Source organism: Terrabacter sp. 2RAF25 (genome assembly GCF_052115265.1).
GTDB lineage: Bacteria > Actinomycetota > Actinomycetes > Actinomycetales > Dermatophilaceae > Terrabacter.
This window is the reverse complement of record NZ_JBFRGJ010000001.1, coordinates 225,709-283,379: the sequence shown is the minus strand read 5'-3', so window position 1 is coordinate 283,379 and position 57,671 is coordinate 225,709. Positions and strand designations below refer to the sequence as shown.

The 57,671-nt window shown below is 71.6% G+C and carries 48 protein-coding genes (2 of these 48 only partly in view); 22 read left to right on the top strand and 26 right to left on the bottom strand.

Annotated features, from left to right (window positions below; genetic code table 11):
- The 4 genes from AB4091_RS01310 to AB4091_RS01295 form a co-directional block, all read left to right on the top strand.
- Positions 1 to 423 carry the 3' end of a purine-cytosine permease family protein gene (locus AB4091_RS01310; RefSeq protein WP_442289923.1) on the top strand. Its footprint begins 1,161 nt before the window's first position, so the window shows 423 of its 1,584 coding nt (coding positions 1,162-1,584); its start codon lies beyond the left edge, outside the window; the stop codon is at positions 421 to 423.
- Between the two features lie 112 nt (positions 424 to 535).
- Positions 536 to 1,336, top strand: a complete 801-nt coding sequence (locus AB4091_RS01305; protein ID WP_442289922.1) for a creatininase — start codon at positions 536 to 538, stop codon at positions 1,334 to 1,336.
- Between the two features lie 66 nt (positions 1,337 to 1,402).
- Complete coding sequence (locus AB4091_RS01300) at positions 1,403 to 2,653, top strand: M24 family metallopeptidase (RefSeq protein WP_442289921.1); 1,251 nt, start codon at positions 1,403 to 1,405, stop codon at positions 2,651 to 2,653.
- Positions 2,654 to 2,805: 152 nt separating this feature from the next.
- The gene (locus tag AB4091_RS01295) at positions 2,806 to 3,300 is read left to right on the top strand and encodes a hypothetical protein (protein WP_442289920.1); all 495 of its coding nucleotides are present in this window, start codon (positions 2,806 to 2,808) and stop codon (positions 3,298 to 3,300) included.
- A gap of 34 nt (positions 3,301 to 3,334) precedes the next feature.
- On the opposite strand, the gene AB4091_RS01290 is transcribed toward AB4091_RS01295, so the two are convergent.
- From AB4091_RS01290 to AB4091_RS01275, 4 genes are all read right to left on the bottom strand, one after another.
- Entirely contained in the window at positions 3,335 to 3,829 is a 495-nt protein-coding gene (locus AB4091_RS01290; protein WP_442289919.1) for a DUF1269 domain-containing protein, read from the bottom strand.
- Between the two features lie 242 nt (positions 3,830 to 4,071).
- Positions 4,072 to 5,310, bottom strand: coding sequence for a glycoside hydrolase family 32 protein (locus AB4091_RS01285; RefSeq protein ID WP_442289918.1), 1,239 nt, complete (start codon positions 5,308 to 5,310; stop codon positions 4,072 to 4,074).
- 111 nt (positions 5,311 to 5,421) lie between these two features.
- Positions 5,422 to 6,111, bottom strand: coding sequence for a response regulator (locus tag AB4091_RS01280; RefSeq protein WP_442289917.1), 690 nt, complete (start codon positions 6,109 to 6,111; stop codon positions 5,422 to 5,424).
- Positions 6,108 to 7,727, bottom strand: coding sequence for an ATP-binding protein (locus AB4091_RS01275; protein WP_442289916.1), 1,620 nt, complete (start codon positions 7,725 to 7,727; stop codon positions 6,108 to 6,110). The genes AB4091_RS01280 and AB4091_RS01275 overlap by 4 nt, the downstream gene beginning before the upstream one ends.
- Before the next feature lie 162 nt (positions 7,728 to 7,889).
- On the opposite strand from AB4091_RS01275, the gene AB4091_RS01270 reads away from it, so the two are divergent.
- The 3 genes from AB4091_RS01270 to AB4091_RS01260 all read left to right on the top strand — a co-directional run bounded on the left by AB4091_RS01270 (position 7,890) and on the right by AB4091_RS01260 (position 10,745).
- On the top strand, positions 7,890 to 8,699 hold the full coding sequence (locus tag AB4091_RS01270; RefSeq protein WP_442289915.1) for an ABC transporter ATP-binding protein: 810 nt from the start codon (positions 7,890 to 7,892) through the stop codon (positions 8,697 to 8,699).
- Positions 8,696 to 9,604: an ABC transporter permease gene (locus AB4091_RS01265; protein WP_442289914.1), complete on the top strand. Its 909-nt coding sequence runs from the start codon at positions 8,696 to 8,698 to the stop codon at positions 9,602 to 9,604. Before AB4091_RS01270 ends, AB4091_RS01265 begins: the two co-directional genes overlap by 4 nt.
- Before the next feature lie 82 nt (positions 9,605 to 9,686).
- Positions 9,687 to 10,745: an ABC transporter substrate-binding protein gene (locus AB4091_RS01260; protein ID WP_442289913.1), complete on the top strand. Its 1,059-nt coding sequence runs from the start codon at positions 9,687 to 9,689 to the stop codon at positions 10,743 to 10,745.
- Here AB4091_RS01260 and AB4091_RS01255 read toward each other — a convergent pair.
- From AB4091_RS01255 to AB4091_RS01205, 11 genes are all read right to left on the bottom strand, one after another.
- Positions 10,738 to 11,436: a DedA family protein gene (locus tag AB4091_RS01255; protein ID WP_442289912.1), complete on the bottom strand. Its 699-nt coding sequence runs from the start codon at positions 11,434 to 11,436 to the stop codon at positions 10,738 to 10,740. The genes AB4091_RS01260 and AB4091_RS01255 overlap by 8 nt on opposite strands.
- Positions 11,433 to 12,248 carry a DUF2306 domain-containing protein gene (locus tag AB4091_RS01250; protein WP_442289911.1) on the bottom strand — a complete coding sequence of 272 codons (816 nt, stop codon included), beginning with the start codon at positions 12,246 to 12,248 and terminating at the stop codon, positions 11,433 to 11,435. The genes AB4091_RS01255 and AB4091_RS01250 overlap by 4 nt, the downstream gene beginning before the upstream one ends.
- Entirely contained in the window at positions 12,245 to 12,949 is a 705-nt protein-coding gene (locus AB4091_RS01245) for a hypothetical protein (protein ID WP_442289910.1), read from the bottom strand. Before AB4091_RS01245 ends, AB4091_RS01250 begins: the two co-directional genes overlap by 4 nt.
- Before the next feature lie 112 nt (positions 12,950 to 13,061).
- On the bottom strand, positions 13,062 to 15,779 hold the full coding sequence (locus tag AB4091_RS01240) for a tetratricopeptide repeat protein (protein WP_442289909.1): 2,718 nt from the start codon (positions 15,777 to 15,779) through the stop codon (positions 13,062 to 13,064).
- 37 nt (positions 15,780 to 15,816) lie between these two features.
- Positions 15,817 to 16,506, bottom strand: a complete 690-nt coding sequence (locus tag AB4091_RS01235; protein WP_442289908.1) for a phosphatase PAP2 family protein — start codon at positions 16,504 to 16,506, stop codon at positions 15,817 to 15,819.
- A gap of 405 nt (positions 16,507 to 16,911) precedes the next feature.
- Complete coding sequence (locus tag AB4091_RS01230) at positions 16,912 to 19,614, bottom strand: family 78 glycoside hydrolase catalytic domain (protein ID WP_442289907.1); 2,703 nt, start codon at positions 19,612 to 19,614, stop codon at positions 16,912 to 16,914.
- Positions 19,611 to 22,244, bottom strand: a complete 2,634-nt coding sequence (locus AB4091_RS01225) for a family 78 glycoside hydrolase catalytic domain (protein WP_442289906.1) — start codon at positions 22,242 to 22,244, stop codon at positions 19,611 to 19,613. Before AB4091_RS01225 ends, AB4091_RS01230 begins: the two co-directional genes overlap by 4 nt.
- 47 nt (positions 22,245 to 22,291) lie before the next feature.
- Positions 22,292 to 23,341, bottom strand: a complete 1,050-nt coding sequence (locus tag AB4091_RS01220) for an oligopeptide/dipeptide ABC transporter ATP-binding protein (protein ID WP_442289905.1) — start codon at positions 23,339 to 23,341, stop codon at positions 22,292 to 22,294.
- On the bottom strand, positions 23,338 to 25,392 hold the full coding sequence (locus tag AB4091_RS01215; RefSeq protein WP_442289904.1) for a dipeptide/oligopeptide/nickel ABC transporter permease/ATP-binding protein: 2,055 nt from the start codon (positions 25,390 to 25,392) through the stop codon (positions 23,338 to 23,340). The genes AB4091_RS01220 and AB4091_RS01215 overlap by 4 nt, the downstream gene beginning before the upstream one ends.
- Positions 25,389 to 26,330: an ABC transporter permease gene (locus AB4091_RS01210; protein WP_442289903.1), complete on the bottom strand. Its 942-nt coding sequence runs from the start codon at positions 26,328 to 26,330 to the stop codon at positions 25,389 to 25,391. Before AB4091_RS01210 ends, AB4091_RS01215 begins: the two co-directional genes overlap by 4 nt.
- Positions 26,331 to 26,451: 121 nt before the next feature.
- The gene (locus AB4091_RS01205) at positions 26,452 to 28,002 is read right to left on the bottom strand and encodes an ABC transporter substrate-binding protein (protein WP_442289902.1); all 1,551 of its coding nucleotides are present in this window, start codon (positions 28,000 to 28,002) and stop codon (positions 26,452 to 26,454) included.
- Positions 28,003 to 28,260: 258 nt separating this feature from the next.
- Here AB4091_RS01205 and AB4091_RS01200 point away from each other — a divergent pair, with 258 nt between their 5' ends.
- The 11 genes from AB4091_RS01200 to AB4091_RS01150 all read left to right on the top strand — a co-directional run bounded on the left by AB4091_RS01200 (position 28,261) and on the right by AB4091_RS01150 (position 40,346).
- Positions 28,261 to 29,085 carry an IclR family transcriptional regulator gene (locus AB4091_RS01200; RefSeq protein ID WP_442289901.1) on the top strand — a complete coding sequence of 275 codons (825 nt, stop codon included), beginning with the start codon at positions 28,261 to 28,263 and terminating at the stop codon, positions 29,083 to 29,085.
- Positions 29,086 to 29,233: 148 nt separating this feature from the next.
- Positions 29,234 to 30,199, top strand: coding sequence for an alpha/beta hydrolase (locus tag AB4091_RS01195; RefSeq protein WP_442289900.1), 966 nt, complete (start codon positions 29,234 to 29,236; stop codon positions 30,197 to 30,199).
- A complete protein-coding gene (locus tag AB4091_RS01190) occupies positions 30,199 to 31,737 on the top strand; it encodes a family 43 glycosylhydrolase (protein WP_442290291.1) in 1,539 nt (512 codons plus the stop codon). Before AB4091_RS01195 ends, AB4091_RS01190 begins: the two co-directional genes overlap by 1 nt.
- A gap of 96 nt (positions 31,738 to 31,833) precedes the next feature.
- Entirely contained in the window at positions 31,834 to 32,388 is a 555-nt protein-coding gene (locus AB4091_RS01185) for a quercetin 2,3-dioxygenase (protein WP_442289899.1), read from the top strand.
- Between the two features lie 10 nt (positions 32,389 to 32,398).
- Positions 32,399 to 33,340: an alpha/beta hydrolase fold domain-containing protein gene (locus tag AB4091_RS01180; RefSeq protein ID WP_442289898.1), complete on the top strand. Its 942-nt coding sequence runs from the start codon at positions 32,399 to 32,401 to the stop codon at positions 33,338 to 33,340.
- On the top strand, positions 33,340 to 34,191 hold the full coding sequence (locus tag AB4091_RS01175; RefSeq protein ID WP_442289897.1) for a fumarylacetoacetate hydrolase family protein: 852 nt from the start codon (positions 33,340 to 33,342) through the stop codon (positions 34,189 to 34,191). The genes AB4091_RS01180 and AB4091_RS01175 overlap by 1 nt, the downstream gene beginning before the upstream one ends.
- Positions 34,188 to 35,441, top strand: coding sequence for a DUF3500 domain-containing protein (locus tag AB4091_RS01170; RefSeq protein ID WP_442289896.1), 1,254 nt, complete (start codon positions 34,188 to 34,190; stop codon positions 35,439 to 35,441). Before AB4091_RS01175 ends, AB4091_RS01170 begins: the two co-directional genes overlap by 4 nt.
- A gap of 172 nt (positions 35,442 to 35,613) precedes the next feature.
- A complete protein-coding gene (locus tag AB4091_RS01165) occupies positions 35,614 to 37,275 on the top strand; it encodes an FAD-dependent monooxygenase (RefSeq protein ID WP_442289895.1) in 1,662 nt (553 codons plus the stop codon).
- A 28-nt stretch (positions 37,276 to 37,303) separates the two neighbouring features.
- A complete protein-coding gene (locus AB4091_RS01160; protein WP_442289894.1) occupies positions 37,304 to 38,896 on the top strand; it encodes a family 1 glycosylhydrolase in 1,593 nt (530 codons plus the stop codon).
- A gap of 169 nt (positions 38,897 to 39,065) precedes the next feature.
- Complete coding sequence (locus AB4091_RS01155) at positions 39,066 to 39,704, top strand: DUF1214 domain-containing protein (RefSeq protein WP_442289893.1); 639 nt, start codon at positions 39,066 to 39,068, stop codon at positions 39,702 to 39,704.
- 6 nt (positions 39,705 to 39,710) lie between these two features.
- Positions 39,711 to 40,346, top strand: coding sequence for a DUF1254 domain-containing protein (locus AB4091_RS01150; protein ID WP_442289892.1), 636 nt, complete (start codon positions 39,711 to 39,713; stop codon positions 40,344 to 40,346).
- A gap of 103 nt (positions 40,347 to 40,449) precedes the next feature.
- Here the strand turns inward: AB4091_RS01150 and AB4091_RS01145 are convergent, their stop codons facing one another.
- Genes AB4091_RS01145 through AB4091_RS01110 form a run of 8 tightly spaced genes read right to left on the bottom strand, consistent with a single transcriptional unit; the run spans position 40,450 to position 50,712 of the window.
- Positions 40,450 to 41,733, bottom strand: a complete 1,284-nt coding sequence (locus AB4091_RS01145; protein ID WP_442289891.1) for an MFS transporter — start codon at positions 41,731 to 41,733, stop codon at positions 40,450 to 40,452.
- Positions 41,718 to 42,497, bottom strand: coding sequence for an enoyl-CoA hydratase/isomerase family protein (locus AB4091_RS01140; protein ID WP_442289890.1), 780 nt, complete (start codon positions 42,495 to 42,497; stop codon positions 41,718 to 41,720). Before AB4091_RS01140 ends, AB4091_RS01145 begins: the two co-directional genes overlap by 16 nt.
- Positions 42,498 to 42,522: 25 nt before the next feature.
- On the bottom strand, positions 42,523 to 43,986 hold the full coding sequence (locus AB4091_RS01135; protein ID WP_442289889.1) for an aldehyde dehydrogenase family protein: 1,464 nt from the start codon (positions 43,984 to 43,986) through the stop codon (positions 42,523 to 42,525).
- Positions 43,983 to 45,251, bottom strand: coding sequence for a CaiB/BaiF CoA transferase family protein (locus AB4091_RS01130; RefSeq protein ID WP_442289888.1), 1,269 nt, complete (start codon positions 45,249 to 45,251; stop codon positions 43,983 to 43,985). Before AB4091_RS01130 ends, AB4091_RS01135 begins: the two co-directional genes overlap by 4 nt.
- The gene (locus tag AB4091_RS01125; RefSeq protein WP_442289887.1) at positions 45,248 to 46,405 is read right to left on the bottom strand and encodes a citramalate synthase; all 1,158 of its coding nucleotides are present in this window, start codon (positions 46,403 to 46,405) and stop codon (positions 45,248 to 45,250) included. The genes AB4091_RS01130 and AB4091_RS01125 overlap by 4 nt, the downstream gene beginning before the upstream one ends.
- Positions 46,402 to 47,880 carry an MmgE/PrpD family protein gene (locus AB4091_RS01120; RefSeq protein WP_442289886.1) on the bottom strand — a complete coding sequence of 493 codons (1,479 nt, stop codon included), beginning with the start codon at positions 47,878 to 47,880 and terminating at the stop codon, positions 46,402 to 46,404. Before AB4091_RS01120 ends, AB4091_RS01125 begins: the two co-directional genes overlap by 4 nt.
- A 3-nt stretch (positions 47,881 to 47,883) precedes the next feature.
- Positions 47,884 to 49,068, bottom strand: coding sequence for an acyl-CoA dehydrogenase family protein (locus AB4091_RS01115; RefSeq protein WP_442289885.1), 1,185 nt, complete (start codon positions 49,066 to 49,068; stop codon positions 47,884 to 47,886).
- Positions 49,069 to 49,128: 60 nt separating this feature from the next.
- Positions 49,129 to 50,712 (bottom strand): thiamine pyrophosphate-dependent enzyme, encoded by a 1,584-nt coding sequence (locus tag AB4091_RS01110; protein ID WP_442289884.1) that lies wholly within the window; start codon positions 50,710 to 50,712, stop codon positions 49,129 to 49,131.
- 211 nt (positions 50,713 to 50,923) lie between these two features.
- Between AB4091_RS01110 and AB4091_RS01105 the strand changes: the two genes are divergently transcribed.
- The 4 genes from AB4091_RS01105 to AB4091_RS01090 all read left to right on the top strand — a co-directional run bounded on the left by AB4091_RS01105 (position 50,924) and on the right by AB4091_RS01090 (position 55,348).
- A complete protein-coding gene (locus tag AB4091_RS01105; RefSeq protein WP_442289883.1) occupies positions 50,924 to 52,186 on the top strand; it encodes a CaiB/BaiF CoA transferase family protein in 1,263 nt (420 codons plus the stop codon).
- A complete protein-coding gene (locus AB4091_RS01100; RefSeq protein WP_442289882.1) occupies positions 52,187 to 53,071 on the top strand; it encodes an HpcH/HpaI aldolase/citrate lyase family protein in 885 nt (294 codons plus the stop codon).
- On the top strand, positions 53,068 to 53,868 hold the full coding sequence (locus AB4091_RS01095; RefSeq protein ID WP_442289881.1) for a cyclase family protein: 801 nt from the start codon (positions 53,068 to 53,070) through the stop codon (positions 53,866 to 53,868). Before AB4091_RS01100 ends, AB4091_RS01095 begins: the two co-directional genes overlap by 4 nt.
- Before the next feature lie 70 nt (positions 53,869 to 53,938).
- Positions 53,939 to 55,348, top strand: coding sequence for an MmgE/PrpD family protein (locus AB4091_RS01090; RefSeq protein WP_442289880.1), 1,410 nt, complete (start codon positions 53,939 to 53,941; stop codon positions 55,346 to 55,348).
- A 36-nt stretch (positions 55,349 to 55,384) separates the two neighbouring features.
- On the opposite strand, the gene AB4091_RS01085 is transcribed toward AB4091_RS01090, so the two are convergent.
- The 3 genes in view from AB4091_RS01085 to AB4091_RS01075 are tightly spaced (at most 11 nt apart) and all read right to left on the bottom strand, a layout consistent with a single transcriptional unit that may run on beyond the window.
- Positions 55,385 to 56,572, bottom strand: a complete 1,188-nt coding sequence (locus tag AB4091_RS01085; protein ID WP_442289879.1) for an FAD-dependent monooxygenase — start codon at positions 56,570 to 56,572, stop codon at positions 55,385 to 55,387.
- 11 nt (positions 56,573 to 56,583) lie between these two features.
- On the bottom strand, positions 56,584 to 57,552 hold the full coding sequence (locus tag AB4091_RS01080; protein WP_442289878.1) for a cupin domain-containing protein: 969 nt from the start codon (positions 57,550 to 57,552) through the stop codon (positions 56,584 to 56,586).
- Positions 57,553 to 57,562: 10 nt separating this feature from the next.
- A protein-coding gene (locus AB4091_RS01075) for a fumarylacetoacetate hydrolase family protein (protein ID WP_442289877.1) crosses the window boundary here: on the bottom strand, positions 57,563 to 57,671 show its 3' end. It continues 782 nt past the right edge of the window; 109 of the gene's 891 nt are visible here — the last part of the coding sequence; its start codon lies off the right edge, out of view — the gene reads right to left on this strand; the stop codon is at positions 57,563 to 57,565.

Below are 57,671 nucleotides of genomic sequence, written 5' to 3'. Positions count from 1 at the left end.
TTCGTCTTCGAGCGCCGGCACAAGACGTTCGGCTACCTCTTCCTCAACCCGCGCGACACGCGCCTCAAGTCGGTCAACTGGTCGGCGATCATCGCCTTCGTCTGCGGCCTCTTCATGACGTGGGTGTTCATGTACGGCGGGCTCCCCGCCTTCCAGGGGCCGGTCGCGACCGCCCTCGGCGGGGTCGACCTCTCGTGGCTGGCGGGAACGCTGACGTCCGGCCTGCTCTACCTCGCCCTCGGCTACCCCCGCTTCCGCGACCGCATCCACCACGGCGTCCCGCTGGGCATCAAGTCCGAGCTGACCGACGAGGACTACCTGCGCGACCACGGCGACGCGTGCGCGCGCGACCAGGAGCACGCGCACGCCCCCGCCCAGGTGGCCACGCCCGCAACCGAGGTCTCGGCGCCGGCCGCGCACTGACTTCTCGACCGACCGCGGCGGGTGGGGACGTCCCCACGGCCCCACCCGCCCGACGGCTGAACCCTGCCCACACCTGCCCGCCTGCCCACTGCCCAACTGCCCAGGAGCAGCCATGCCCAGCACCGTCCTCATGGAGGAGCTCGACGCCTTCACCTATCGCGAGATGATCGGACGCGGAGCGCCCGTCATCGTGCCGGTCGGCGCGATCGAGCAGCACGGACCCCACCTCCCCCTGCAGACCGACGTGCTGCTGGCCAAGGCCATGAGCCGACGCCTGGCCGAGGCCGTCGACGGCATCGTCGCGGCACCCGTCGTCTACGGGTACAAGTCGCAGCAGCGCTCGGGTGGTGGCAACCACCTCGCCGGCACGACGAGCCTCGACGCGACGACCGTCATCGCGATCGCCCGCACGCTCACCCTCGAGTTCGCCCGCCACGGGGCGCGGCAGGTCGTCTTCCTCAACGGCCACTTCGAGAACTACCAGTTCCTCTACGAGGGCGTGGAGCTCGCGACCACCGAGCTGCAGCAACGCGGTCTGGACGTGTCGGCGATCCTGCTCTCCTACTGGGACTTCGTCGACGACGCCACGATCGAGGAGATCTACCGCGGCACGTTCCCGGGCTGGGACGTCGAGCACGGGGGCGTGCTCGAGACCTCCCTCATGCTGCACCTGCATCCCGAGCTGGTGCACCTCGACCGGGTCATGGACCTGCCGGCGGCGCAGCTCCCCCGCTTCGACCGCCTTCCCGCGCGCCCCGAGCTCACACCCATCTCGGGCTGCCTCTCCTCGGCGGCCGCCGCGTCCGAGAGCGCAGGACGCCTGCTGCTCGAGCGGACGTCGGCTGCGCTGGCCGACTCGATCGGCGCCGAGCTGAGCACCGAGCTGAGCACCGAGCTGGCCCCGCTGGGCTGACGCCTTGAGCCGATCGCGGCTCCCCACCTGCACCCCGAATTCACCACCCCCTGAAGGAGATCCACCATGTCCATCGCCACCCCTGTCACGTCGGTCAGCGAGCTCGAGCGGCTCAAGGAGCTGCACAACGGCACGAAGGTCCCCCTCACCTTCTCCGACGCCGAGTTCGAGCGCCGCCTCTCCGGCCTCCGCCAGATCATGGCCGCCAAGGGACTCGATGCCGTCGTGCTGACCTCTTACCACGGCATCAAGTACTACTCGGACTTCCTCTTCACCTACTTCGGCCGCTCCTACGCCCTGGTCGTCACGCCGACCGAGCAGGTCAGCGTCACCGCCAACATCGACGCCGGTATGCCGTGGCGGCGCAGCTACGGCGAGAACATCGTCTACACCGACTGGCGCCGCGACAACTTCCAGCACGGCGTCCAGGAGGCGCTGGCCCAGCGCGGCATCTCGCCCTCGCGCATCGGCGTCGAGTTCGACACGCTCTCACTCGACGCGCACGCCAAGCTCCAATCCGCTCTCGGCGGCGCCGAGCTCGTCGACGTGGCCCAGGACGCGATGCGCCAGCGCATGATCAAGTCCGCCGAGGAGATCGACGTCATCAAGCACGGCGCCCGCATCGGCGACCTCGGTGGCGAGGCCATCCGGGCCGCCATCCGCGAGGGCATCAGTGAGTACGAGGTCGCCCTCATCGGCACCGAGGCGATGGTCCACGAGATCGCACGCACCTTCCCCGACAGCGAGATCCGGGACACCTGGGTGTGGTTCCAGTCGGGCATCAACACCGACGGCGCCCACAACTGGGCGACGACCCGAAAGCTGCAGCGGGGAGACATCCTCTCGCTGAACTGCTTCCCGATGACCTCCGGCTACTACACGGCCCTCGAGCGCACCCTGTTCCTCGGCGAGCCGGACGCGCGCTCGCTCGAGCTGTGGGAGGTCAACGTCGAGGTGCACCGTCGCGGCCTCGAGCTCATCAAGCCCGGCGCGGTCTGCAAGGACATCGCCGCCGAGCTCAACGAGATCTACGTCGGCCACGGCCTGCTGCCGAACCGCACCTTCGGCTACGGGCACTCGTTCGGCGTCCTGTCGCACTACTACGGCCGCGAGGCAGGCCTCGAGCTGCGCGAGGACATCGACACCGTGCTCGAGCCGGGCATGGTCGTCTCGATGGAGCCGATGATCACGGTGCTCGACGGCGAGCCGGGCGCGGGCGGCTACCGCGAGCACGACATCCTCGTCGTCGGCGAGGACGGCGCGGAGAACATCACGAAGTTCCCCTTCGGACCGGAGCACAACATCATCCCCTGCTGACTCCGTCGCAGAACCGCTGCCGGTCATCCCGCCTCGCTGCGGGATGACCGGCAGTCGTCATGAGGGCCCATGCACCGCGTGCACGCGACGCACAGGCCGATCACCCTTCGCAGGTGAGCACGGCGGCGAGGCGTCGTGGCAGCATCGCAACGGTGACCGCTGATGAGCGAGCCGCATCGCCGGACCGCCGCACCGGCCTTGTCCGTGCCGTCGACCTCGCTGACGTCCTCGTCTACCTCGTGGTCCTCAACCTCGCCGTCCAGCTGGTGCCGGCGATCCTGAGCGAGAGCTTCACCCTGACGCTGCTCACCGCGGTCCTGCTCAAGGGCGTCCTCGAGGTGGTCGTCCGGGTCAAGACCCGTGCGCGGCGACGCTTGGGCGAGGCCCGGACCCCACGGGCCAGAGTGGTAGCCGCACTCCTCCTGTGGTTGGTCCTCGTGGGAAGCAAGCTCGTCGTGCTCGAGCTGGTCGCCCTGTCCTTCGGTGACGCGGTGCACCTCGGCGGGTTCGTCAGCGTGACTGGACTGATCGCGGTCCTGCTGCTCGCGCGTGCTGCGGTGCGCCGGCTGCTGGCACCTGAGGTGCCCGCGACCGACGGGAGTCCCGACGCCGGCCGCCTGGCGGGACACGGCACCTTTGGCGAGTGACGAGACGCGTCGCCCTCCGGATCACCCCTCGACGTCACTCCTCCGCGTCCGTGAAGGCCTGCCTGATGGCCTCTTCCTGATCGCCGCTGAGGTTGGTCGCCAGCAGCTCCGCGTTCGTGCCGGCGAAGGCCTCGGCGACGCGGTCCTGCACGGCGTTGGCGGTCAGCACGAAGAGGGCGGAGGAGCCCGGAGTCACCTTCGTCCGCACGTCCTTGATGAACTCGTCGCTGATGCCGACGTCGGCGAGCGAGCCGGCCAGAGCACCCATCGCGGCTCCGACGACCATGCCGAGCAGCGGGACGAGGAAGATGAGGCCGAAGAGGAACCCCCAGAAGCTGCCACCCAGGGCCCCCGAGCCGGCGAGGTTGTGGAGCTGGCGCGTCGTGGGCTTCTTCCGTCCCTCCGGCCAGCTGACCACGGCGGCGTCCAGGACCGTGATGAGCTGCTGCTTCTGCAGGTCGCCCAGGGTCCGCTCCGCCTGGGCGGCCCCCTCGCTCGTGCCGAACTTCCACACGGTGAGTGTGCTCATGACCTCTCCTCGCTCTCGGGCTCGACCTCGCACCGTCCTCCTGGCCGGTGGGGAACGCGCTCAACGATGCTGGGGACCGCGCGCGTCGACCTCACCCAGCGCGGGTGACCGCGAGGAGGTTGCGTGCGCGGTCCGCGACCTCGGGCCGGTAGATCGGCGGCACCGGGGTCGGAGACGTCGACGGGCACGACCAGGGCTCGGCGGAGTCACGGTCGCGTCGGAAGGCGGCGTGGTGCGTGGGCTCAGCGAGCGAGGGGATGCACCGTCACGTTGCTGGCCACGACGTGCAAGGACTCGCCCCGTGGCTCGGCCACGAGACCGAGCAGGCCGCTGCGACAGGAGATCTCGACCGTCTGGGCGTCCAGGATCACGCGAACGTCGCCGCCGTCGAACGGCATCTGCCAGGACGTCCCCGCGGCCCGCGCCTCGAGCAGCCCGTCCCCGACCCGGATCTCCAGGACCTCCTCACCTGCGCTCGTGACGTTCAGCGTCGCATCGCCCGGGGGCGACCACTCGACGTCGGCCGCCCGGCCCTGGACGACGCCGGTCGGGACTGCGGGCGCCCGGTAGCGCTCGAGGTCAGGGTGTGGAGTCGCGACGAGCCGCTCGCCGTCGAGGCCGAGCACGTACGGCACGCTGTGCGCGCCGGCCCACCCCGCCTCGAGGTCCTCGACCCCACGCATCCAGAAGAGCAGGCAGGGCCGGCCGGCGCCGTCACGGAAGGACGAGGGCGCGTAGTAGCTCGGGCCGTGCGTGAGCCGTCCCCACGTCTCGACGGCGAAGGTCCCAGCCGCGTACGTCCCGAGGGCGTATGCCGCATGGTGCAGCACGTCGTCGGCCCACACCGAGAAGACCATCGCGTGGGCGCCGTCGACCTCGATGACCTGCGGGCACTCCCAGAGGGTGCCGAGCCACAGCGGGTCGAGCTCGTCGGTGGACCGCTGGAGCGCGACACCCTCGTACGTCCACGCGTCGAGGTCGTCGGACCGGTAGCTGAGGGCCATGGCCGTGCCGTCCGTGGTGCCGGCGCCGACGAGCATGCGCCAGGCGTCGGGGTCGCGGATGACGAACGGGTCGCGGTAGGCGATGAGGTCGAGGTCTACCGGGGCGTCGACGACGACGTCGCCCTTGCGCCAGGAGACCCAGTCGGGGCTGGCCGGGGTCGCGACGCGGACGCGGCCGATCGAGAGGTCGGGTGCGGTCGTCGCCGTGTAGAAGATGCGTGCACCGCCGTCCGGCTCGGTGACCAGTGCGCCGGTCCAGATGCCGTCGTCGCCTTCGCCGGGGGCGATCGCAGCGGGCAGCTCGGTGAGCGACAGCAGGTCGGGACCGGCGGCGTGGCCCCAGTGGCAGCTCGCCGCCCACTGGGTGCTGTCGGGCACGTACTGGAAGAACGCGTGGTAGCCGCCCTGCCGCGCGGTGATGCCGTGCGGGTCGTTGATCCAGCCCGTGTCTGCGGTGAAGTGGAACTGGGGTCTCATCGCTGCTCCATCGTGCAATTCTGCCGACTCAGCCACGCAGGTGGGTGACCGCGGCATCAGGCAACACCCGGGCCGGTGTCGGTGGCAGGGGGCCTGGTGCCCCACCGCGTCTCACCGGCGACGGGGTACGTACCGGTGCTCGGGCCGGCCGGTGGACCCGTAGGAGAGGTCGAGGTCGATGAGCTGTTTCCTGACCAGGGTCGCCAGGTAGCGCTGGGCCGTCGGGCGGCTGGCGCCGAGGCGCTCGGCCACCTCTGCGGCACCGATGGACCTCGGCGCCGCCGTCACGATCTCGAGCACTCGCGCCATCGTCGGCTGCAGCCCGCGCACCGTCGCGGCCGTGCGGGACGGGGTGCTCCTCAGGCTGTACAGCGAGTCGACGACCTCCTGGTCGACATCGCGCTGACCAGCGGGAGCGCGTTGGAGCCGCTCGGTCCAGGCTCGATAGGCCTCCAGCTGCTCGCGCAGGGCCGCGAAGGTGAACGGCTTGACGAGGTAGTAGAACGCACCGAGCTGCATGGAGGTCCGGACCGACTCGAGGTCGCGGGCCGCGGTGACCAGCAGGAAGTCCGGGACCGCCCGGCCGGCGGCCGTGAGCCTGCGCACGAGGTCGAGGCCGGTGAAGTCCGGCAGGTACATGTCGAGCAGCAGGAGGTCGGGCGCTGCGTCGACGACGAGCCGCTCGGCCTCGCCCCCGCTGTGCGCCTCGCCGACGACCCGGAAGCCCTCGACGCGAGCGATCGCGAGGGCGTGCGCGTGGGCGACGTGGTAGTCGTCGTCGACGACGAGGACGTCGATCATGCGGCTCCCTCCCGGACCCGGATCGGCAGCGACACGTCGAAACGAGCACCACCCGGTGAGGACGCCGTGATGGTGCCGCCCGACCGCGTGACGAGCCGGTGCACGAGGGCCAGCCCGACGCCGCGACGCATCACGCCGCGCGGGCTCTTGGTCGAGTACCCGTCGACGAAGACGTCACCGATCCGGTCGGCGGGGATGCCGGGCCCGGAGTCGACGACCGTCAGGTGCAGGGCGCCCTCACGGCTGGCGAGGGTCACCGTCACCTCGCCACGCGGGTGGCGCCCGGCCGTACGCGGGTCGTCGGCGACGGCGTCGACGGCGTTGTCGACGAGATTGCCGAGCACAGTGGTGACCGGCAGGCCCTCGACGTCGTCCGCCTCGACATGGCTCTCCGGGTCGAGGCGCACCAGGACGTCGCGCTCGGCCGCCACCGTGGTCTTGGCCAGCAGGAGCGCCACCACGACCGGTGCGGCGATGCGCGAGCGGATCTCCTCACTCACCAGAGACGTCTCCTGCCAGAGCTGCTGGCTGTACTGCGTCGCCTCCTCGACCTCGCCCATCTCGAGCAGCACCGCGAGGACGTGCAGCCGGTTGGAGAACTCGTGCTCCTGGGCGCGCAGAGCCGTGGTGAGACCCTCGACGGAGTCCAGCTGCCGCAGCAGGCCCTCCAGCTCCGTGCGGTCGCGGATCGTCACGACCCAGCCGGCGTCGCGGCCGCCCACGACGACCGGCATCCGGTTGAGCACGAGCAGGTGCTCGTCGGTGACCGCGACCAGATCGGTGCCGTCCACCTCCCCGGTCACGACGCGGCGCAGACGACCTTGCGGCAGGACGTCCTCCACCGCCTGCCCGAGCCGGGCTCCCTCGAGTCCGAGGAGCCGGCGTGCCTCGTCGTTCAGCACGTTGATCGCCCCGTCGGCATCGACGCCGAGAACCCCCTCCCGGATGCCGTGCAGCATGGCCTCGCGCTCCTGCACGAGAGCGACGATCTCGGCCGGCTCGACGCCGAAGGTCACCCGCTTGATGGCACGGGCGAGCAGGATCGAGGCAAGCACGCCGAGCCCGAGGGCGAGGAGGCTGTAGAGCGCGATGTCGGCCACCTCGGCGGACACCCGCACGCCGACCTCCGACTCGAGGATGCCGACCGACACCTCGCCGACCGGTCGGCCGGAGGCGTCGAGCACCGGCGCCCGCGAGTTCGCCGAACGGCCCAGGCTGCCGTCGTCGATGCCGGTGTGCACCTGACCGTCGAGCGCCACCACAGGCTCCTCGATGCGCTGCCCGACCAGCGACGGGTTGGGGTGTGAGTAGCGCAGGCCGTCGCGGTCGATGATGACGACGTACGACGCCTGGGTCGCAGCGCGGATCTTCTCGGCGAGCTGTGCGAGCTCGTGGCGCGGGTCCCCGTCGCGCAGCGCCGCCGCCACCTCCGGCATACGGCCGACCGTGGCCGCGACGCTCGTCGCCTGCTCGGTGGCCTGCGCATCCGCCGCCTGCCCGGTCAGGCGGATGTAGAACCCGAAGCCCACGGCCATCGTCACGACGACGATGCCGAGGACTGCAAAGAGGATGCGGGACGCGAGCGTCCGGCCGAACCTCGGGATACCCCTCCTCACGCACCTCTCCTCACACCGTCGTTGCTGCGTCCAGCATGACTGAGCAGAACGCACAAAACCACGGACAACGCGACTATCACGATCAAGGTGCACAAGGCTTCAGCGCCGGTCCTGCCCGCTCTTACGGTGACGCAACTCAACGAAGAGAAAGGGTTTCGGTCCATGGCTGCCATCGAGCTACGCAACGTCACCAAGACCTTCCCCACCAGCGGGGGCGGCACGTACACCGCCATCGAGAACCTCAGCCTGACCGTCGAGGAGGGCCAGTTCTGCGCCGTCGTCGGTCCGACCGGCTGCGGGAAGTCCACCACCCTGACGCTCGTGTCCGGGCTCGAGCGGCCCACCCGGGGCGAGGCCGTGGTCCACGGCAAGCCCGTCCAGGGCATCGACACCAGCACCGGGTTCGTCTTCCAGCAGGACGCCGTCTTCCCGTGGCGCACCGTGCTCGACAACGTCGCGGCCGGCCCGCTCTACCGCGGGCAGTCACGGGCCGAGGCCACCGGCCTGGCGCGCGACTGGCTGAGACGCGTCGGCCTGGCCGGCTTCGAGGACCGCTACCCGCACCAGCTCTCCGGGGGCATGCGCAAGCGCGTCGCCCTCGCCCAGACCCTCGTCAACCAGCCGCGGATCCTGCTCATGGACGAGCCGTTCAGCGCACTCGACGTGCAGACCCGCGCCATCATGTCGACCGAGCTGCTGCAGCTGTGGGACCAGACGCGCCCGGCCGTCGTGTTCGTCACGCACGACCTCGAGGAAGCCATCGCCCTCGCCGACAAGGTCGTGGTCATCACGGCGGGCCCGGGCACCGTCAAGGCCGAGTTCGAGATCGACCTGCCCCGGCCGCGCGTCGTGCAGGAGATCCGGCTCGACCCGCGGTTCACGAGGCTCTACGGCCAGATCTGGGAGGCGCTTCGCGCCGAGGTCGAGGAGGCGTACGCCCGCACGACGCGCCTGACGGAGGTGGCCTCGTGAACGACGCCGCGATCCACCACGACGGCGCCCTGACCGCTCAGGCCACCGAGGTCCGTCCCGTCCCGCCGGCTGACGCCACGGCACGCTCGACGTCGCCGCAGGTCCGGGCCCGCAACCGGCGTCTGCGGCTGGCCGGAGTGCGGCTCGGCATCGTCGTCGTGCTCGTCGGCGCCTGGCAGCTGTGCGTGCACGCCACGCTCGTCGACCCGTTCTTCTGGGGCGAGCCCACCGGTGTGTGGAGCACGCTCGTCGACTGGTTCACGGTCGGGACGCCGCAGGGCTCGCTCGGCACCCAGATCCTCGTCACGCTCGAGGAGGCCGTGCTCGGGTTCGTCATCGGGGCCGTGCTCGGCGTCGTCTTCGGCATCGCGCTGGGCCGCATCCAGATCCTGTCGGAGATCTTCGCCCCGTTCCTCAAGGCAGCCAACTCGATCCCCCGCATCATCCTGGGCTCGATCTTCACCGTCGCGTTCGGGTTCGGCATCCAGTCGAAGGTCATCCTCGCCGTCGTCCTCGTCTTCTTCGGCGTCTTCTTCAACGCCTTCCAGGGCAGCCGCGAGGTCGACCGCAACCTCGTCGCGAACGCCCGGCTCCTCGGGGCCTCACGCTGGCGGGTCACCCGCGACGTCGTGCTCCCCTCGGCGTTCACGTGGATCCTCGCCAGCCTGCACATCAGCTTCGGCTTCGCCCTCATCGGCGCCCTCGTCGGCGAGATCCTCGGCGCCAACGAGGGGCTCGGCCTGCTGATCCGCTCATCGCAGAACAACTTCGACATGAACGGCGTCCTCGCCGGGATGGTCCTCGTCGCCACCATCGCGCTGAGCGCAGAGGGACTCATCACCCTGCTCGAACGTCGCCTCCTGCGCTGGCGGCCCCCACAGACCCACGGAGGCGCGCACGAGTAGCCCGCCGCCCGCATCCGGCCCAAATCCGGTCCGCCAACCACAACCGACTCAAGATCCAAACCTGACTCAAAGGAGAGTTCCCTTGAACACCAAGCGAATCGGCGCACTGGGCGCTGCCCTGCTCGCCATGTCCACGATGGCGGCCTGCGCCAACAACGCGTCCGGTGCCACCGGCGCCGCCGGCTCGGTGGACGCCAACGCCCCGACGGTCACCATCATGGTCGGCGGCATGAGCAAGCAGATCTACCTGCCGTTCATGCTCGCCAAGCAGCTCGGCTACTACGCCAAGGCCGGCGTCAACGTCAACCTCGTCGACGAGCCCGCCGGAGGCGACGCGACGCAGAACATGCTCGCCGGACAGGTGCAGGGTGTGGGCGGCTTCTACGACCACAACATCGCGCTGCAGGCCCAGGGCAAGTCGTCCGAGGCGGTCGTCTCGATGCTGCAGATCCCCGGCGAGGTCGAGCTGTGCCGCAGCGACCTCAAGGGCACGATCAAGAGCCCGGCCGACTTCAAGGGCCAGTCGCTCGGCATCACCGACACCGGGTCCTCGACCGACTTCCTGACGCAGTACCTCAGCAAGAAGAGCGGGGTCGACCCGACGCAGGAGACCCGCCGCGGCGTCGGCGCCGGACAGACCTTCATCGCGGCGATGAAGCAGAAGACCATCGCCTGCGGCATGACGACCGAGCCGACCGTCAGCAAGGCCCTCTCGGACGGCACGGCGTTCATCCTCCTCGACATGCGCACGGCTGCCGGCTCGAAGGCTGCGCTCGGCGGCACCTACCCGGCGACGTCGCTGTACATGCCGACCGACTGGGTGAACAGCAACAAGGCGACCGTGCAGAAGCTCGTCAACGCGTACGTCTCGACGCTGACGTGGATCCAGCAGCACAGCGGCGCCGAGATCGCCGACAAGATGCCGGCCGACTACTACAAGGGTGTCGGCAAGGCCGCCTACGTCGCCGCCCTCGACAGCGAGAAGGGCATCTTCAACGCGACCGGCCTCATGCCGGCCGACGGGCCCCAGACCTGCCTCGCCGTGCTCGGTGAGTTCAACCCCAAGGTCAAGGGCAAGTCGATCGACCTGGCCAAGACGTTCACGAACGAGTTCGTCCAGGCGGCAACGCCGCTCACCTGATGAGTGCCAGGACTCGCCACGCACGAGCACGGCAACCGTGAGGTTCGTCGAAGGCCCTCACCCCGCTGCGGGGTGAGGGCCTTCGACGCGTGCGTGGTCGCAGCAACGACACGGCACCGGGAAGGGTCGAGACCACGACGATCAGGAGCAGCACCACGTCGAGGTGGTCGGCCACCACTGGGATCGCGGCGAACACGTAGCCGCCCCCGAACATGACGGCGGCCCAGGTCGCGGCGCCGACGACGTTGTGGAGAAGGAACTGACGACGGCTCATTCCTGCGACGCCGGCCACGACAGGGGTGAGGGTGCGGGCGAACGGCACGAACCTCGAGAGGACGATGGCCTTGGCGCCGTGCCGTTCGAAGAAGGTTCGCGATGCCCTGAGCCGCTCGGTGGACACGAGTCTCGAGCCGCGGCCCCGCTGCAGGCGGGGCCCGAGCCGCCTGCCCACGAGATAGGCGACCTGGTCACCGGCCACGGCGGCCACGGTGACGGCCGCGAGAGACGTCCAGACGGGCAGCTGGAGGACACCCGCGGCAACGAGCGCGCCGACCGTCACGACGAAGGTGTCGGCCGGCAGGAGGAAGCCGGCGAGCAGCCCCGTCTCGGCGAAGGCCACGGCCATGATCGCCAGCAGCGCGAAGGGGCCCAGCGGTGTCAGAAGGGCGAGCAGGGCGGCGTTCACAGTCACCTCGAATGGACTGGGGGCCAAGGGTGCCGGGTCCATTGCCCGGCATCCGCGGCGAGGCCCTCACGACGATGATGGGCCGCACGCCTGTCCCTGCCGTCGTTGCCACCTGTGCCGCGACTGTGCCTGTCGGCGACGACGAGCCCGGCCGGCACACGACGGGCGCGACGGGCGCGGCGTGCACGGCGTGGACGGTCGGGCGAGGTGCGCCGGATGGCCCATTCCGCAACCGCGAGGTTGAGCACCCACGCCGCTCCTCGTGAGGCGTCGAGGACGAGGGCGCTGTGTCCGAGAAGTGCGCCGCCGATCCCCTCCGTGAACGCCTGGGTGCCTGCTCCGAGAGCGATGGCGTACGTGCGGGCCATCCAAGCCCGGTGGGCGGGGACGTCACCGCGGCGGATGGAGGTCATCCCGAGCACGAGGCCGGCGACCATGGCCGGGCCGAACACCAGCCGCAGGGCGAACAGCAGTGGGCCACTGCCGGGCTCGGGTGGGAAGAAGAGCGTCAGCCAGAGGGCGGATCCCGCCACCGCAGCGCCGGCCGCGACGACGGCCCGGCCCGCTACCCGGTGCCAGCGCGGGTGCCGCCGGCGGAGCGCGGGGACGAACTGGACGGCGCCGAGGAGGGCGTAGACGGCGGCGCCAACGATGTGCACGATGACGGGCAGCGGGGAGGCGGTGAACCGCGGGTCGGACGGGATGAGCCGGGGGCCTCCGGCGAGCTCGACCAGCCTCGCGGTGCCGGCCGCGAGCGGGACGGCTGACAGGGCCACCAGCGCTGCCGGGATGCGCCACCCCCGCTGCCGGCGGGTCATCGGACCGACATTGCCGGGCCGGACTGCGCTGTTGCGGAGGCGGCGAGGGGCTCTTCGAGAGGCTGGGTGGCGGTGGCGCGCTGGTCACGCCAGAGCGACGCCCCGAGGACGATGAGCGCGATCCCGGTGGGGACGGCCAGGGGCCGGTTGAACGACTGCGGCAAAAAGGCGAGGGCCGCGGTGGAGACGTTGCCGACGGCGAGCAGTGCGGCGCCCCAACGGTTCAGGATGCCGGCGCGGAACGTGGCGATGCCGAACAACAGACCGCCGAGCACGTAGGCGGCGCCGGTCACGGCGAAGACGGTGGTCAGTGCACCGATGTCGCCGGTCGCCTTCCCGTGGAACGCGGCTTGGATGACGTCATTGGTCCAGCCCGGGTCGGTGTGCGCCGTCGTCGGGAGGGCGAACGCGGCGAAGAAGGTGGTGGCGAACATCATGAGGTAGCCGACGGACAGGGCGAGAGCCCCGGCGAGCCCGAGCAGACCGACGCGAGGGCGCTGGCGCAGGTACATGCCGGCGATCCCGGCCAGCACGAGGGCGGACATGACGGTCTTGGCGGTGTTGCGGACGACCCAGTCGGCAGTCGTGGCGGACTCGACGGTCATCTCGGGGTGGTTCACCTGGACGGCGACGAAGATGGCTCCGGCGACGGCCGTGGCGATGCCGGCGGCCTGACCGAGGCGGGCGGTGGAGACGTTCATGGCGGGTTCCTCCTGTTCAGGGCCCCGGCGGGCTTGCCGGGATGGCCTGACGGTAGGAACCGGCGGGGTGACGGCGAATCACCATCGGTGGTGATCCCGTGGGTGACACGCGTCAGAGCTGGCCGAGCTCCCGGGCCCGCTCGACGGCGGCGCGTCGGGTGTTGACCGCGAGCTTGGTGAAGATGTGCCTGGTGTGCGTGTGCAGCGTGTTCACCGACACGTAGAGCTGCCGGGCGATGTCCGGGCCGCTGAGAGTCGTGGCGAACAGGCGCAGCACCTCGAGCTCCCGCCCGCTGAGCGGGTCCGGGAGCGCGTCCGCGGCTGTGCTGGCGTTCATGTCGACGGTGGTGGCCGGGGCACGCGGATGGGTGGCGTTCCGGAGGGCACGTGCGTGCTCGCCTGCCACGGGGTGACGCTCCGCGGCGAGGAGCAGCCGGTCGAGCGGCGGCCCCTCGTCGAGGAACAGGCGTAGGAACCCGGCGGGCACGCCGAGGCGCAGGCCGGTGGCCAGCTCGTCGATCGCGGTGGCGTGCTCGCCACGCGCGTCGAGCGCGAGGGCGCGCTGCACGTGGACGTCGACGAGACTGGCTCCCCGACCGCCGCTGAGGGCGCCGCCTTCGATGGCGGTCAGGCGCCCCAACACCTCGTCGAGGTGCCCGGCCTCGGGGCGTGCACGGTGCTCGGCGATGAGGAGCCGCACGTGGGTGAGCTGGTTGAACTCGTCGAGGTAGCCACCGCCGGCATCAGGCTCGACGCGCGCGGCGTCGGCCCAGTCCCGCGCGTCGGCCAGTCGCCCTTGGCAGATGTGGATGCGAGCCCGCAGCGCCGGGAGCGGACGCACGTCGGGGAAGAAACCCGGGGCGTACGCATCGGCGGCCTCGACGAGCAGGCGCAACGCGCCGTCGGGGTCCCCCTGCGCCTGCCGCAGCCGCGCGGCGGCCACGGCCCACAGGTGACGGTTCTCCATCAGCGAGGCGGACTCGCCGAGCGCTGACGCGGTGGCCAGGTGCTCGGCAGCACGGTCGAGGTCGCCCTGCTCGACGAGCACGTCGGCGAGGCCGACGTGCAGGTCGCCGAGCGAGGCCAGGGCGGCGCCGGGGTGCTCCTGCGCCCTCGCGAGCGCCTTCTCGAACAGGCGCCGGGCCTCGTCCGGTCGGCCACGAGCCGTCCACATGCTGCCGAGGGCGACGGTTCCCCCGAGCTCGTCGGCGACGTCGCCGGCAGCGCCCAGGGAGTGCAGCGCGGCAGCGAAGGTGGTCACGGCCTCGTCGAGGTCACCGCGGGCCCACGCGGCCATGCCGAGGAAGCCGGCCGCTCCGCCGCGCGCCATGTGGTCGTCCGGGCCGAGCTGGGCCAGTGCCCGGCGTGCGTGCTCCTGGGAGGCGTCGGTGTCGCCTCGGGCCTGCGCGGCCGAGGCGCGGAAGACCGCGATGGTCGCCGGGAGCGTACGCAGCTCCTCCCGGGTGGCCGGCGACGCGCCCTCCGCGGGTACAGGAGGGTGCGCCGACAGGGCCGCTTCAGCGTGGGCGAGCCAGGCGTCGACACCGGCGAGGTCGCCCTCGACGAGACGCGTCCAGGCCCGGTAGGCAGCCAGGAGGGCGCGCGGCCTGACCACCTCGTCGGGCAGGGTGGTGAGCCAGTCGCGGATGAGCCGGTCGTGGCGGCGCTCCCGCCGAAGGTCGGGCATCACGCCCTGGACGACGTCGGCGGCGTGGTCGGGGTCGCCCGAGGCGAGGGCGTGTCGCACCGCGTCATGGGGACGCTCGTGGTCGGCGTACCAGCTGCTGGCTGCATGGTGGAGCTGCGGGACACGCTCGGGGTGGTCGGCGACCAGCCGTGACCGGAGCACCTCGGCGAACAGGTGGTGGTAGCGGTACCAGACCCGGTGGTCGTCGAGGGAGACGACGAACAGGTTGGCCCGGTCGAGCGACTCCAGCACCGTGCGGCCGTCCCGGCGGCCCGTCAGCGCGTCCGTCAGGGGGCCCGTCAGCTCCTGGAGCACGGAGGTCTCGAGGAGGAAGCGTCGCACGTCGTCCGGTTGGAGACGCAGGACCTCCTCGACGAGGTAGTCGAGGATGAACCGGTTGGTCCCGGCGAACGCCTCTACGAAGCCACTGCTGTCCGGAATCCCTTGGAGCGAAAGGCCGGCCAGCTGCAGGCCCACGGCCCACCCCTCGGTGCGGGCGGCGAGGGCCTCCACGTCGCGGGCGGTCAGCGACAGTCCCATGACCCCGCCGAGGAACGACGAGGCCTCCTCGGCGGTGAACCGGAGGTCGGCAGCCCGCAGCTCCAGCAGCTCGCCCCGGGCGCGCAGTCGTGGCAGCGGCAAGGGCGGGTCGGCGCGTGTGGCGATGGCGATGGTGACGTGGGGTGGCGCGTGCTCGAGCAGGAACGCCACGACGGCGTGGGCCTCCGCGGCGTCGATCACGTGGTAGTCGTCGAGCGCCAGCACGGTGGCGACACCGTGGAGGTCCAGGTCGTTGACGACGCTGGTGAGCACGGCCTGCGGCGGTGGGGCGCCCCCGTCGGTCATCAGCCGCGCCGCCTCGGGGAGGTCGCCCACGGAGGCCAGCGCAGCCACGACGTGCTCGAGAAGTCGGGCCACGTCGTTGTCACCGTCGTCGAGCGACACCCAGGCCACGCGTCGCCCGGCGCCCGTGGCCGCGGTGAGCCACTGGGTCAACAAGGTCGTCTTGCCGAAGCCCGCAGGGGCCGAGACCAGCACGACGCGCGGCAGGGCGCCGACCGTCATCCGGTCGCTCAGGCGTGGACGCCGGACGAGGTCCGAGCGCGTGACGGGGATGTGGAGCTTCGTCCCGAGCAGGGCCACCCTCCGAGCATAGGTAGTCGTCGGACGGCCCGGCGCGTTATCGCCCCGGGGTCCGGGCCGTGGGCTCCTGGTGGGGCGCGAGACCATCGGCCGGCCGCACCGGCGCGTCACCTGACATCACCTTCCAGGCGCTGAACACCGCCGTCATGGCGGCGAGCCACGCTGCACCCAGGACGAAACCAGCGACGACGTCACTGATGAAGTGCGCGGCGAGCGCCACCCGGGAGAAGCCGATGAGCAGCACCATCACGATGGCCACGGCAACCGTGAGCTGTCGCCAGTGACCTCTCAGCACGGGAAGGAGCAGCAGCAACAACACACCGAACCCGACGACGGCAGCCTGGGAGTGCCCGCTCGGGAAGCTGGCGCCGGGCTCGTTCACGAACGGCTGGCTCACGACGGGCCGGGTGCGGTGCACGGCCGCCTTCACGACGGAGTTGAGCAGCGATGAGCCCGCGATGGTGACGACGACGAACACGGCGAGACGCCAGAGGCGGCGCCAGAGCAGCCAGATGACGAGCAGCACCGTGACGATCTGCCACGCCAGCGCGGACCCGATGTCGCTGGCGGTGCGCATGACGGCCACGAACACCGGATGGGTCAGCGCGTACTCGTGGAGCCGGTCACGGGCCGCGAAGTCGGCCCCGGCGAGCGGGCCCCAGTTGTCCTCGACGAGGAGCAGCAGCATCGCGAACGGCACCACGGCCAGCAGCAGGGCGGTGGCCACGAGGACTTTTCGAGCTCCGTAGCGGGTCGTTGCACGGCTCAGCATCGCTGGCATCGCATTCCGGACATCTGGCGCCTCACTGACCGCGGACCTGGACCTATTGGCTAGACATGCCCGCTGGGCAGCTCGGTCAAACAGCGCCTGCGGCCGGGCGACGCCTTCCGTGGCAGGAAGCAGCCCCCGCTCGCACTGCGGCGAGCGGGGGCTGCTCCTGGTGCCTGCCCGAGGGCGGGCTTGGACTCAGGCACCCCTCCACGAGTACCGGTCGTCCGTTGTGACGACACCCCTTGTCGGTGCGCCGTCACTTCCTAGGACGATCGAGGAGGCAGATCATGACAGCATTTTCGCCCCCTGCGGGGATTGCTTCGAGAGGAGGCCGCCCCAGGATCGCGGGCCAGGTCCTGGTCAGGGGCTGTCATCGGCGCTGAAGAAGAGCGGGGGCTTCTCGACCGGCACCGGCTTGTCGATCGTCGCGCTGAACGAGTGCCGCCCCGACCCGACCTCAACGGCCGCGCAGCCGTCAGGGAGGACGACCTGCGCGGTCGTGTTCGGCGGGACGGTGACCTCCAGCGTGAACGCCGTCCCGCTGGACAGCGTCCACGCGACCGCGGCTCTGCCGTAAGGGGTCTCGTGCGTCGCTGAGGCGGACGTCACCCCGGGCCCCGGACGAGGTCGCACGTGCAGCCGTCGGTAGCCGGGCGCGGCGGGCGCGAGGCCCGCCACCGTCCGGTGCAGCCAGTCCGCCACAGCGCCGAACGCGTAGTGGTTGAACGACGTCATGTCGCCGGGGTTGATGGAGCCGTCCGGGAGCATCGAGTCCCAACGCTCCCAGATCGTCGTGGCACCCATGCTGACCGGGTAGAGCCACGACGGGTTCTCGCGCTGCAGCAGCAGCTCGTACGCCGTCGCGAGCTCACCCGCGTTCGTCAGCGCGTCCGTCACCAGCGGCGTACCGAGGAACCCGCTCGCGATGTGGAAGCCGTCCTTGAGCACCTGCTCGGCCAGCAGGCTGCCGGCGTGCTCGCGCTGCTGGGGCGTGAGCAGGTCGAACTCCAGGGCGAGCGCATACGCGGTCTGTGACGGGAAGGCCACCCGGCCGGTGGGCGTCACGTACTCCGTCCGGAACCGGGCCGCGGCCTGCTCCGCCAGATCGGCGTACCTCGTGCCGTTGCGCCCGAGCACCTCGGCGGCCTGCGCCACGGTGCGCGCAGAGCGCGCCAGGTACGCGACCGCGACGCACTGCCACGGCGTCCTGGCCGCGGCCGGGTTGTCGGGCGGGGCGGCGGTGTCCAGCCAGTCACCGAAGGAGAACCCGCCCTCCGGGAAGTCGAGGTCCGCGCCGGCCCGCTGCTCGAAGACGTCGATCCAGGCGGTCATCGACGCCCACTGTTCGGCGAGCAGCCCGGCGTCACCGGTGCGCTCGTAGAGCACCCACGGCACGACGACGGCGGCGTCGCCCCAGCCGACGTCGGCCGCCAGCGGGAAGGGCAGCAGCTCGAGGAACGGGACGAACATCGGCACCACCCCGGCGTGGTCCTCGAGCTGCTCGACCGCGAGGTCCGCCAGCCAGGACTGCAGCATCCCGGAGGCGTCGAAGAGGAACGACGCCGAGGGCGCGAAGACCTGCAGGTCGCCGGTCCAGCCCAGTCGCTCGTCGCGCTGCGGGCAGTCGGTGGGCAGGTCGACGAAGTTGCCGCGCATGCCCCACACGACGTTCTCGTGGAGGCGCTCGACGTCGGGGTCCGAGCAGCTGAAGGTGCCCGTGCGCCGCAGGTCCGTGTGGACCACGACGGCTTCCAGGGCATCGGCCGTCAGCTCACCGGGCCAGCCGGTGACCTCCGCGTAGCGGAAGCCGTGGAAGGTGAAGCGCGGCTCCCAGCTGCGCGGTCCGTTCCCGTCGAGCACCACGACGTCGGTCGCGTCCGCGGCGCGCAGCGGCCGCACCCCCAGCTCGCCGTGCTCGAGCACCTCGGCGTGCCGGACCGTGATCTCGGTGCCGGCCGGGCCGTCGGGCAGGGCGAGGCGGACCCAGCCGACGAGGTTCTGGCCGAAGTCCACCAGCGTCCTTCCCGACGGCGAGGTGGAGACCTGCTGCACCGGCAGGGTCTGGACGCGTCGCACCGGCGGCCCCGTCGGCGCGACGAGAGTGGACACGTCGAGCGACCCGACGTCGACCGGCGTCCAGGCCCCGTCGGCGAACCCCGGGGACGACCAGCCGGTGAGCTCGCGCCGGAAGTCGACGGTCTCGCCCTTGTAGAGGTCGGCTCGCGTCTCGGCGCCGAGGGTGGAGCGCCACGAGCCGTCCGTCGTGACGACGGTGCGGGTGCCGTCCGGGTGCTCCACCTCCAGCTGCGCGAAGGCGCCGGTCCGGTCTCCGTAGAGCTCACGCTTGCCGGTGAACCCGAGGTACCCGCGGTACCAGCCGTCGGCGAGGCTGATCCCCAGGACGTGACGGCCCGGGCCGAGCAGCGACGTGACGTCGTAGGTCTGGTAGCGCAGCCGGTGTCGGTAGCTCGTCCACCCCGGCGCCAGCACCTGGTCGCCGACGACGGCTCCGTCGAGCTGCGCCTCGTACACACCCTGCGCGGTCGCGTAGAGGCGCGCGCGCACGACGGGCTGGTGCAGGTCGAACTCGCGGCGCAGCACGGCCACCGGCTCACCCGTGTCGCCGGCCTCGGGCAGCACCGGGCGCACCAGCTGCGCCGTCCAGTCGGACGCGTCGAGGAGCCCCGCCTCCACCACGGTGTCCTGGCTCCACGGCGACGGCTCGGCGGCGCCCTCCCCCCAGACGCGTACGCGGACGGCCCGCCGCTCGCGGCTGGACAGCGGCGGCGCCCCCCACGCGACGAGCACCGACTCGGCCGTCTCGACCCGACCGGACGTCCAGACGGCGCCGCGCTCCGGCTCGACCTGCACCTCGTAGGCAGCCTGTCGCCAGCTCGGTGCGTCGGTCTTCGTGACCCAGGACATCCGCGGCGTGGGCTCCCCGATGCCGATCGGCTCCCGGTGGTGCTCGACGGTGACTGGCTGGACGGTCAGGTCGCTGGTGCCTCGCTCCCCTTCAGACGCCACGGCGCCCGAAGGTGAGCTGGTCGCGGTCGTCGTCACTGTCGGGTCTCCTCGTCGATCGTGCAGGTGAAGTCGTGCTGGCCCGGGCCGGTCAGGCGTGTGCTGCCGTCGGGCAGCACGACTTCTGCCTCCGTCCCGGCCGGGACGAGCACGTGCAGGCTGAAGGCGCCGCCGGACAGTCGCCACGCGGATTCGATCCGCCCGTAGGGGCACTCGTGGGCCGCCTCGGCATGGGTGAGCCCGCCTCCGGGGCGGGGCCGCACGCGGAACCGCCGGTAGGCCGGCTCGACCTGCTCGATGCCCGCGGTGTAGTGGTGCAGGAACGAGATGACGGCGCCCTTCGAGTAGTGGTTGAGCGACTCGTGCGCCACCCCGTCGGCCGAGATGCCGTCCCACCGCTCCCAGACGGTGTTCGCTCCCCGGTCGACCATGACGAGCCAGCCCGGCTCGCCGTCCTGGAGCAGCAGCTCGTAGGCGACGTCGAGGTGCCCGGTGTCCGCGAGGACCGGCAGCAGGTGCGGCGTGGCGAGGAAGCCGGTGCCGAGGTGGCCGTCGGCCTTGCGGATGAGCTCGACCAGACGCTCTCCGACCTCCTGGCGCAGACCACCGGGCACGAGGTCGAACGCCAGCGCCCGCACGTGGTTGGCCTGGGTGTCGGGGGTGAGCCTCCCTTGTGCGTCGAGGTACTCGGCCTGCCAGGCGCTCCGCACCTGCTCGCTCAGCGTGGCGTAGCGGGTGGCGTCCTCGTCCCTGCCGAGGACGCCGGCGATGCGCGCCATCAGCCCTGCGCTGTGCGCGTAGAAGGCGGTGGCGACGTCGCCCTTGTCGGCGGCGACGAACTGGTCCATCGGGCCGGGCCCGTCGCCGGGCTCGAGCCACTCCCCCCAGTGGAACCCGGTGTCCCAGAGGTACTGCTCGTGGGGAGCGGGCTCGGGTCGCGCTGCAGCGCGCCCCGGGTGCCGCTGCTCACGCGCCATCCGTTCGGTGCGGTCCATCCAGCGCACCATGGTCGGCCACAGCTCCGCGAGGAGCTGTTCGTCGGCGTACGCGCGGTAGATCTCCCACGGCACGATCACGGCGGCATCTCCCCAGCCCGCCGACCCGTTGAGGAACGCGATGGGGCCGTCGCGGCCCTCGTGTGCCGGGGTCGGGCTGACGTTGGCGATCGTGCCGTCGGGCCACTGCGCGACGGCGACGTCCCGCAGCCACTTCGTCGACAGTCCGGCGACGTCGTAGAGGAACGCGGCAGTCGGCACGTACAGCTGCCAGTCGCCTGTCCACCCGTGCCGCTCGCGGTGCGGGCAGTCGGTCGGGATGTCGCAGGCGTTCCCGCGGAAGCTGCGCACCGCCGCGTCGTGGAACCTGTCGAGCCGCTCGTCGCTGCTCGAGAACCAGCCCGTACGCCGCATGTCGGTGTGCACGAACACACCGCGCACGTCGTCGACGGTGAGCACGTTGGGGTGGCCCTCGATGCGGACGTACTGGAAGCCGTGGGTGGTGCGGCGAGGTTCGAAGACGTCGGCCGGCTGTCCGGAGGAGACCACGCGGTCGACCTGTCCGGCCGGCAGGGGGTGTGGCAGGAAGGGCAGGTCGGGCTCGAGGTTGTGCACGGTGACGTCACCCTCGGCGTCGAGTCGTTCACCGTGCGTGAGGGTGGTCGTCGTCCCGGCCGGACCGAGGTTCCGCAGCCGCACCCACCCGTTGATGTTCTGGCCGAGGTCGACGACCTGGCGGCCGTCGGGAAGCCGGTTCACCGAGACCGGCACCATCTCCTCGACACCGCGCACGGGCGGTGCGGGCGAGTCGACCAGGCCGCCGAAGCCGTGGTCGACGACGATGACGTCGTCCCACCCGGCGTCGTCGAACCGGGGCGACGTCCAGCCGCGAGGCAACCGGTTGAGGTCCCACTGCTCGCCCGCGATGAGGTCGGCGGCGACGACGTGACCCAGTGAGCTGCGCCAGCCGTCGCCGGTGCCCAGGACGGTGACAGTGCCGTCGTCGTGGGTGAGGTGCAGCTGGGCCAGGAGGGCGAGCCGGGCGCCCCACTGGTCCGCGGCACGCGTGACACCGGTCTGCCCGCGGAACCAGCCGTCGGCGAGCAGGACGCCGAGCGCGTTGCGCCCGTGGGTCAGCGCGCCGGTCAGGTCGTACGTCTGCACCTGCAGCCGCTCGTCGTACTGCGTGTAGCCGGGTGTCAGCTCGGCGTCGCCGACGCGCCTGCCGTTCACGAACGCCTCGTACAGGCCCTGCGCCGTTGCGTGCAGTCGGGCCGAGACGACCGGGCGTTCGACGTCGAACTCGAAGCGCAGCAGCGCGGCCGCTCGCTCCCCCGGCGCTCCCTCGGGCATCCGGCCGGGCTCGACCCACGAGACGGCCCAGTCGTCAGTCCAGAGCAGACCGGTCTCGAACCAGGCCGCGGCAGAGACGGCGCTCTCGCCGAGGTCGGTCTGCAGCGCCACCCGCCACTCGACCCGTTGGCCGGAGTCGAGCGGCGGTCCGCTGTAGGGCACCAGCAGGCTGCGGTCGCTCTCGACCCATCCCGAGTCCCAGCCGTTGTCTGCGGTGATCCGGTACGCGTGCTGCCGGCGAGCGCCGTCGGGGAGCCTCCACGACAGCCGAGGCGCTGTCGTCCGGATGCCGAGGGGCAGGTCCAGGTGCTCGACGCGCAACGCGTGAGGGGCCGAACTCGTCTGCGTTTCAGCCGTTTTCGGCGCGGTCACGGCTGCGGCACCGTCAGTCGGTCGAGCAGCTGCGGCACCCGCTCGGCGTGGTGACACGCCGCTGACGTGCCGTCGACGGGTCTGAGTGGGGGCCGCTGCTCGTGGCAGACGTCGGTCGCCAGCGGGCAGCGCGGCGCGAACGGGCACCCGCCCGGTGCCGGCTGTGCCGTCCCGGCGGAGCCGATGCCGAGCGCCTCGCGGGCGACCCGGCGGGAGGCCTGTTCGGCGGGTCGGGGCACCGGCGCGGCCGCCGTCAGCGCGGCGGTGTACGGGTGCCGGGAGTGCGAGTTCACGGCTTCGACCGGGCCGGTCTCCATGACCTGGCCGCGGTAGAGCACGACCGACCGCTGCGCGAGGAAGCGGACCACCCCGAGGTCGTGGGCGATGAAGAGGAACGCGAGCCCACGCTGGTCGCGCAGGTCGGCCAGCAGGTTGAGCACCTGAGCCTGCGTGGACAGGTCGAGGGCCGACACCGGCTCGTCGAGCACGACGACCTTGGGGTCGCAGACCAGGGCACGCGCGATGGCGATCCGCTGGCGCTGGCCTCCCGAGAACTGGGTCGGGTAGCGGTCGACGGCGTCGCCGGGAAGGCCCACGGACTCCAGACCGGCTCGAGCCTTCGCCCACGCCTCCGCACCCTTCAGACCCATGAGCCGCAGCGGCTCGACGAGCGTCTGGCCGATGGTGCGTGCCGGGTTGAGCGAGGAGTACGGGTCCTGGAACACCACCCGCAGGTCGGCCACGAGCCGGCTGCGCTGCTTGAGCGACAGGGACGTGATGTCTCGCCCGTGCAACGTCACCGTGCCGCCGGCCGGCGGATGGAGACCGAGGACCGCCTTGCCGATCGTGGACTTGCCGGAGCCTGACTCGCCCACGACCCCGAGCGTCTCGCCGGGCCAGATGTCGAAGCTGACGCCGTCGACGGCCGGGGGCGTGCTGCGGCCCCTGCGACCCGAGCCGTAGCGGACCACGAGGTCGCGGACCTCGAGGACCGGAGCGGTGGCATCCGCCAGTGCTGTGGTGGCAGGAGCACTGGTGGCGGTCATGACGAGACTCCAGCGGTCGGGGGTGTGGGCGAGGGCGTTTCCGACCGAGCCGGAGCGGTCGGCGGGACCTGCCGCTCCCTCAGGCCGTGCGCGGGCTCGGCTGCGGTGTCGTCGGCGTCCCACGTGACGTGGTCGCGGGCAAGCTCGTCGACGCGGACGCAGCGCACGACGCCGCCGTCGTGGGCCGGCAGCACCGCGAACGGTTCGTGGCACTGTGCCTGCGCGAACTGGCACCGGGTCGCGAAGCGGCACCCGGTCGGCCACGAGCCCGGTGGGGGCACGGTGCCGGGGATCGACGCGAGCCGCACCGGCACGGAGACACCCTCGGGAACGTGCGGGTTGGCCCCGAGCAGCGCCATCGTGTACGGGTGGGCGGCGTCGTCGAGAACGGCTGCGGCAGAGCCGGATTCGACGACCTCGCCGGCATACATGACCACCACGTCGTCGCAGATGTCGGCGACCACGCCGAGGTCGTGGCTGACGACGACCACCGACAGGCCGGTGTCGCGTACGAGCGCCCGAAGCAGCGAGAGGATCTCCGCCTGCACGGTGACGTCGAGCGCCGTCGTCGGCTCGTCGGCGATGAGCAGCTTCGGCTCACCGGTCAGGGCGAGCGCGATGCAGACTCGCTGGGCCATGCCACCGGACAGCTGGTGCGGGTAGCTCTTGAGCACACGCTCGGCGTCGACGATGCCGACACGCCTCAACAGGTCTGCGGCGATGGTCTTCGCCTCGGCCCGACCCACGCCACGGAAGCGACGGATCGGCTGGGTCAGCTGGTAGGCGATGGAGAACATCGGGTCGAGCGCGACCATCGGTTCCTGGGAGATCATCGAGATGTCGCGGCCCCGGACACCCTTGAACTGCTGTGCGAGACCGACGAGCTCCCGGCCCTGCCAGAGGATCGATCCGCCGGCCACCGAGACGCCGTCGGGCAGCAGGCCCAGCAGCGAGCGGGCCGTCATCGTCTTGCCGCAGCCGGACTCGCCGACGAGCCCCAGCACGCGACCCGGCCGCAGCGCGAAGTCGACGCCCGTGACCAGCTGCGGTCCGTCGTCGACGGCGATCGACAGCTCGCGCACCTCCAGGACGGCGTCGGGGTCCGCCGCGGGCCACGTCGACGACGAGACGATGCGCGTCCGGCGCCGCGGGACGGCGTTCTCCGCGGTGGCCTTGCCCGCGATCGCGTCGGCCAGCTCGTTGACCGCGACGACCGTCAGCGCGAGCACGAGGCCGGTGGGCACCATCAGCCACGGGGCGTCGTAGATGTGCTGCGACGCCGTCTGGATCATGACGCCCCAGCTCGGCTCGGGCTCGGCCGGACCGAAGCCCAGGAAGGCCAGACCGGACTGGATGAGCAGGGCGATGCCGAAGAGCTGCGCCGCCTGCACGGCGATGACCGTGGCCATGCCGGGGAGGACGTGCCGCAGGTTGACGGCCAGCGAGCCCAGGCCGTTGACGCGGGCCGCGTCGACGTAGAGCCGCTGGCGCACCGACTGCGCGACGCCGAGCATGATCCGGTAGACGACGGCCGAGATCATCACGCCGAGGATCGCCATGACGAGGTAGATCTTGATGCCGACGACGCCGATGACGGCGAGCAGCAGGATCGTCGAGGGCAGGGCCATGACGATCTCGGTCAGCCGGCTGGTCACCTGCTCGGTGCGCCGGCCGCGCTGCGCGGCCATGAGGGCCAGCGGGATGCCGATGCCGAACGCGACCAGCACCGTGAGGGTGGAGACGAGCAACGGCTCGGCGCCGGCGGAGAAGATCCGGCTGAGGATGTCGCGCCCGTTGGGGTCGGTGCCGAGCCAGTGGGCGGCGGAGGGGCCCTCGAGACGGTGGGCGAGGTCCTGCGCGTCGACCTCGTACGGCCGCCACAGCGGCGCGGTGAAGGAGGCGACGACCACGAAGAGGAGCCAGGCGACACCGAACAGGGCTCCGGGGCGTCGCAGCACCGTGGTCCGCGCCGGGCCCTGAGTCGGGCGCTGCGTCGCGGGAACGGGTTCGGTGGCGACCTCGGCGGCCGCATCGAGTGGCAGGACGCTCATGACGTGCGCACCTTCGGGTCCAGGGCCGCGACGACGACCTCGAGGAGCAGGTTCGTCGCGACGACGACGATCGTCGCGATGACGACCACGCCGACGAGCGCCGGGAGGTCGTGGGAGCTGGAGGCCGCCTGGCTGGCCTGGCCGAGACCGGGCAGGGCGAAGAGGTTCTCGATGATCACCGAACCGCCGAACAGCGCGATGAACTGGATGCCGAGCACCGAGACGACAGGAACGCTCGCGTAGCGCAGGGCGTGCACGTAGCGGATGCGCCACTCGGGCGTGCGCATGGCACGCAGGGTGCGGACGTGCTCCTGCCGCAGCGCCTCGCGCATCCCGGCGCCGGCCGTGCGGGCGATGATCGCCGCGCCGCCGACGGTCAGCGTGAGCACGGGGAGCGCCAGGCTCATCAGCCAGCCGACCGGGTCGTCACCGAAACGCGTGTAGCCGGTCGCGGGCAGCCAGCCGAGCTGGAGCGAGAGCACGTAGACGAGCAGGATGCCGACCCAGAACGCCGGCAGCGAGAGCGCCACCCCGCTGCTCGAGGTGATCAGGCGCCCGAGGCGGCCGCCGCGGACAGCGGCCGTGACCCCGAGCACGATCCCGACGACGCCCGAGAGCAGGGTGGCGAAGAGGGCGATCGAGGCGGTGACGGGCAGGCGGGCGGCCAGGTCCGCGCCGATGTCCTTGCTGTCGATGAGCGACGTGCCGAAGTCGAGCCGCAGCAGGTTCGCGAGGTAGTCGACGAACTGCCGCCACAGGGGCAGGTCCCAGCCGAGCTCGTGGTTGTACTGCGCGATCTGGGCGGCCGTGCCGGAGGGGCCGGCCTTGATGGCTCCGGGGCTGCCGGGAGTGGCGTGCACCAGCAGGAAGCTGATGAGGACGGCGGCCAGCACCGTCAGGACGGCCAGCGCCAGCCGCCGGGAGACAAAGGCGAACATCGCGAGTTCCTCGTCTGGTTGTCGACGGCCGCGGAGGCCGAGGGAGGCTTCGGCCGAGGGGCCTGGGCCGGTGGGCCGGTGGCTGCGTGGGTGCCGCAGCCACCGGCCGGTCGACGAGCGGTCAGCTCGAGGCCTTGAGTGCCTGCAGCACGAGGTAGTTGTTCGTGCCCGCCCAGCTGGGCGCGGCGACCTTGGACGCGTTGTAGCCGGCATACGTGAAGTCCTCGTACACCGGGATGTACCAGCCACTGTTGGTGATCGCGGCGTTGAGGTCCTTCAGGGCCGAGGTCTGCGCGGCCCCCGAGGCTCCGAGCGCCTTGCCGAGCGCCCCCTGGATGGCGGGGTCACTGGCCTTCTGCAGGTTGGCGAAACCGCCGACGACGACGCCGGCCACGAAGCCCGCGGGGTTGCTGCCGACGCTGAAGGGACCGAAGCCGAGGGGCTGCGTCACGGCTGCGGCGAAGACCTGGTCGGTGGAGGTCGCGGTGACGAACTTCAGCGTGACCCCGATCTTCTTCCACTGGTTCTGGATGGCCAGCTCGTCGGCGGTCGGCTGCCCGCCGATGGTGAGGTCGATCGAGAGGTTCGGGTACCCCGCGGTCGCCAGGAGCTGCTTGGCCTTCTCGGGCTGGTAGGCGTACGTGGTGTTGAGCGCCTCGTCGAAGCCGGACGACCCGGACGGGAAGAGCTGTGCGGTCGCCTTCGAGGCCGGGTGCAGGTCCTTGACGATGGCCTGGCGGTCGGTGCCGTAGCTCAGTGCGAGACGGACGTTGGGGTCCTTGAAGGCCGGGTTGGTCTTGCCGAGCTTGTCGAAGACGGGGAAGCCGACGATGACACCGCCGACCTTCGTGGTCTTCTGCTTGGAGTCGACGAGGGCCACGGTGGTCTGGTCGAGCTGCCACGCCACGTCGGCCTGTCCGGAGACGACGGCGTTCGCGAGGGCCTGGGGGTCGGTGATGACCTTGTAGACGATCGTGTCGAAGGCCCAGTCCTTGGCGCTCCACGCCTTGGCGTTCTTGACGACCTGATACGTGCTGCCCTTGGTCGTCTTGCCCGTGTCCAGGGTGTACGGCCCCGAGCCGTCGGGCGCCGTGGCCAGCGAGTCGCGCTTCTCGACCGCGTTGGCGCCCACGATGATGCCGCTGGTGTCCGCGAGGGCATCCTGGCCGCTGGCCTGCGGCTGCGCCCAGGTGATGACGACCGTCTTCGGGTCCGGGGCCGCCACGTCCTTGATCTCCTGCGTGCCGCCCTTGCCGAGGGTGCCGTTGATGAGGAGCTTGGGGTTGCTGCGCTGGTCGAGGTTCTTCTTCACCAGGGTCGAGTCGAGCTTCGAGCCGTCGGTGAAGGTGACGCCGTCCTTGAGGGTCAGGGTCAGCTGCGTGTTCGCGGCGTTGTTCTTGAAGTCGGTGACGAGGCTCGGGGCGGCCTTCCCGTCCGCACCCGTGACGAACAGCGCGTCGTACATCGAGGAGAAGAAGGTGAACTGGCCCTGCGAGTAGAGCTGGGGGTCGTAGCCGCTCGGCGCTGCATCGGAGTTGAGCGCCACGGTCACGGCCTTGTTGCCGCTCGCGCTGGCGCCGCCTCCGCCGCTGCCGGCGCCACAGGCCGCGAGCGAGACCACGGCGACACCCGCGGTCAGCGCCAAGGCGGGTCGGGTGATGAGTCGGTTCATGGTTCGGCTCCTTTGCCGGAGATCACGGAGGTCGGGATGGTCGGGCCGCGCGGCGGCCCGGGCACGAAGCGGTGGGCGTCGTGGGCTCCCTTGGCGGGCTGCGTCCACGATGCGGTGCCGCCCCTGCCCGGCGTCACGGCCTTGCCGTTCAATGGAAGACAAGGTGCGTGGAGGGCGCCCTCGAAGACCTCGCCCCGGACCCGCGGCAGGTGCAGAATGCTGACCAATGGAAAACTCCCACGTCCCCCACGCCCACCCGTGACGGAGGCGACCAGCGAGCCGGGACGGGTCCGTGGACGGCGACCACCCCACGGCGACCCCGTCGTCGACCGCGCGTTCGCGCTGCTGGCCGCCTTCGATGCCGCCCACCGGTCGCTCAGCCTCGGCGAGCTGAGCCGCCGCAGCGGCATCCCGACCAGCTCCACGCTGCGGCTGGCCGGGCGGCTCATCGCCTGGGGGGCCCTGGAACGCGGCGACGACGGCCGATTCACGATCGGTGTGCGGCTGTGGGAGGTGGCCTCGCTGGCGCCGCGCGGTCAGGGTCTCAAGCAGGTGGCGCTGCCGTTCATGGGTGACCTCGAGGACGTCACGCGCCAGCACGTGCTGCTCGCGGTCCTCGAGGGCACCGAGGCGCTGCTCGTCGAGCGCCTGTCGGCACACCAGGCCATGGACGTCCTCTACCGGGTCGGCGGTCGCCTTCCCCTCCACTCGACCGGCGTCGGCCTCGTCCTGCTCGCCTTCGCGGAGTCCGAGTTCCAGTCGTCCGTTCTCGACCAGCCGCTCGTGCACCTCCCCGAACGGGTCCCCGTCTCGCCGGCTGCCCTGCGGCGCACGCTCGCCGAGATCCGCCGCGAGGGCCTGGCCACCGTCCGGCGGCGCGCGCCACAGCCGCTGGTGAGCGTGGCCGCCCCGATCTTCGGGGCCGACGACAGGATCAGTGCCGCCCTCTCGGTCGTGGTGCCGCAGGAGAACGCCGAGCCGCGGCTGCTCGGCCCGGCCGTTCGCACCGCTGCTCGCTCCATCTCACGAGGACTGGGCGCGCGCCGCTCCATCGGCAACCTCGAGGCACCCGCCTCCTCCTGACCTTCCCCGGTCTAACCGGGCTGCCCTGTTGGACGGTGTGCCGCTCAATGGCACGGGCATGGGAGCAGGTGCGCCGGTTGGGCACGCTCGAACTGCACCGCGGCAGGCACCCAGCCCGCTGCGGCATACCTTCGACCCAGGAGCGCCCGTGCCGGTCCACCCCGTCGTCTCGTCCAGGTTCCACCTGCTGGAGGGCATCGAGTCCTTCGAGAAGGGGATGGCCGACCCGAGCCTGCGCGCGCGGCTCGACGAGTTCATGTCGATCACCGACGCCCCGGCGCCCCCGACGGTCGCGGTGCGGGAGGACGCAGCACCCGGGCCCCACGGGCCCGTGCCGGTCAGGATCTACACGCCGGCCGACGAAGCGACCGGCCGGCCCAGCCTGGTCTGGCTGCACGGGGGCGCGTTCCGGATGGGCGACCTCGACATGCCCGAGGCCGACTGGACCGCCCGCCAGGTCTGCGAGCGTGCGGGGGCCGTCGTCGTCAGCGTCGACTACCGCCTCTGCGTCGGCGGCGTCACCTTCCCGGTGCCGCACGACGACGTCGTCGCAGCCGTCCGCTGGGTGCGCGACTGCACCGACACCTTGGGTGTCGACGCCGACCGGATCTCGCTGGGCGGCGCGAGCGCGGGCGGGAACCTCGCCACCGGCGCCGCCTTGCGCCTCCGGGACGAGGACGGCTGGGTTCCGGCCGCCCTGCTGCTCGCGTACACCACGTTCCATGCCGTCGTCCCGGCGCCGTCGCTCCGGCTGGCACCGCTGCTGGCCGAGATCCCGCGCCTGCTCCGCTTCCTCCCCGAGGACCGCCGCAGCATCACGGAGAACTACCTCGGTGGCCCGGCGAGCCTCGCCGACGGCTACGCGATGCCGGCCAACGCGGTCCTCGACGGCCTCTGCCCCGCACTGCTGATCAACTCGGAGTACGACGATCTGCGCCCCTCCGCGGAGGCCTTCGCGGGCCTGCTGGCGGCGGCCGGCGTGGACGTGCGCCAGGTCGTTGCGCCCGGGATGCTGCACGGCTTCCTCAACCTGCACGCGGGGGTCGAGGCGGTCGACCGGGCGCTGGGACTCATGGCCGCGGCCGTCCGCGACGGCAATGGCCTACCGCGGTGATGCACACTCCCAATCCACTGCTGCCCGGCTTCAACCCCGATCCGAGCATCGTCCTCGTCGACGGGGTCTACTACCTCGTGACGTCGACGTTCGAGTACCTTCCCGGGCTCCCCGTCCACCGCAGCACGGACCTGGTGCACTGGGAGCCCATCGGCAACGTCGCCACCCGCCCGGAGCAGCTCGACCTGGGGTCGGTGCCCACGCCGGGCGGGGCCTGGGCACCGACGATCCGCCACCGGGACGGCATCTTCTACGTCATCGTCACGGTGATGCTGGGCGGTCGCGGCTGTGTCGTGTTCACCGCCACCGACCCGGCCGGTCCGTGGGACGACGGCACCCCGATCCCGGCCGTCACCGGCATCGACCCCGACCTGGCGTGGGACGACGACGGCACCGCCCTGGTCACGTTCGCCGGCTTCCCGCACCCGATCCGGCAGGTCCGGGTCGACCTCGCCACGGGTGAGGCACTCGAGGAGGTGCGCACCCTCTGGGAGGGCACGGGCCGCTACGCACCGGAGGGCCCGCACCTCCACCGCCGCGGCGAGCACTGGTACCTGCTCGTCGCCGAAGGTGGCACCGATCGTGGCCACGCGGTCAGCATCGCGCGCGGCCCTTCGCCCGCGGGCCCCTGGGAAGCCGACCCCGACAACCCGGTCGTCACCGCCAGCGGCACGGAGAACCCGGTGCAGAACCTGGGCCACGCCGACCTCGTCGAGACGCCCGACGGTGGCACGGCGATGGTGCTGCTGGGCGTGCGGCCGGTGGGCTTCGGCCACGCGTTCTCACCGCTCGGCCGGGAGGCGTTCCTCAGCCCCGTCCGCTGGGTCGACGGCTGGCCACGAGCAGCGCTGGTCACGCCGGCGCCGACGCCGGACGAGGACGTCACCCTCGACCTGGCCGGCCCCGCCGTGCTCACCGATCTGGGCTGGCTGTCGGTGCGCCGCACGCCGTCCGAAGTGGCCGCCGTCGGGGACGACGGGCTGGTGCTCGCCGGCGACGGGAGAGATCTCGACGACGCCGTTCCATGCTTCCTCGGACGCCGACAGCGGCACCTGTCGGCGACGGTCTCGGTGCGGGTCGATGCCTCCGGTGGCCGCGGTGGCCTGGCCGCACGGCACGACGAGATGCACTGGTTCGCGCTGGAGGCCCGTGGCGACGGGGCGGTCACGAGGGTCACCGCCCGGGCGGCCCTCGCCGGCATCGAGCAGACGTGGTCCGTCGACCTCGGTCCCGGGGAGGTGGAGCTCCGGATGAACCTGCTCCGGCCGCCGCACGGGTTCGTGCCGGCAGCGGCGGGTGGCGGCACGGTCACCCTGAGCGCGGTCGGCGACGGTCGGCACGTGCGGCTGGCGGAGTTCGACGGCCGCTACTGGTCGTTCGAGGTCGCCAAGTCCTTCACCGGCCGCGTGCTCGGCCTCTACGCCGTCGAGGGTCGGGTCCGCTTCTCGGAGCTGCGCTACCGCGGCACCGACGGGCCCGGCGAGCCGGGGGCACGCGGTGACGAGCCAGTGCGCACCGGGACGAGCGGCGGCGGATGAGATGGGCGTGCCAACCAATGGCAGTGCACTGGGCCGTCGAGCCCGCCATCCCCGATGCTCGGGGGTGTCGATGCCGACCCGTCCGAGGAGAGCCGCATGAGCTTCGAGTACCTGATCGACCCGTCCAAGGGCCCGCAGTGGAAGGGCGTCCTGCCCGGCAAGCCCCAGCCCTACGTCCTTCGCAAGGGTGAGGGTGAGCACTCCATGCTGTTCGCCGACCTGTTCACGGTGCTGCTGTCGGGCGACGAGACCGAGGGCCAGTTCGGGATCATCACCGCCGACTCGCCCGCCGGCGACATCATCCCGACCCACTCGCACAACGAGACCCACGAGACGTTCTACGTGCTCGACGGCAAGGTGCGGCTCTTCTACCAGGACGACGAGGGCGCCAAGCACTCCGAGCTGCTCACGCCGGGCGACTTCGGGTTCGTCCCCGCCGGCTTCGCCCACGCGTACAAGATCGAGGAGGCGGCCAGGATGATGGGCACCTTGTCCGGCGGGTTCGAGCGCTTCTTCCAGCACATGGGCACCGAGACCGACCACGCGACCACGGAGCAGCCGCCGTTCGTCCCGGACTTCCCGCGGATGGGCGCCGCCGCCCAGCAGCACAACATGCAGTTCCTGCAGGGCTTCGAGTGGCCCGACGCCTGACCGCTGCGCCGTGAGCACTCCCCCGTTTCTACCCCCACCCGCGCACGAGGGCCCATTGCCCGCGGTCCGTGCGGCCTCCGCTGGCACCCGTGTGCTCCCGGGTGTGCCGTATGCCGCCCTGCCCGGACTGCGACCGCTCGAGCTCGACCTCTACCTCCCGCCCGACACCGGGGCGCCGGTGCCGGTGGTGGTCTTCCTGCACGGCGGCGGCTGGCGCCTCGGCAGCCGCCACTCGGCAGGGCCTGCCTACGCGGCGTCGACCCCGTTCGAGCACGTCGCACGGGCCGGTGTCGCCGTGGCGAGCGTCGACTACCGCCTCTCGGGTGAGGCGGTCTGGCCCGCCCAGCTCCACGACGCGAAGGCCGCCGTGCGGTGGCTGCGCTCCCGGTCGGGCGAGCTCGGCATCGATCCCGCGCGGATCGCCGCGTGGGGCGAGTCGGCAGGCGGACACCTCGCCGGGCTGCTCGGCCTGACCGCTGGCACCGATGCGCCCGCCGCACCCGCCGCACAGCTCGAGGGCGAGGTCGGCATCACCGGACCCTCCAGCGCCGTGTCGGCGGTCGTCTCCTGGTACGCCCCGAGCGACGTCGCGGCCGTCGCTGCCGACACGGGCACCGACCCCCTCGACCCCGCCACCCGAGAGGCCTTGCTGCTGGGAGCGCCACCACAGACCGTGCCCGAGCTCGCTTCCCAGGCGAGCCCGATCTCGCACGTCACGGCCGACGCGCCACCTTTCCTGCTGCTGCACGGCAGCGCCGACCGGCTCGTGCCGTGCGTGCAGAGCCGCCGGATGCACGCCGCCCTACGGGCTGCCGGCGTCGAGGCAGAGCTGGGCGAGTACGAGGGCGCAGACCACATGTGGAGAGGCTCGCCCGACGCCGCACGGCTGGCGCTCGATCGAACCACCGACTACCTGAGGCGGCAGCTGGCCGCCCCGACGAAGGACGACTGATGAGGATCGTAGGCATCCGCAGGGACGGCGCCGTGCACGTGGCGGCGCTGTCGCCCGACGGGGAGCAGCTGACGGTGATCGCCGCGCTGGACGAGTTCTGGACCGACCCGTCGGGGCACCTGTCCGCAGAGCCGACGGGCGAGACCCTGCCCGTGACCGGCGTGGAGCTCGTGCCGCCCGTCCTGCCTGGCGCCCGGGTGATCTGCATCGGCCTCAACTACCTCAAGCACGTCGCCGAGGGATCGTTCGCGAACGAGGGCGTGCCGCCCCACCCGACGCTCTTCGCCCGATGGACGCAGTCGCTCACCGTCGACGGTGCCGAGGTGCCGGTCCCCTCCAACGAGGACGGGCTCGACTGGGAGGGCGAGGTGATGGCGTACGTCGGGAGCACCCTCGTGGACGCGACCCCCGAGGAGGCGCTCGCGGCCGTCGTCGGCTACTCGACATTCAACGACCTCACCTCGCGGCGAGCGCAGAAGCTCACGTCGCAGTGGATCCTCGGCAAGAACGGTGACGCCTCCGGCCCGCTGGGACCGCTGGTCCCGGCCGCCGAGGTCGGCGACCTCCGCGACGGCCTGCGGGTCGAGACACGCGTCAACGGCGACGTCGTCCAGAGCGGGCGCACCGACGAGATGGTCTACACCGTCGGTGACACGCTGTCGCTCCTCTCGCACACCCTCACGCTCCGGTCCGGCGACCTGCTGGCCACCGGAACGCCGTCGGGCGTCGGCTACTCCCGAACTCCCCCGTGGCTGCTGCAGCCGGGAGACAAGGTCGAGGTGGAGGTCGAGCGCCTCGGCGTCCTGACGAACCACGTCGTCGACAACTCCGTCCGCGAGGCACGTCGGTGAGCGGCGAGTTCCGCCGCTACCTCTTCGCGCACGACCACCCCCGGGTGGCGGAGGTACGCGGCATGGACCCGTACGCGTACCGCGACCTCGCGGCGACGCCGGGCACCTTCACCGGAGGCCTGGTCGAGGGCTGGAAGCCGCTGTACCTCAAAGACTTCCGCGGGATCACGGAAAGCGGTGCCCTGCGTGACGGCCTCTACCCGCTCACTCCGGCCGAGCCGGGCGAGTCGGCGCCGGTGGCCGAGATGGTCGCGGCGGCGAACGACCTGCTGGCCGCGCTGGACGACAGCGGACGGGAGCGGATCTCCTTCGCGGTCGACGCCGTCGAGTGGCAGACCTGGGCCAACCCCGAGTTCATGCAGTTCGACACCGGCCTGCGACTGGACCTCCAGCCGCCGGTCGTGCGGGAGAAGGCACTGGCGCTGGTGCGCGCGTCGCTCTCGCCCGAGGGCTACGAGCTGACCCACGCGATGATGCGGATCAACGGCTTCCTCGGCGAGGTGGTCGACCTGCCGACGGTGCTCAACGAGTTCAGCTACAACGTCGCCCTCTACGGCGGGCCCGACCTGCACGCGCCGTGGGGCTGGCAGCTGTTCGGCCACCACTGCGCGGTGAACTGCCTCGTCGTCGACGGCCGGATGCTGCTGTCACCGGTCTTCCTCGGCGCGGAGCCCGACGAGATCGACGCGGGGCCGCACGCCGGACTGCGAGACGTCTTCGCCGACCGGATCGCGCTCGGGCTCGGCCTGATGGCCGCCCTCGACGAGGACCAGCGCCGTGCCGCCACGGTCTACGAGAAGATGGTCGACCCCGCGATGCCCGAAGGTCGGGTGCACCCCGGCGACGAGCGGCACCTCGCCGGCGCGTTCCAGGACAACCGGCTGATCCCCTTCGAGGGAGTACGCATCACCGACCTGCCCGCCGAAGCCCAGCGAGCGGCCCGGCAGATCGCCGAGTCCTTCGTGCGGCTGCTGCCCGACGGCCCACGGGCCGCGCGGATGCGCGAGATCGAGGCGCACCTCGACGAGACCTGGTTCTCGTGGATCGGCGGCAGTGCGCCGGGCGACGTCTTCTACTACCGCCTGCAGTCCCCCGTGCTCGTCGCCGAGCTCGACCACCACTGCGGCGTCTTCCTCGACTACGACACCCCGCAGACCTTCCACATCCACACCGTGATGCGCACCCCCCACGGCAACGACTACGGACGCTCGTGGGTGCGGCAGTGGCAGGAGCGCAACGGCGCCGGCTGAGGCCTCCCGAGGCCCACTCGCACTGCCGCTCAATGGAATCGCCCTACGTCGATCGACCGGGGACCCCGGATGCTGGACGAGAGCCGGATGGAGCCCGCAGCTCGCGGAGCCCACGCGCAACGCCCCTCTGCGCCCGCCGTCCTGACGGACGAGCACCTCGACAGGAGAACCGATGACAACCGTGCCCGACAGCATCCCGGTGCTGGTCGTCGGTGGTGGCCCCAGCGGCCTGGCCGTGGCGATCGAGCTCGGCCGCCGCGGCATCGAGGTACTCGTGGTCGAGCCTCGTTCGGTGCTGGATCCGCTCCGTCCCCGGGCGAAGACCACCAGCGTCCGGACGATGGAACACCTGCGCCGATGGGGCATCGCCGACCGACTGCGCGACGCCGCCCCCATCCCAGTGGGCCACGCGCAGGACGTCGTCTTCGTGACGGGCCTCTTCGGTCACGAGATCGCCCGGTTCGAGAACGCCTTCGGACTCTGGGCGACGCCGCGCGAGCTTGCCGCGGAGGCCGGCCAGCAGGCGCCCCAGCCCGTGGTCGAGGAGGTGCTCCGCGAGGCCTGTGCCGAGCTGCCCACGGTCAGGCTCCTCACCGGCTGGCGGGCGACGTCGGTCGTCGACGGGCCGGACGGGGCGCGTGCCGTGCTCCTGGATCCCCACGGGCGTACGCGTGAGGTCACCGCCGACTACCTGCTCGGTTGCGACGGGAGCAGTGGCGTGACCCGGGCAGCGATCGGGGCGCGCTACCGAGGGGCGTCGGGCACCGTCCCCAACCTGTCCATCACGTTCCGGAGCCGCGCCCTCGAGGAGCGTGACCTGTGCGCGCACGGCGTCCACTACTGGGTCATCGGTGCGCGACACGGGGGCCTCATGGGCCGCCTCGACCTCGACGGCACGTGGTGGGCCATCGTGCAGGGCATCGACGAGGACGTCGCCGAGGTCGACGCGGTGGCCCTCGTCCGGTCGCTGGCCGGTGACGACATCGACGTCGACGTGCTCGCCACCGACCCCTGGTCGGCCCGGATGCTGCTCGTCGACCGGTACCGAGGCCGGCGCGTCCTCCTCGTCGGCGACGCGGCTCACCTCAACCCCCCGTGGGGCGGCCACGGCTTCAACACCTGCGTCGGGGACGCCGTCAACCTGGGCTGGAAGCTGGCCGCGGTGCTGCAGGGGTGGGCCCCCGAGACCCTCCTCGACAGCTACGAGGCCGAACGGCGCCCCGTGGCGGAGCGCACGATCGCGGCCGCCGGCGAGCAGGAGGCGTTCCTGGCGCCGTCCTTCGCCGCGGCCGACCTGGACGCCGACGGCGTCGCCGGCCACGCGCTGCGGACCGACGTCGCCCTCGCACTCCAGGCCAAGGACCCCGAGTTCCACAGCCTCGGCCTGGTCCTCGGCTACGACTACCCGTCATCCCCGGTCGTGGTGTCCGATGAGCCTTGCCCCACAAGGCAGCCCGTGAACGCGTTCGAGCCCTCGGCCCACCCCGGCGCCCGCCTCCCGCACGCGTGGCTCCCCGACGGCAGATCGGTCTACGACCTGCTCGGCGAGGGATTCACGCTGGTGCGGCTCGCGCCCGGCGTCGACACCGACCGGCTGGGCGAGGCCGCCGAACGCCTCGGCCTGCCGCTGCGGGTCCTCGACCTCGCGCACCTGCCAGCGTTGCGCGCGCTCTACGGCGCCGACCTCGTGCTCGTCCGCCCGGACCAGCACGTCGCGTGGCGCGGCGACGAGGTCGCCGACCCGTTCGACCTGCTGCGGCGTGTCGTCGGCGCCGGGCAGCGCCCGACCGCCGCCCCCTCCGCGTCCTCCTCCCTCGACGAGCTCACCCACTGAAAACCACCACCGCCCAAGGAGACCCACCATGCAGACACGCCACGGGACCATGGTCACCGAACGCCCCGAGCGCTATGCCAAGCAGCTCGCAGGCCACTGGGCCCGCAAGGGCAGCGCCGGCGACGAGGACGGTGCGACCGTCATCCGCTTCGACACCGGCCAGGTCGTGCGGATGTGGCCCGACAACGGCCTGCTGCGCGTCGAGGCGTCGGTGCCCGAGGACGGCGACCCGGACCGGTTCGCCCAGGTCGTGAAGGACCACCTCGAACGCTTCAGCCAGCGCGAAAAGCTCGACGTCGTCTGGGAACCCGCCGAGAGCACCAAGGCCGCCGGCAGCGCCGAGACTGCCGACGGTGCCGGTGACGTGAACGGCTGCGACGGCATACGCACGATCCCACCGGGATTCCTGCTCGGCGTCGCCACCGCGGGGCACCAGGGCGAGGGGCAGAACACCAACAGCGACACGTGGTTCCTCGAGCACACGACGCCGTCGGTCTTCCGCGAGCCGTCGGGGCGCGCCTGCAACGGCTACGAGCTGTGGGGCGAGGACATCGACCTCGTGAAGGGGATGGGACTGGACGCGTACCGCTTCTCGGTCGAGTGGGCGCGTGTCGAGCCGGAGGAGGGCACCCTCGACGAGGCCGCCCTCGACCACTACGAGGCGATGGTCGACCGGTGCGTCGAGCTCGGCCTCGCTCCCGTCGTCACGTTCAACCACTTCACCTCGCCGCACTGGTTCGCCGCCGAGGGCGGCTGGCTCGGGCCCCGCGCCGCCGAGCTGTTCGCCCGCTACTGCGGGTGGGTGGCCGACCGCTTCGGCGACCGCATCGCGTATGCCGTCACGCTCAACGAGCCGAACCTGCCGCGCCTGCTGACCTGGCTCGACCTGCCCGACTTCGTGCGCGACCTCGAGCGCGCCACGCTGGAGGCGGCCTCGTCGGCAGCCGGGGTCGAGCGCTACCGCGCCGGCAACGTCATGGTCCCCGAGGAGATGGACGCGATCGGCGACGGCATGACAGCCGGGCACCGCGCAGCCCGCTCCGCGATCAAGAGCCGTCGACCCGAGCTGCCCGTGGGCTTCTCGATCGCCGTCGTCGACGACCGAGTGGTCGGCGACGACCCGTCGTTCCGTGACCGCAAGCGGGCCGAGGTCTATGAGCGCTGGCTCGAGCTGGCCCGTGAGGACGACTTCCTGGGCATCCAGAACTACGAGAGCCGTTGGTACGACGGCGAGGGCGAGGTCGCCCCGACCCCGGGCACGGCGGTCAACGGCATGGGGTCGGCCATCGAGCCGACCTCGCTCGCCGGTGCGGTGCGCTACGCCCACGCCGAGACGGGCGTGCCGATCCTCGTCACCGAGCACGGGATGCAGACGGCCGACGACACCGAGCGTGCCGGCTTCATCGAGCCCTCCCTGGCGGCGCTGCTGGCAGAGACGGACGCCGGGGTGCCGGTGCTCGGCTACCTGCACTGGACCCTCATGGACAACTTCGAGTGGATCTTCGGCTACGGCGCCCAGCTGGGCCTGCACGAGGTCGACCGCGAGACCTTTGTGCGCACCCCGAAGCCGAGCGCTGGGGCGTACGCAGAGATCGCGCGGGCTCGGCGCGTGCGGGTCTGACCCGGCTGCGCCGCGCACGAGGGGCGTCTCGAGTGCGGCGCCCTCGGCCGCGTACGGCATCCGTTCTCGGCAACGCGGCACGGCCACAAGGAGCAGAGTGGACCCGTGCGAGTCGTGGGAGCCCGAGGCAGAGGGCTCGGTGGGCTGAGCCGGCGACGGTCCCGCGGCAGTGGCAACTGTCGTCGGGGCGGTCTGCGTCTACGCGGTCGTCAGGCTGGCGACGACCCCGACCCGACCGGTGCGCACCGAGGTCCTGCAGGGCGCCCTCGTGGGTGTCGGGCTGGCCGTCGTGACCGTCGAGGTCCTTGCGAGGGTCAAGGCCGTCGAGGTCAACGGCTGGGTGACGATGCTCGGGTGCGGCGTGCCCGGACAGGGCTTCCTGTCGAGGGCCACGGCCACGTGGATGTTCCCCGGCCCGGTCAACGTGCCGGACGAGGCGGCGTACTGGACGACGCAGGTCGACGGTTCGGGCCGGGCGCTGCACGGGGGCCGTCGCTACGTGCTGCACTTCCCTCCCGGTGGGCTGCCTCCCCATGACGCGTTCTGGTCGTTGACGATGGGCTCCCCCGGCAACCGCTTCGTCCCGAACCCGATCGACCGGTACAGCGTGAGCGACCGCTCGGGGCTGGCGCCGAACGCGGACGGGTCGGTCGACATCTACATCCAGAGACTCCTTCCGGCAGGCCACGAGTCGAACTGGCTGCCCGCGCCGGCGGGTCGCTTGACCCTTTGGCTGCGCGTCTACCTCCCCGGCCCGGCCATCCTCGAGGGCAGGTATGCCGTTCCCCCCGTCACCGAGGCCGCGTGATCCGCCATGCAGCTCGAGCACCTCCTCGTCTTCGCCCCGGCCATGGTCGCGGCCTGGCTCCTGGCCCTGTGGTTCTGGCCTCGCGTGCTGCTGTCCGTGTTCAAGCGGGCGATCCTCGTCCGAGGGTTCGGCGACGGTCCGATCCCGGTGAACTCGCTGTACCTGCAGTCCGAGGAATCCTTCGCCGACCCTGTCGGCTCGGCGACCGGCTCGAGGCTGGCGACGACCGGAGTGAACCGTGACACGCTCATGGGCGCAGGTTGGCTGGACCTGGGTAAAGGCCCTCGACTCCTGCACGTTCCGGACGCGGCCGACCGCTACTACAGCGTCCAGCTCACCGACCCGCACACGAACACGAACTTCGCCTACGTCGGAACGCGCGCCACCGGCACCCGCGCGGGCGACTACCTCATCACCGGTCCGCGCTGGACGGGTCTGGTCCCGACCGGGACCTCCCGGATACGTGCGCCGCACGACGCCGTCCTCGTCGTGGTCCGCGTGCTCGTGTACGCCGACAGCGACCTGCCGGCCGCGCACCGGCTGGCGGAGCAGATCCAGCTCTCGGCAGCGCCGGGTCCCACCCCCGCTCGGGGGACGCCTGACTCGCAGGACTCGGAGGCCGGCATCGAAGGCTGCCGGTGAGGAACCACCTCCTGCCGGTCGGTGCTGGCCGGGCCGAACCGTGCTGGCGTCGGCAGGAAACCATGGACGGCGTGTCCGGTCGTGATTGGCCTGAGCTGCGGCGTCATCCGTCGTGGGTGTCGTCCAGACGCTTCATCCGCAACGGCCCGCGCCACGATGACAGCACCACGGCGAGCACGAGCAGCACCAGTCCGGCGCCGAGCACCGTGGCTCGTGGGCCGAAGGCGTCGGCGAGGGCTCCTTGGGCGAGGCCCCCCACCGGGAAGCACCCCGTGTAGGCCATGATGCGCACCGCCAGCACCCGGCCGCGGAGCCGGTCGGCCACGATGATCTGCACCGCCGTGTTCGTTGCCGAGATGGTGAGCAGCAGCGCCCAGCCGACGACGAGCAGAGCTGCCGCCGCCCAGCCCGGCGACGGAGAGAGAGCGAATCCAGAGAGCCCCACCGCCTGCCCGATCAGGCCGACCCGGGTGAGCATCGACCGGGGAAGGATGTGGCTCCAGCCGGCCAGCACCGGCGCGGCGAGGAGAGCTCCGACACCGAGGGCGGCATTGAGCAGGCCCAAGGTCCAGGGCCCGACGTGAAAGACGCTGCCGGCGAAGACGACGGTGAACTGGAAGATCGGATTGACGAGCAGGCCTACCGCGACGGCGACGAGCAGGCCCATCTGGATGCCGGGCTGCCCCCGGATGTAGCCGACCGCCGTCGCGAACTGACGCCAGACGGGCGCAGCATCCGTTGCCCGAGGGCGGCTGCGCACCTTGAGCGCCGCCAGCGCGACGAGGACTGCGACGAACGACAAGGCGTTGAGCAGCAGAGCCCGTCCCGGCCCGACGGTCGCAAGGATCAGTCCGGCGACAGCCGGTCCGAGCGACCGGGCTGCGTTGAACTGCAGGGAGTTCAGGGCGACGGCGGAGTCGAGGTCGGAGCGCGGCACGAGGTCGTTGACGAACGACTGCCAGCTCGGCATGTTGATGCCCTGGAAGACCCCGGCCACCCCGACGAGCGCCATGACGGCCAGCGGCTCACGCACGCCCGCAGTCCAGGCGAGCCACAGGAGCAGGGCGCTGAGCGCCATCCCGGACTGGGTGACGAGCAGGACGCGTCGTCGGTCGTGCCGGTCGGCGATCACACCGCCCCACGGCCCCAGGGCGATGTTCGGCAGGAACTGGAAGACACTCACGAGCCCGACCCACAACGCGCTGTGGGTCACCTGGTAGACGACGAAGGGGACGGTCAGGTTGGAGAGCCACCCGCCCGTGTTGGAGGTGATCGCGCCCACCCAGAAGACGGCGTAGTCGCGGTGCCGGAAGGCGCGCAGGGAGTGGCGCAGTCCTCGAGGTGGCAGCTCCGCTCGCTGCTCCAGCTCCGTCAACGGCCCTGCCACCGCGGCTCTCGCCTCTCGAGGAACGCCCGCGCGCCTTCCTTCTGGTCCTCGGACAGGTAGACGTCCGGCCCGGTGTCCAGCCGGATCGCGGCGTGGGGGGGCATGCCGGCCGTCTTGCGATACGTCAGCTTGAGCCGCTGCAGGGACAGCGGCGCCGAGGCCACGACGTCGTCCAGCAGGGCCATCGCCGCCGCCTGCAGCTGGTCGGCGGGCACCAGCCGGTTGAGCAGTCCCCACCGTTCGAGCTCGGCAGCCGCGATCCGGCGACCGGTGTACAGCCACTCCATCGCGATGCCCGGAGGAACCGTGACCGGCAGCAGGACCGAGGCGAAGTGCGCCCCCCGCGCCCGCTTCGCCTCGGGCACACCGAAGACGGCACCCTCTGCGGCGACCCTCATGTCGCACGAGAGAGCCAGCTCGAAGCCGCCGGCCATCGCGGCGCCATTGACGATCGCGAGCGTCGGTTTGCGCGAGTCGATCATCACCTCCATGAGGCTGCGACGGTTGTTGTGGAGCGGCCCGTAGAAGGGCTTGCCTGCCGCGGCCAGGTCACGGGCGTCCTTGAGGTCCGCCCCGGAGCAGAACGCCGACCCGGCCCCGGTGATCGCGATGGCATGGACGTCGGGGGTGTGGTCGGCGTCGATGATCGCGTCGACGAGCCGGTCGTTGAGATCGCGGTTGAGGGCATTGCGCACCTCGGGCCGGTTGAGGGTGAGGTGACGCACGTGGTCGCGGTCCTCGACGAGCAGGATGTCGTCGCTCATGGGTCGTCCTTTCGGTCGAGCAGGGTCAGACGGGGTAGGGCGGCGCCTCGCGCCGCATGGTGACCCACTGCAGCTCGCTGAAGGCCTCCAGGTTGGACTGCGCACCGCCGTGGCGCGCACCCGAGCCCGACTCACCGACGCCTCCGAAGGGTGCTGTCGGCTCGTCGTTGATCGTCTGGTCGTTGATGTGCACCGACCCCGTGGGAACCCGGTCGGCCAGTTCGAGCGCCGCCATGACGTCTCGCGTGATGATGCCCAGCGACAGCCCGTAGGACGAGTCAGCGGCGAGTGCTGCGGCCTCGTCCACGTCGCCGAAGGAGACGACCGGCGCCACCGGGCCGAACACCTCCTGGGCGTATGCGGGCGCCTGCAGCGGTATCCGGGAGAGCACCGTGGGGCGGTAGAAAAGCCCGTCGAACTCGCCACCGGCGAGCAGCGAGGCACCGGCCTCCACCGACTGCGTCACGATCCCGTGGACCCGGTCGCGCTGCCCCGCGTCGATGAGGGGTCCGTAGCCGACGCCCGGACCGAGGGGGTCTCCCACGGTCGTCGCTGCGGCGATCCGCGTCAGCTCTGCGAGGTAGTCATCCACCACGGACTCGTGGACGAGGTGACGACCACTCGCCATGCAGATCTGTCCGGCATGGCGGAACGACCCGAAGGCACCGGCCGCAGCCGCCCTCGGCACGTCCGCGTCGCCCATGACGACGAGAGCCGAGTTGCCACCGAGCTCCAGGTGGACGCGCTTGAGCTGGTCGGCGCTGGCGCGGGCGATCGCCCGGCCGGCCGGTGTCGACCCCGTGAAGGAGATGACCGGCACCCGAGGATGTGCCACCACGGCCTGCCCCACGTCCGCTCCCCCGGGGAGCACGTGCAGCAGACCCTCGGGCAGCCCGGCCTCCTCGAAGACACGGGCGATGAGCACACCGCCGCTCACGGCGGTCCGCGGATCGGGTTTCAGCACGACGGCGTTGCCCAGGGCGAGGGCCGGGGCGACCGCTCGGATCGCGAGCAGCAACGGTGCGTTGAAGGGCGCGATGACGCCCACGACGCCGACCGGCCGGCGCCGAGCGAACGACAGGCGGGGTGCGCCCGACCGGAGGAGCTCACCGTACGGTGCGCTCGCGAGGCCGGCTGCCTCGTAGCACTCCTGGGCCGCGACGCCCTGGGCGCGGTGGGCCATGGCCAACGGCGCCCCGGACTCCCGCGCCGTCCACTCGGCCGCCTCGTCCGCGTGGTGCTCGAAGAGCGACCCGGCGCGGCGCAGGACCGCGGCGCGCGCGTCGTAGCCGAGTGACGCCCACCGTCGCTGCGCCACCACGGCCGCCTCGACGGCCCGGTCCACCGCCACGGCGTCAGCGACGCCGACGGTCTCGAGCCGGGTCCCGGTCGCCTTCTCGGTGACGGCCGCCTGCGCCACCGCCGGCCGCCAACCGGCGCTGAAGTAGCGCCCCGACCATCGGGTTGCGTCCAGCAGCACCGAGCTCATGCCGGCGTCCCGACGGTGGTCGCAGTGGACCCGACCACCCCGTCCGCCAGCATCAGCTCGACCTCGTCGGCGCTGAAACCGAGACTGTGGAGCACCTCGTGGCTGTGCTGCCCGAGCTCCGGCGGAGGGCACTGGTGCGGCAGGTACGCCCCGTCGAAGGTCACGGGCAGGTGCACGACCTCGAGCCCCGGCACGTTGGGGTGCGGCAGCGGCGTCACGAGGCCCACGGCGCGCACCTGGGGATCGTCGGCCACCTCGTGCACCGGCCGGACCGGGGCGCTCGGGACGCCGGCCGCCGCAAGACGTTCGAGCAGCTCGTCGCTCGCGAAGGCCCGCGTCGCGGCGGAGACGGCCTCGTTGACCTCGGCCCGGCGTTCGGCGCGCTCCGGGTTGGACGCGAAGCCGGGCCGCTCCAGCAGCTCGCGGGCCCCGAGGGCCTCGACGAGCCGGGTCCACAGCGTCTGGTTGCCGGCCGAGATGAAGACATGACCGTCCGCGACGGGGAACGCGCCGTAGGGCACGACGCCGGGGTGGCCGGATCCCAGGTTGCGCGGCGCCGGGTTGCCGGCGCGCGCCCCCATCACCTTCTGGTCGACCCAGGACACCGCGGTCTGCAGCAGCGACACCTCCACGTGGCTGCCCTCGCCGGTCATGTCCCGACGGCGGAGGGCATCGAGGATGCCGATGACCGCCCACATCCCGGTGCCCTTGTCGAGGATTGACAGGGGCACCCGCATGGGCGGTCCGTCGCCCGTGTCAAGCATGCTTACGATCCCCGAATATGCTTGCAGGAGAGGGTCGTACGCGGGTTCGCTGGCTCGTGGGCCAACCGACCCGAAGCCGCTCATCTCGCAGTAGACCAGACGGGGGTTGAGCTCGCGCAGGCGCTCGGCGTCGAAGCCGGCCTTCGCGAGCGCGCCGGGACGCAGGTTCTGGACGAGCACGTCGGCGCCGGCGAGAAGTCGTTCGAGCACCTGCACGCCGCGACCGTCCTTGAAGTCCAGCGCCAAGCTCTTCTTGTTGCGGTTCAGGCCGAGGAACGCCATCGGCTCGCTCCCCCAGTACGGGGGCGCCCAGCCGCGAGTGTCGTCGCCGACGCCCACGCGCTCGACCTTGATGACCTCGGCGCCGAGGTCACCAAGGATCTGGCCGGTCGTGGGTCCGGCAACACTGGTTCCCAGCTCGACCACCCGCAGGCCGACCAGCGACCCGGCTGTGGTCCCGGTGGGGATCTGGCTCTCCATCGTCGACTCCGTCGTTGTCATGGCACGTCCTTCCGTGCACCCCGCTCAGGGCCGCTGGCACAGCGGGCCCCGTCGATCTCGTCTCGCGCCGGCGAGGTGATCGGTTGTCTCCACGGACTGGGGCACCCGGCATACGTCGAGGGCCCGAGACGGAAGTGCTGCGCCTGCTCCTCGGTCTCGACGAGCGGCATGTCCATCGGGTAGAGCGCCTCGACGCCCGGCCGGGGTCCGGCCTTGCTGACCTTGCCGTACAGCGCGTGGCCGACGACCTCCTCGGCCAGGTGGGCGGCCTCGACGAGACTCGCGAGGTCGATGCCGGTGTCGATGCCCTCGGTCTCGAGCAGGTCGACGAGGTCCTCGGTGGGGATCATCTTGGTCGCGCGTCCGTTGCCGCAGTACGGACACCCGCCCATCCCGCCGATCGAGGCGTCGAGGACGAGGGTGTGCTCCGGTGAGAGCGACCTCAGCGCTGCGTACGCCGAGGTCAGGGCGCTGCCACGGCCGTCGTGCAGGTGCAGGTGGAAGGTGTGCACCTGGGGCCACTCCTGGCGGATGGCCTGGAGCTGGAGCTCCACGGCACGTGGGGAGTTCCAGCTCATCGGGTCGCCGATCCACACCGTCTGCGGCGTGATCCCGGCCGCCTCCCAGGCGTCCATCTGCAGCCGGATCAGATCCAGGCGCCGCTCCTGGGAGAACTTCCCCAGCCAGTTCGAGCCCCACGCGGCGTTGATCGCCACGACAGCCTCGGTCACTCCCCTGTCGACCGCAGCCTCGACCGTGGCGGGGACGGCGGCGATCTCCTGGGCCTGGGTCCGCGCCGTGTTGCGCTGGACGAAGACGTCGCAGAGGTGGACCGTCGTCCGGGCAGCCGCCTCCTGAGGCGCCAGCGGCGGCACGTGCCGGGCGCGACGCTCGGCACCCTTCTGGTTGAGCGCCAGAGCCGTGTACCGGACGCCAGGCACGGGTGTGAAGCCCGCGATCACCTGCTCGATGTGCTCCATCTGAGGCACCCACCGGGGGCTGACGAACGATCCGACCTGGATGGTGCGAAGCCCGGTGCGTGAGAGGGCGTCGAGAAGGCGGATCTTGGCCTCGGCCGGGATGTCGGCGCTCTCGATCTGCATGCCCTCGCGCATGCCCTCCTCGATGATCTCGACCTGTGGCAGACCACTCATGAGTCCGCCTTCCGGACGCGAGCGGGCGTGGTCACCGGGCGACCGGCGAGCACGTTCTGGAGGCCGGTCAGGTCACCGCCTCGCCACAGGGAGGTCACGCGGGAGAGCAGGGCTCGAGTCCGTCCGGGTGTCCAGCCGACGGAGGCGAAGGCGTCGATCGCCTTGTCCTCCAGCTCCCCCGGGGTCAGCGGGTTGCGGGAGTCCCCTCGGCTGACGTCGACCCGACGCGTCTGGGTGCCACCGTCGCGGGTCCGCACGGTGAGCACCGTGAAGGGCTCTGTCGATGCCGGGTCGTCAGGGTCTACTCCCTCGCGCACGGCGACGAGGTCCATCATCGAGCGGACTGCCGGCTCATGGACTGCTTCGTCGGAGAAGTCGGCCAGGCGCACGAGTCCCGTCCGGAGGGCCCGGGCCACGGTGTAGGGCAGGCTGAACTTTCCCTCCAGCCCGTTGCCGGGAAGGTGCGCCAGGAGTGGCTTCAGCCCTCCGCGGTGCACGATGACCTCCACCGACGAGACGTCCGCGTGGTCGAGCCCGGGGCGCAGGTCGAGCACCGCGTCGATGGCGCGGTGCGTCGCGTAGCACGACGGGTAGCGCTTGACGGCCCAGTCGTCGCTCCATCCGTCCTCCCAGCGCCTGAGGCGTTCGGGGAGCTGGGAGAGCGTCGCCGCGTCCGTCTCGCCGAAGAGCGCGAAGAAGCCGCCGGGCGCCTCGAGCTGGGTGACCCGGGAGGTGAGCCCGCGCTCGGCCAGCGCCACGGCGGTGACCGCGTCGCGGGCGGCGAGGCCCGCGTGAAGGGGCTTGGTCATGGTGCCGAAGTTGGCCAGGCTCCCGGAGGCCGTCGAGGCAGCCAGTCCGATGGCGTGTCGCGTCGTCTCGACGTCGAGCCCCGCCAGAGTGGCCACCGCGGCCGTGGCCGCGAGGCGGCCGGTCGTCGAGGTGTTGTGCCAACCGCGGCCGTAGTGGACGTCGAGCGGCAGCACCTCCGAGACCGCGCGGAACACCGCCGACCCGACGGCGTACGCCGACACGAACCGGTCGGTGGTCACGGGAAGCAGCCCGGCCCGTGCGACGAGCGCGGGCAGCAGCACCGCCCCCGGGTGCATGGGCATGGTCGGCGAGGCATCGTCCCAGTCCAGCGCGTGGGCTGCGGTGCCGTTGACCAGCGCCGCAGTGGACGAACCGACACTCAGCTCGGACCCCCAGATGCTGCACTCCCCCGGTGCGGGCTCGGCGTCCAGCAGACCGAGGAGGGCGCCCACAGCAGGCGTGCCACCACCGGCGACGGCCACGGCCACCGTGTCGACGAGCGCCGTGAGCACCGCGTCGGCGGCCGCGATGCCAGCATGGCGAGCCGCCGCCTCCGCGGCGAAGGACGCGACGGCATACGTGGCCCCGTTGTCGACGTCACTGCCCGCGTCGAGACACCTGTCACGCGAGGACTGGGCATGGCGTGCTGAGACGGGAGTTGTCATGGCTCAGAAGCTCTTCGGCATGCCGAGGTCTCGGTGCGCGATACCCGCGAGGACGAGGTTGGTGGAGATCGGAGCGATGAGCGGACCACGAGCAGCGCGGAACTTCTGCTCGATGCCGTACTCGGAGGCCAGCCCTGCCCCACCGAAGGTGTCCATCGCCGCGTTCGCGGCGTTCCACAGCGCCTTCGACGAGAGCAGCTTGGCGGTGTTGGCGTAGAAGCCGTCCCGGCTCCCCTCCTGGAAGACCTTGGCCGCGTGCCAGCGCATGAGGCTCGCAGCCCGCAGCTCGGTGAAGGCAGTCGCCAACGGGAACTGGATGCCCTGGTTCATGCCGATCGGGCGGCCGAACACCTCGCGCTCCTTGGAGTACTGCACGGCGCGGTCGAGGAAGTAGAGGCCCGAGCCGATGTACTCGCTGGAGACGAGGAGTCGCTCGGAGTTCATCCCGGAGAGGATCACCCGAAAACCCTTGCCCTCCTCGCCGATCCGGTTCTCGACGGGCACGCGCAAGTCGGTGATCGTCAGCTGGTTCGTGTGGTGGCCTGACATCACCTTGATCGGGCGGTACTCGATCTGGCCGTTCTGCTTGGCCTCACGCACGTCGACGAGCAGGACGGTGATGCCATCGGTCTTCTTCTCGACGTCCTCGTACTTCTCGGTGCGCACGAGCAGGAGCATGAGGTCGGTCTGGTGGAAGCGCGACGTGTAGATCTTGCCGCCGTTGACGACGTACTCGTCGCCCTCCCGACGCGCGAACGTGCGGATGCGGGTGGTGTCCGTGCCGGCGTCGGGCTCGGTGATGCCGAACGACTGCAGGCGCAGACCGTCGTTGGCGATCTGCGGGAGCCACTGCTGCTTCTGCGCGTCCGAGCCGTGCCGCAGGATGGCTCCCATCTGGTACATCTGCGCGTGGATGGCTCCGGCGTTGCCACCCCACCGGTTCAGCGTCTCGAGGAAGAGTGCCGCGTCCGGGATGGTCCCGCCGCCGCCGCCGTACTCCTCGGGGATGAGCAGGGAGAGCCACCCGCCGTCGGTCAGCTCCTTGACCCACTCGGCGGGATAGCGGCCCGACTCCTCCACCTCGATCCAGTACTGCATGTCGTACTTCCGGGCGATGTCCGACACCGTGTCGCGCAACGCCTCCTGGTCCTCGGTGAGGATGTCCTCGGCAAGCCAGTCCTGGGCCATGGCGGCCTCCTTCTCGTTCTCGGGGGATTGCGCGGGTTCGCTCCGCCCGCGCGCTGGTGGTCAGGCAGTCGCCTCCACGGCGACCTCGAGCAGGAGGGGTTCGGTCCGCTCCCGCAAGGTGGGAAGGATGCGGTCGAGCTCGTCGACCAGCTCGTCGTGCGTGGTGACTCGCCTTGTGGCGCAACCGAACCCGGCGGCGATGGTGGACACGCTCACGTCGTCGAAGTGCGGCCATGGCGGCTTGCCACCGTGGGCTGCGGCCAGCCGGTCCATCACGGCGTACCCCCCGTTGGACAGGACGACGAACAGGGTGCCGACGCGGTAGTGCTGTGCGCTCCAGAGTCCCTGCACGTTGTAGAGCGAGGCGCCGTCCCCGAGCACGGCCACGACGGGCCGGTCGGGCCGCGCCATCCGCACCCCGATGCTCGCCGGGAGGGCGAAGCCGAGGCCGCCCTGCGCGACGGTGACGAAGCCGAACGGGCGTCGCGTCGGGATGAGATCGAGCATGAGACGCCGGGTCGAGGGGCTCTCCTCGAAGACCGTCGCGTCCTCCGGCAGGCGCTCGGCCAGGGCGGCGTACACGTGCTCGGCCCGCAGGGTGCCATCCTCCGGGATCGGCACCGGCCGACGAGGGGTGGGCGCCGCGGTGGCCGCCCTCGAGGCGACGCGTGCAGCCAGGTCGCTGACGACGCCGGCCACGTCACCGAGCACGGCCAGGTCTGCTGCGCTGTAGGTAGCCTCTTCCGGGTCCGACGTGACGACGACGACGGACGTCCCGGCGTCGACGAACGGCCCGGGCTCCCAGGTCCCCTGGCGAAAGGCGGGGCCGCCCACGACGAGCACGAGGTCGTGGCCCGCCAGGGCCGCGCGCAGGGCCGCGCGCGTGGGGGGCAGGTGGCCCCGGAAACGAGGCGAGTCCTGGGGGAAGCCGGACTGCGAGCCGTGGGACTCCTGCCAGACCGGGCAGGCCAGACGTTCGGCGAGCATCGCCAGGCCGCTCCACGCCACCGCCGAGTCAGCGCCGGGGCCCACGACCAGGGCCGGCCTCTCGGCAGCGTCGACGAGCGCGGCCAGCTCGGTGGCCAGCTGCTCGTCCACGCCGTTCGCGACCCGCAGGCGAGCCGGGGCGGGCAGGGCGATCGTCTCGTCCGCCGGCTCGGACCAGTCGCTCATCGGCACGACGACGACGGCGGGGCCCCGCTGCAGGGCCGCCTCGTGGACGGCCCTGGCGATGGCAGCCGGCACGTCGGCCGGCCGGGCGGGCTGACGGAGGGAGACGGGGTAGCTGCCGGCCAGGCCCTCGAGGTGGCCGGCCAGGAACGGGTCCGAGGCCAGGTGGCGACGGTCCTGCTGGCCGACGAGGATGACGAGCGGCGCCTTGTTGGTGCGGGCGGTCGCGATGGCCCCGACCGCGTTGCCGAAGCCGGCCGTGGTGTGCAGCAGCACCAGCGACGGAGACCCCGTCGCGAGGGCGTGGCCGGACGCCATCCCGACGACCGAGCCCTCGTGCAGGCCGAGCACGAACTCGAAGTCGTCAGGCAGGTCGGTGAGCAGGGCGACCTCGGTCGAGCCGGGGTTGGCGAACAGCCGGGTCATCCCGAACTGGCGCAGCACCTCGAACGCTGCATCGCGAACGGTCGTCACGTCCTTGCCCCTCTCCGCTGGTGACCCGGAGCAGGAGGTGCCCCGGACACCGCCATCGTCAGGTGGCGTCCGACCCGGTGGCAGACCTTGTCGCACCCAGCGGAAGAGCCGCCCGGCAGTGAGCCCTTCCTCTCACTGGGTGAGGCGTCGTCTGACCGTCCGGAACCGAGCCCCCTAACGTCGCCGACGTCCCGCTCGAGCAGGAGGAACCATGTCAATGACCACGGGCACGCCGGCAGCGGCGTCAGCAGACGCCGAGCCCCACGCTGCGACGGGTCGGCCCGTCACGGGCGCCGCCCTCGACGACATCCGAGTCCTCGACATCGCGACCCTCTTCGCCGGACCGTCGGCGGCCACCGTCCTCGCGGACTTCGGCGCCGACGTCATCAAGGTCGAGCACCCCCGGAAGCCGGACCCGGCGCGGACGCACGGCCAGAGCAAGAACGGGATCGGCCTGTGGTGGAAGATCCTCGGCCGGAACAAAAGCGCGGTCACCCTCGACCTGTCGCATCCCGAGGGCCAGGAGGTCTTCCTCGAGCTGGTCCGCACCGCGGACGTGGTCATCGAGAACTTCAGGCCCGGGACGCTCGAGCGGTGGGGCCTGGGCTACGACCGGCTCCGGGGCGTGAATCCCCGCATCATCCTGACGCGAGTGACGGGTTTCGGGCAGACCGGACCACGCGCCACCGAGCCCGCCTTCGGCACCATCGCCGAGGCCATGAGCGGCTTCGCCCACTCCACCGGCCAGCCGGACGGCCCGCCGACCCTGCCGCCGCTGGCATTGGCGGACAACATCAGCGGCCTGGCCGCCGCGGTGGCCACCCTGACGGCCCTGCACCGTCGTGAACGCACCGGTGAGGGGCAGGTCATCGACCTGGCGATCATCGAGCCGATCCTGGCGATGCTCGGTGCTCAGGTGACCGTCTACGACCAGCTCGGGATCGTCACGCAGCGGCGTGGCAACCGGTCGGAGAACAACGCGCCGCGCAACACCTACCGCACCGCGGACGGCGACTGGGTCGCGATCTCGACGAGTGCACACTCGATCGCCGAACGGGTGATGGCGCTCGTCGGGCGCCCGGACCTCGTCCGGGAGCCGTGGTTCCACGACGGGTTCCAGCGGGCCCAGCACGCCGACGTGCTCGACGAGGCGGTGGGCTCGTGGATCGCGCAGCGACCGACGTGCGAGGTCGTCGCGCAGTTCGCCCGGGCGCAAGCCGCGCTCGCCGTCGTGAACGACGTGTCCCAGGTGGTCGCCGACGAGCAGTACGCGGCCATCGGTGCCATCGCCACGGTGGAGGACCAGGACCTCGGGCCGGTGCGGATGCCCAACGTGCTCTTCCGCATGTCGGAGTCCCCCGGGACGATCCGGCACACCGGGCGGGACCACGGTGCCGACACCGACCGGGTCCTCGCAGAGCTCGGAGTCGACGACGAGCGCCTCGCTCGGCTGCGTCGCGCGGGCGTGGTCTGAGTGCTGACCGAGATCGCCACCTGGCTGTACGTGCCCGGTGGGCGACTGTCAGAGCTGTTGCCCAAGGCCGCCCGGACGGCCGACGGCATCGTCATCGACCTCGAGGACGCCGTCCATCCGTCGGCCCGTGCTGGTGTGCGGGCCCTGCTGCCTGCCGCTCTGGCCACCATGGCCGGAGAGACGAGCCCGGGGGTCCGCGAGGACCGTCGGGTCCCGGTCGTCGTGCGGGTCAACCCGGTGGCCTCCACCGACTTCGCGGCGGACCTCGCAGCAGTCGGTCCCCTTCTCGCCGACGGGCGGGTCCAGGGCATCCGCCTGCCCAAGGTGGAGTCGCCGACGGATGTGAGCAGGGCGTATGCCGTCTCGCGTCGGTCCCTGGACCAGCCGCACCTCGTCCCTCTCATCGAGTCGGCCCTCGGTCTGCGCCACGCTGCCGAGATCGCCGCAGAGACCGGGGTGCACTCCATCACGCTGGGCGAGAGCGACCTACGCGCCGACCTCGGACTCCCGCGGGACGGGAGCGACAGCGGCCTGCTCCTCGCTCGTCTCACCGTCGTCCAGGCCGCGCGAGCGGCCGGCCTTCCTTCTCCCGTCGCGAGCGTCCACCCCCACGTGACCGACCTGGACGGCCTCCGCCGGTCGTGCGAGAGGCTGCGTCAGCTCGGGTTCTACGGCCGCTCGGTCATCCACCCCCGCCAGGTTCCTGTCGTGCGCAGTGCCTTCGCCCCCCGAACCGAAGAGCTGCGGTGGGCCACCGAGGTGATCGAGAGAGCCGTCGCGATGGACCACGCCGGCTCAGCCGCCACCACCCTGGACGACGGGAGCTTCGTCGACCCGGCGATCCTGCGCCAGGCCCAGCTGATCCACGAGCGGGCCCACGCGTGAGCACCGGACGTATGGCGGACGGGGCGACGGTGCGCGTCGTCGACCTGGCCCAGCCGCTGCATGCCGCCATCCCCACCTCCCCCAACCACCCGGGCTTCCGCCACGCCCTGTTGCGCCGGCACGGCGACGCGGTCAGGGTCGACGGGACGTCGGGAGCCAACGACCTGCTCGTCATGGGCACCCACACCGGCACCCATATCGACGCCCTCGCCCACATCAGCCACGAGGGCCTGCTGCACGGCGGCATCTCCGCCGCCGGGGCGCAGACGGGCGGCCGGTTCCTCGAGCACGGCGTCCACACGGTCGAGCCCATCGTGTGCATCGGGCACCTGCTCGACGTGCCGGCCGCGCTCGGTCTCCCACGGCTCGACCCCGGCCACGCTGTCACGGCCGACGAGCTGGCCCGCGCCCTCGGCGACCGCCGCCCCGCGCCCGGCTCGGCGTTGCTCGTGCGGACCGGCTGGGCGCAGCTGTGGGGCGCGTCCACCGCCTTCCTCGACCACGAGGGCGGGGTTCCCGGACCCGATGAGGACGCCGTCGCCTGGCTGGCCGCACACCGGCCACGGGTCGTCGGATCCGACACCACTGCCTTCGAACACATTCCCGCGGGAGAGGGCCACGCGCGCCTGCCCGGTCACCGGATCCTGTTGGTGGAGAAGGGAATCCCCATCATCGAGATGCTGAACCTGGAGGAGCTGGCCGGTCTGGGCCCCACGGCCTTCACCGTCGTGGCCGCACCTCTGCGCCTGGTCGGTGCGACCGGGTCGCCGCTGCGCCCTCTGGCACTCGTCCACTGAGCCGTCCCAACCCGTCCCGGAGGGCCGCCCGCAGGGCCGAGCGCTCCACCCTCGATCGTCCGGAGGACACATGGCCGCCGCTGGCACCACACCCATGGAGGGCACCGCGGTTGCCCGGCTCGCAGAGTTCGCCGCTGCCGCGGCGGCTCGACCACCGGAAGGGGCGCTCGACGATGCCCGGCAACGGCTCCTCGACGTCGTCGGGATCTCGGTCGCGGCATCGGACACCGCCCCGGCGCAGGTGGCCCGGACGCTCGCCCGCCGCTGGGGCGGGCAGCCCACGGCGACGGCGATCGGCCTCGACCTCGATGTCCCTGCCCCTTCCGCTGCCCTCGTCAACGGGACGCTGGCACACGCCCTGGACTTCGACGACACCCACGTGCCCTCGATCCTGCACCCGAGCGCGTCGGTCGTGCCGGCAGCTCTTGCTGCCGCCGAGGACGCCGGAGCCACGGGCCGAGTTCTCCTGGCCGCCATCGCCGCCGGGAACGAGATCACGATCCGCCTCGGCAACGCCGGCTACGATCCCGCGATCAACAACTCCGTCTTCTTCGACCGGGGCCTGCACGCCACCTCCATCTGCGGTGCGGTCGGTGCCGCGGCTGCTGCCGGCGTGGCCATGGGACTGGACGCCGAACGCCTTGCCCACGCGATGGCGATCGCCTGCAGCATGGGGGCCGGGCTACTCGAGGCCAACCGGGCCGGAGGATCCGTCAAGCGGATGCACTGTGGCTGGGCCGCACACAGCGGCGTGGCCGCCGCCCAGGCGGCGGAGGCCGGGCTCACCGGCCCCCCGACGGTCCTCGAGGGGCGGTTCGGGTTCTTCCGCGCCTACTGTGGCGACGTCTACGACGAGGGCGCCCTCCTCGAAGGGCTCGGCACCGAGTGGGAGACGGCCTCGTGCTTCGTCAAGCCGTATCCGACGAACGTCTTCACCCACACCGGCATCGATGCCGCTGTCGCGCTGCGCGAACGGGGGTTGCGTCCCGAGCAGGTCGAGTCGGTGCGCATCGGGGTGGCGGGGGCGACGCTGCGCACGATCGCCCAGCCACGCGAGGCGAAGATCCGCCCTGAGTCGGGCTATCACGCGCAGTTCAGCGGTCCGTTCACCTTCGCGCTCGCGCTGCGGGGCGGTGGCGGGCTGGGGGTGTACCTGGACGACTTCACCGACGCGGCGGTGCGCGACCCGCTCAACCTCGCGGTGGCCGTTCGGGTCGAGCACGGCTCAGACCCGCGGTGCGAGGCGATCTATCCGCGGCACTTCCCGTCCGTCGTCGAGGTCCGCACCGTCGACGGGCGGATCCTGCGCGAAGAGGTGCTCACCAACCGCGGCACGGCCGAGCGTCCGCTCAGCGATGCCGAGGTCCAGGTGAAGTACGACCTCAACGCCCGTCGGCTCGGGGCCGGGGCCGACGTCGTCGCGGAGCGCATCGCGCGCGTGCTCGACCGCCCCTCCGTGGCCGGCCTGCTCACCTTGTGAGCGGTGCTGCAGGCCGGCGCACGGCGCGCCTGGTCCTCAGATCGAGGCCGTCACAGCGTCGTAGGAGTAGAGCCAGTCGTAGCGGTCGGCGATCGGCTCGTCGCTCCACTCCCGCTCGAGGTAGGCCTGTGCACTCTCATCGGTCGCGAGCTCGCGGCTGTGAAAGCGGTCCGTGTTGGCTGTCGCGCCACGGACCATCCGGCTCGTGCGGCCGATCCGTGCCTCTTCGTAGCGCTTGAGGGCCAGCACGGGGTCGTCGCCGAAGGTGTCGAGAGCGCGGGCGAGCACGACACCGTCCTCGATGGAGTGGACGGCCCCCTGGGCGAGGAAGGGCAGCGTCGGGTGGGCGGCGTCTCCGAGCAGGCTGATCCGTCCCGATGTCCAGGAGGGAATGGGCTCCCGGCTGACGAGCGCCCACTTGAGCAGGCGGGGCGAGGTCGTGATCAGGGTCTGGATGTCCTCGTGCCAACCCTCGAAGTCGGCGAGGCACTCGTCGACCGTGCCGGGCTCGTTGCCCCCCGCCGCGGTCCAGGTCTTGCCCTCGATCGTGGCGACGAAGTTCATCAGCGAACCGCCGTGCAAGGCATACGTGACGGCGTGGCCGCCCGGCCCGATCCACGTCGAGCCGACGGGCGCCTGCAGGTGCGTCGGGAGGTCGCTCATGGGGATGAGCCCGCGCCACGCCACCATGCCCGAGAACTGTGGGTCGGTCGCGCCCCAGACGGTGTTGCGTACGACCGAGCGCACTCCGTCGGCACCGATGACGACGTCACCGGTCACCCGGCTCCCGTCCGCGAGAACGACACTCGCGCTCGACTCGTCCTGCTCGACGCCCACGACCCGTGAACCGAGCCGGATGACCCGCTCCCCGGCATCTCGCACACCGTCCTCGAGCGCCTTCAGCAGGTCCGGGCGGTACACCGTGAGGTAGGGATAGCCGTACCGCTCCACCGCCATCGGGCCGAGGTCGAACATCGGCCACGGACGTCCGGAGTTCCACAGCCGGAACTCCTTGCGCACCGGGTCGCACGAGCGCGCCCGCAACGCCCCGAAGACGCCCAGGTGATCCAGCACCCGGTTGCCGTTGGGGCTGATCTGGATCCCCGCTCCGACCTCGGTCAGCTCCCGCGCCTGCTCCAGGACCGTGACCTGCACCCCGCGCTGCAAGAGCGCCAGGGCGGCCGTCATTCCGCCGACTCCACCGCCGGCCAGGACAACGTGCATCTGCTTCTCCTTCAGAGATTCTCGGTGCGCAGCAGCCCGAGTGCGGCCAGGACCGGCTCGTCGCTCGATCGGACGAGCCGAGCGGACTGGGACACCGTGTGCTGGTAGGGCCTCCAGGCCGGAACAGCCACGATGTCGCCGCGCTCCCACGCGAGCGTCTCGCCGTCGACGACCGTCTGACCGGCCCCCTCGACGACGGTGAAGATCGAGTTCGCCGTCGTGCGCTGCCGGGCAGAGGTGAAGCCGGCGCCGAGCTCCTGCACGTGCAGTGCGACCGTCGGCATCGCCGGGCCCCCCAGCTCGATCTCACGTTCGGCCATGCCGTGCGGCGGCGCCTCCGTCTGTGCTGCGAGACGTGCCAGCGAGTCGTCCCAGCGGAACGCGATGGGCGACGTCTCGACCTCCCGAGGCTGTGCCTGGACGCCGTCAGGGTGCTTCTCGAAGAACATCGGCTCGAGGAGGTGGACGAGCGGCACATCGAGGATGTCGACCCAGTAGCAGTCGTCGGGACCGCTGGCGGAGTGCTCGTGCCAGGCCCAGCTGGGCGTGAGGAGCACGTCACCCGGGCGCATCTCGACCCGATCGCCGTCGACGACGGTGTAGGTGCCGCATCCGTCGAGGATGATCCGGAGGGCTGCGGGCGTGTGATGGTGCGCGAGCGCGACCTCGCCCGGCTTGATGAGCTGGTATGCCGCCACGAGGGTCCGCACGGTGGCGTAGAGGTTGCCGTCGACGGGGTTCGTCAGGGTCAGGTTGCGCCGGTCGGCCATCTGGTGGTCGACGAGGCGGCCGGCCACCTCGAGGGCGGCCTTGACCTCGACGTAGCGCCACAGGTGCGGCAGGAAGTTTCGTCGCGGCTCCGGCCAGAGCGCCGGAGCGCGACGGTGCCAGCCGCCCTCGACGCTCAGGTCGTCGAACACGGCATACAGGGCGTCGAGGTTGTCGATGTCCTCCACGGACGTGGAAGGGGTCGAGGTCATGTCGGGCTCCTCAGTGCTGCTTGACGATGGGTGGGTCGTACGGGCGGGCAAACACCTCGGTGCGCCCGTTGGTGCCCTGGACCACGTCGACGCTCATCTCGCCGACGCGCTCGATGCTG

Bases quoted from the DNA above. Each gene is read 5' to 3' on its own strand.
- AB4091_RS01085 (WP_442289879.1), bottom strand. From the start codon at position 56,572: ATGCACGTTGTCCTGGCCGGCGGTGGAGTCGGCGGAATGACGGCCGCC.
- AB4091_RS01220 (WP_442289905.1), bottom strand. From the start codon at position 23,341: ATGACCGCCACCAGTGCTCCTGCCACCACAGCACTGGCGGATGCCACC.
- AB4091_RS01080 (WP_442289878.1), bottom strand. From the start codon at position 57,552: ATGACCTCGACCCCTTCCACGTCCGTGGAGGACATCGACAACCTCGAC.
- AB4091_RS01250 (WP_442289911.1), bottom strand. From the start codon at position 12,248: ATGACCCGCCGGCAGCGGGGGTGGCGCATCCCGGCAGCGCTGGTGGCC.
- AB4091_RS01190 (WP_442290291.1), top strand. From the start codon at position 30,199: ATGCACACTCCCAATCCACTGCTGCCCGGCTTCAACCCCGATCCGAGC.
- AB4091_RS01125 (WP_442289887.1), bottom strand. From the start codon at position 46,405: ATGAGTGGTCTGCCACAGGTCGAGATCATCGAGGAGGGCATGCGCGAG.
- AB4091_RS01130 (WP_442289888.1), bottom strand. From the start codon at position 45,251: ATGACAACGACGGAGTCGACGATGGAGAGCCAGATCCCCACCGGGACC.
- AB4091_RS01285 (WP_442289918.1), bottom strand. From the start codon at position 5,310: ATGAGACCCCAGTTCCACTTCACCGCAGACACGGGCTGGATCAACGAC.
- AB4091_RS01140 (WP_442289890.1), bottom strand. From the start codon at position 42,497: ATGAGCGACGACATCCTGCTCGTCGAGGACCGCGACCACGTGCGTCAC.
- AB4091_RS01135 (WP_442289889.1), bottom strand. From the start codon at position 43,986: ATGAGCTCGGTGCTGCTGGACGCAACCCGATGGTCGGGGCGCTACTTC.
- AB4091_RS01150 (WP_442289892.1), top strand. From the start codon at position 39,711: ATGCAGCTCGAGCACCTCCTCGTCTTCGCCCCGGCCATGGTCGCGGCC.
- AB4091_RS01115 (WP_442289885.1), bottom strand. From the start codon at position 49,068: ATGGCCCAGGACTGGCTTGCCGAGGACATCCTCACCGAGGACCAGGAG.
- AB4091_RS01185 (WP_442289899.1), top strand. From the start codon at position 31,834: ATGAGCTTCGAGTACCTGATCGACCCGTCCAAGGGCCCGCAGTGGAAG.
- AB4091_RS01175 (WP_442289897.1), top strand. From the start codon at position 33,340: ATGAGGATCGTAGGCATCCGCAGGGACGGCGCCGTGCACGTGGCGGCG.
- AB4091_RS01210 (WP_442289903.1), bottom strand. From the start codon at position 26,330: ATGTTCGCCTTTGTCTCCCGGCGGCTGGCGCTGGCCGTCCTGACGGTG.
- AB4091_RS01105 (WP_442289883.1), top strand. From the start codon at position 50,924: ATGTCAATGACCACGGGCACGCCGGCAGCGGCGTCAGCAGACGCCGAG.
- AB4091_RS01120 (WP_442289886.1), bottom strand. From the start codon at position 47,880: ATGACAACTCCCGTCTCAGCACGCCATGCCCAGTCCTCGCGTGACAGG.
- AB4091_RS01165 (WP_442289895.1), top strand. From the start codon at position 35,614: ATGACAACCGTGCCCGACAGCATCCCGGTGCTGGTCGTCGGTGGTGGC.
- AB4091_RS01280 (WP_442289917.1), bottom strand. From the start codon at position 6,111: ATGATCGACGTCCTCGTCGTCGACGACGACTACCACGTCGCCCACGCG.
- AB4091_RS01160 (WP_442289894.1), top strand. From the start codon at position 37,304: ATGCAGACACGCCACGGGACCATGGTCACCGAACGCCCCGAGCGCTAT.
- AB4091_RS01290 (WP_442289919.1), bottom strand. From the start codon at position 3,829: ATGAGCACACTCACCGTGTGGAAGTTCGGCACGAGCGAGGGGGCCGCC.
- AB4091_RS01215 (WP_442289904.1), bottom strand. From the start codon at position 25,392: ATGAGCGTCCTGCCACTCGATGCGGCCGCCGAGGTCGCCACCGAACCC.
- AB4091_RS01270 (WP_442289915.1), top strand. From the start codon at position 7,890: ATGGCTGCCATCGAGCTACGCAACGTCACCAAGACCTTCCCCACCAGC.
- AB4091_RS01245 (WP_442289910.1), bottom strand. From the start codon at position 12,949: ATGAACGTCTCCACCGCCCGCCTCGGTCAGGCCGCCGGCATCGCCACG.
- AB4091_RS01305 (WP_442289922.1), top strand. From the start codon at position 536: ATGCCCAGCACCGTCCTCATGGAGGAGCTCGACGCCTTCACCTATCGC.
- AB4091_RS01090 (WP_442289880.1), top strand. From the start codon at position 53,939: ATGGCCGCCGCTGGCACCACACCCATGGAGGGCACCGCGGTTGCCCGG.
- AB4091_RS01205 (WP_442289902.1), bottom strand. From the start codon at position 28,002: ATGAACCGACTCATCACCCGACCCGCCTTGGCGCTGACCGCGGGTGTC.
- AB4091_RS01300 (WP_442289921.1), top strand. From the start codon at position 1,403: ATGTCCATCGCCACCCCTGTCACGTCGGTCAGCGAGCTCGAGCGGCTC.